General features: G+C 68.5%; 51 protein-coding genes (2 of these 51 cut by a window edge). 23 read left to right on the top strand and 28 right to left on the bottom strand.

Features of this window, described 5'->3' with window-relative positions:
- Nucleotides 1-848: the 5' portion of an ABC transporter substrate-binding protein gene (locus ABD705_RS02305; RefSeq protein WP_344780097.1), read on the bottom strand. Its footprint begins 289 nt before the window's first position; only the first 848 of its 1137 coding nucleotides appear in the window; its start codon is at nucleotides 846-848; its stop codon lies off the left edge, out of view.
- Nucleotides 849-1021: 173 nt separating this feature from the next.
- Between ABD705_RS02305 and ABD705_RS02300 the strand changes: the two genes are divergently transcribed.
- Nucleotides 1022-2872 (top strand): FAD/NAD(P)-binding protein, encoded by a 1851-nt coding sequence (locus ABD705_RS02300; protein ID WP_344780095.1) that lies wholly within the window; start codon nucleotides 1022-1024, stop codon nucleotides 2870-2872.
- Between the two features lie 15 nt (nucleotides 2873-2887).
- Here the strand turns inward: ABD705_RS02300 and ABD705_RS02295 are convergent, their stop codons facing one another.
- Nucleotides 2888-3415 (bottom strand): TetR/AcrR family transcriptional regulator, encoded by a 528-nt coding sequence (locus ABD705_RS02295; RefSeq protein ID WP_344780093.1) that lies wholly within the window; start codon nucleotides 3413-3415, stop codon nucleotides 2888-2890.
- Between the two features lie 133 nt (nucleotides 3416-3548).
- Here ABD705_RS02295 and ABD705_RS02290 point away from each other — a divergent pair, with 133 nt between their 5' ends.
- Complete coding sequence (locus ABD705_RS02290) at nucleotides 3549-4310, top strand: SDR family NAD(P)-dependent oxidoreductase (protein ID WP_344780091.1); 762 nt, start codon at nucleotides 3549-3551, stop codon at nucleotides 4308-4310.
- Between the two features lie 72 nt (nucleotides 4311-4382).
- Here ABD705_RS02290 and ABD705_RS02285 read toward each other — a convergent pair whose 3' ends face one another.
- The 7 genes from ABD705_RS02285 to ABD705_RS02255 all read right to left on the bottom strand — a co-directional run bounded on the left by ABD705_RS02285 (nucleotide 4383) and on the right by ABD705_RS02255 (nucleotide 13343).
- Nucleotides 4383-5333: a nucleoside hydrolase gene (locus ABD705_RS02285; RefSeq protein ID WP_344780089.1), complete on the bottom strand. Its 951-nt coding sequence runs from the start codon at nucleotides 5331-5333 to the stop codon at nucleotides 4383-4385.
- A gap of 72 nt (nucleotides 5334-5405) precedes the next feature.
- Nucleotides 5406-6458, bottom strand: a complete 1053-nt coding sequence (locus tag ABD705_RS02280) for an ABC transporter permease (protein ID WP_344780087.1) — start codon at nucleotides 6456-6458, stop codon at nucleotides 5406-5408.
- A gap of 7 nt (nucleotides 6459-6465) precedes the next feature.
- Nucleotides 6466-8175, bottom strand: a complete 1710-nt coding sequence (locus ABD705_RS02275) for a sugar ABC transporter ATP-binding protein (RefSeq protein WP_344780085.1) — start codon at nucleotides 8173-8175, stop codon at nucleotides 6466-6468.
- A gap of 22 nt (nucleotides 8176-8197) precedes the next feature.
- Entirely contained in the window at nucleotides 8198-9427 is a 1230-nt protein-coding gene (locus ABD705_RS02270; protein WP_344780083.1) for a sugar ABC transporter substrate-binding protein, read from the bottom strand.
- 500 nt (nucleotides 9428-9927) lie between these two features.
- Nucleotides 9928-11193, bottom strand: coding sequence for an ABC transporter substrate-binding protein (locus ABD705_RS02265; RefSeq protein WP_344780081.1), 1266 nt, complete (start codon nucleotides 11191-11193; stop codon nucleotides 9928-9930).
- Nucleotides 11190-12659 carry an amidase gene (locus ABD705_RS02260; protein ID WP_344780079.1) on the bottom strand — a complete coding sequence of 490 codons (1470 nt, stop codon included), beginning with the start codon at nucleotides 12657-12659 and terminating at the stop codon, nucleotides 11190-11192. Before ABD705_RS02260 ends, ABD705_RS02265 begins: the two co-directional genes overlap by 4 nt.
- 111 nt (nucleotides 12660-12770) lie before the next feature.
- Nucleotides 12771-13343, bottom strand: a complete 573-nt coding sequence (locus ABD705_RS02255) for a TetR/AcrR family transcriptional regulator (protein WP_344780077.1) — start codon at nucleotides 13341-13343, stop codon at nucleotides 12771-12773.
- Between the two features lie 190 nt (nucleotides 13344-13533).
- Between ABD705_RS02255 and ABD705_RS02250 the strand changes: the two genes are divergently transcribed.
- A complete protein-coding gene (locus ABD705_RS02250) occupies nucleotides 13534-13911 on the top strand; it encodes a VOC family protein (RefSeq protein ID WP_344780075.1) in 378 nt (125 codons plus the stop codon).
- Nucleotides 13912-13962: 51 nt separating this feature from the next.
- Here ABD705_RS02250 and ABD705_RS02245 read toward each other — a convergent pair whose 3' ends face one another.
- A complete protein-coding gene (locus tag ABD705_RS02245; protein ID WP_344780073.1) occupies nucleotides 13963-15408 on the bottom strand; it encodes a threonine/serine exporter family protein in 1446 nt (481 codons plus the stop codon).
- Nucleotides 15409-15563: 155 nt separating this feature from the next.
- Here ABD705_RS02245 and ABD705_RS02240 point away from each other — a divergent pair, with 155 nt between their 5' ends.
- The 6 genes from ABD705_RS02240 (at nucleotide 15564) to ABD705_RS02215 (ending at nucleotide 20325) form a co-directional block, all read left to right on the top strand.
- Nucleotides 15564-16514 (top strand): NAD(P)-dependent oxidoreductase, encoded by a 951-nt coding sequence (locus ABD705_RS02240; protein WP_344780071.1) that lies wholly within the window; start codon nucleotides 15564-15566, stop codon nucleotides 16512-16514.
- A gap of 82 nt (nucleotides 16515-16596) precedes the next feature.
- Nucleotides 16597-17442 (top strand): transporter substrate-binding domain-containing protein, encoded by an 846-nt coding sequence (locus ABD705_RS02235; RefSeq protein WP_344780069.1) that lies wholly within the window; start codon nucleotides 16597-16599, stop codon nucleotides 17440-17442.
- Between the two features lie 9 nt (nucleotides 17443-17451).
- Nucleotides 17452-18099 carry an amino acid ABC transporter permease gene (locus tag ABD705_RS02230; RefSeq protein ID WP_344780067.1) on the top strand — a complete coding sequence of 216 codons (648 nt, stop codon included), beginning with the start codon at nucleotides 17452-17454 and terminating at the stop codon, nucleotides 18097-18099.
- Between the two features lie 19 nt (nucleotides 18100-18118).
- On the top strand, nucleotides 18119-18760 hold the full coding sequence (locus tag ABD705_RS02225) for an amino acid ABC transporter permease (protein ID WP_344780065.1): 642 nt from the start codon (nucleotides 18119-18121) through the stop codon (nucleotides 18758-18760).
- Nucleotides 18757-19527, top strand: coding sequence for an amino acid ABC transporter ATP-binding protein (locus tag ABD705_RS02220; protein WP_344780063.1), 771 nt, complete (start codon nucleotides 18757-18759; stop codon nucleotides 19525-19527). The genes ABD705_RS02225 and ABD705_RS02220 overlap by 4 nt, the downstream gene beginning before the upstream one ends.
- A gap of 12 nt (nucleotides 19528-19539) precedes the next feature.
- Nucleotides 19540-20325 (top strand): IclR family transcriptional regulator, encoded by a 786-nt coding sequence (locus ABD705_RS02215; protein WP_344780061.1) that lies wholly within the window; start codon nucleotides 19540-19542, stop codon nucleotides 20323-20325.
- A 110-nt stretch (nucleotides 20326-20435) separates the two neighbouring features.
- Here the strand turns inward: ABD705_RS02215 and ABD705_RS02210 are convergent, their stop codons facing one another.
- From ABD705_RS02210 to ABD705_RS02185, 6 genes are all read right to left on the bottom strand, one after another.
- Nucleotides 20436-21761, bottom strand: a complete 1326-nt coding sequence (locus ABD705_RS02210; RefSeq protein ID WP_344780059.1) for an enolase C-terminal domain-like protein — start codon at nucleotides 21759-21761, stop codon at nucleotides 20436-20438.
- Nucleotides 21758-23344, bottom strand: coding sequence for an aldehyde dehydrogenase (NADP(+)) (locus ABD705_RS02205; protein ID WP_344780056.1), 1587 nt, complete (start codon nucleotides 23342-23344; stop codon nucleotides 21758-21760). The genes ABD705_RS02210 and ABD705_RS02205 overlap by 4 nt, the downstream gene beginning before the upstream one ends.
- Nucleotides 23341-24291 carry a 5-dehydro-4-deoxyglucarate dehydratase gene (locus ABD705_RS02200; protein WP_344780054.1) on the bottom strand — a complete coding sequence of 317 codons (951 nt, stop codon included), beginning with the start codon at nucleotides 24289-24291 and terminating at the stop codon, nucleotides 23341-23343. The genes ABD705_RS02205 and ABD705_RS02200 overlap by 4 nt, the downstream gene beginning before the upstream one ends.
- Before the next feature lie 161 nt (nucleotides 24292-24452).
- On the bottom strand, nucleotides 24453-25103 hold the full coding sequence (locus ABD705_RS02195; protein ID WP_344780052.1) for a FadR/GntR family transcriptional regulator: 651 nt from the start codon (nucleotides 25101-25103) through the stop codon (nucleotides 24453-24455).
- 34 nt (nucleotides 25104-25137) lie between these two features.
- The gene (locus ABD705_RS02190) at nucleotides 25138-26268 is read right to left on the bottom strand and encodes an L-talarate/galactarate dehydratase (protein WP_344780049.1); all 1131 of its coding nucleotides are present in this window, start codon (nucleotides 26266-26268) and stop codon (nucleotides 25138-25140) included.
- A 54-nt stretch (nucleotides 26269-26322) separates the two neighbouring features.
- Nucleotides 26323-27213: a LysR family transcriptional regulator gene (locus ABD705_RS02185; protein ID WP_344780047.1), complete on the bottom strand. Its 891-nt coding sequence runs from the start codon at nucleotides 27211-27213 to the stop codon at nucleotides 26323-26325.
- Nucleotides 27214-27356: 143 nt separating this feature from the next.
- Between ABD705_RS02185 and ABD705_RS02180 the strand changes: the two genes are divergently transcribed.
- From ABD705_RS02180 to ABD705_RS02170, 3 genes are all read left to right on the top strand, one after another.
- The gene (locus ABD705_RS02180) at nucleotides 27357-28355 is read left to right on the top strand and encodes a tripartite tricarboxylate transporter substrate binding protein (protein ID WP_344780045.1); all 999 of its coding nucleotides are present in this window, start codon (nucleotides 27357-27359) and stop codon (nucleotides 28353-28355) included.
- 64 nt (nucleotides 28356-28419) lie between these two features.
- Nucleotides 28420-28929 carry a tripartite tricarboxylate transporter TctB family protein gene (locus ABD705_RS02175; protein ID WP_344780043.1) on the top strand — a complete coding sequence of 170 codons (510 nt, stop codon included), beginning with the start codon at nucleotides 28420-28422 and terminating at the stop codon, nucleotides 28927-28929.
- Nucleotides 28930-28947: 18 nt separating this feature from the next.
- Entirely contained in the window at nucleotides 28948-30489 is a 1542-nt protein-coding gene (locus ABD705_RS02170) for a tripartite tricarboxylate transporter permease (RefSeq protein ID WP_344780041.1), read from the top strand.
- 155 nt (nucleotides 30490-30644) lie between these two features.
- Here the strand turns inward: ABD705_RS02170 and ABD705_RS02165 are convergent, their stop codons facing one another.
- The 3 genes from ABD705_RS02165 to ABD705_RS02155 form a co-directional block, all read right to left on the bottom strand.
- Complete coding sequence (locus ABD705_RS02165; RefSeq protein WP_344780039.1) at nucleotides 30645-32276, bottom strand: amidohydrolase; 1632 nt, start codon at nucleotides 32274-32276, stop codon at nucleotides 30645-30647.
- A gap of 134 nt (nucleotides 32277-32410) precedes the next feature.
- Nucleotides 32411-34021 (bottom strand): FAD-dependent monooxygenase, encoded by a 1611-nt coding sequence (locus ABD705_RS02160; RefSeq protein WP_344780037.1) that lies wholly within the window; start codon nucleotides 34019-34021, stop codon nucleotides 32411-32413.
- 60 nt (nucleotides 34022-34081) lie between these two features.
- On the bottom strand, nucleotides 34082-34681 hold the full coding sequence (locus ABD705_RS02155) for an isochorismatase family protein (protein WP_344780035.1): 600 nt from the start codon (nucleotides 34679-34681) through the stop codon (nucleotides 34082-34084).
- Between the two features lie 300 nt (nucleotides 34682-34981).
- Here ABD705_RS02155 and ABD705_RS02150 point away from each other — a divergent pair, with 300 nt between their 5' ends.
- Both ABD705_RS02150 and ABD705_RS02145 read left to right on the top strand, forming a co-directional pair.
- Nucleotides 34982-35914 carry an NAD(P)-dependent oxidoreductase gene (locus tag ABD705_RS02150; RefSeq protein ID WP_344780033.1) on the top strand — a complete coding sequence of 311 codons (933 nt, stop codon included), beginning with the start codon at nucleotides 34982-34984 and terminating at the stop codon, nucleotides 35912-35914.
- Nucleotides 35915-37153 (top strand): M24 family metallopeptidase, encoded by a 1239-nt coding sequence (locus ABD705_RS02145; protein WP_344780031.1) that lies wholly within the window; start codon nucleotides 35915-35917, stop codon nucleotides 37151-37153.
- Nucleotides 37154-37211: 58 nt separating this feature from the next.
- Here ABD705_RS02145 and ABD705_RS02140 read toward each other — a convergent pair whose 3' ends face one another.
- Genes ABD705_RS02140 through ABD705_RS02130 form a run of 3 tightly spaced genes read right to left on the bottom strand, consistent with a single transcriptional unit; the run spans nucleotide 37212 to nucleotide 39815 of the window.
- Nucleotides 37212-38585 (bottom strand): aldehyde dehydrogenase family protein, encoded by a 1374-nt coding sequence (locus ABD705_RS02140; RefSeq protein ID WP_344780029.1) that lies wholly within the window; start codon nucleotides 38583-38585, stop codon nucleotides 37212-37214.
- 43 nt (nucleotides 38586-38628) lie between these two features.
- Nucleotides 38629-39261 carry a GntR family transcriptional regulator gene (locus ABD705_RS02135; RefSeq protein WP_344780027.1) on the bottom strand — a complete coding sequence of 211 codons (633 nt, stop codon included), beginning with the start codon at nucleotides 39259-39261 and terminating at the stop codon, nucleotides 38629-38631.
- Between the two features lie 29 nt (nucleotides 39262-39290).
- Nucleotides 39291-39815, bottom strand: a complete 525-nt coding sequence (locus tag ABD705_RS02130; protein ID WP_344780025.1) for a VOC family protein — start codon at nucleotides 39813-39815, stop codon at nucleotides 39291-39293.
- A 123-nt stretch (nucleotides 39816-39938) separates the two neighbouring features.
- On the opposite strand from ABD705_RS02130, the gene ABD705_RS02125 reads away from it, so the two are divergent.
- Both ABD705_RS02125 and ABD705_RS02120 read left to right on the top strand, forming a co-directional pair.
- On the top strand, nucleotides 39939-42146 hold the full coding sequence (locus ABD705_RS02125) for an alpha-ketoacid dehydrogenase subunit alpha/beta (protein WP_344780023.1): 2208 nt from the start codon (nucleotides 39939-39941) through the stop codon (nucleotides 42144-42146).
- A 1-nt stretch (nucleotide 42147) separates the two neighbouring features.
- On the top strand, nucleotides 42148-43449 hold the full coding sequence (locus ABD705_RS02120) for a 2-oxo acid dehydrogenase subunit E2 (RefSeq protein WP_344780021.1): 1302 nt from the start codon (nucleotides 42148-42150) through the stop codon (nucleotides 43447-43449).
- A 9-nt stretch (nucleotides 43450-43458) separates the two neighbouring features.
- Here the strand turns inward: ABD705_RS02120 and ABD705_RS02115 are convergent, their stop codons facing one another.
- Nucleotides 43459-44490 (bottom strand): LacI family DNA-binding transcriptional regulator, encoded by a 1032-nt coding sequence (locus tag ABD705_RS02115; protein ID WP_344780019.1) that lies wholly within the window; start codon nucleotides 44488-44490, stop codon nucleotides 43459-43461.
- A 453-nt stretch (nucleotides 44491-44943) separates the two neighbouring features.
- Between ABD705_RS02115 and ABD705_RS02110 the strand changes: the two genes are divergently transcribed.
- Nucleotides 44944-45990 carry a DUF6880 family protein gene (locus ABD705_RS02110; RefSeq protein ID WP_344780017.1) on the top strand — a complete coding sequence of 349 codons (1047 nt, stop codon included), beginning with the start codon at nucleotides 44944-44946 and terminating at the stop codon, nucleotides 45988-45990.
- A complete protein-coding gene (locus tag ABD705_RS02105) occupies nucleotides 45972-46190 on the top strand; it encodes a hypothetical protein (RefSeq protein WP_344780015.1) in 219 nt (72 codons plus the stop codon). Before ABD705_RS02110 ends, ABD705_RS02105 begins: the two co-directional genes overlap by 19 nt.
- A gap of 307 nt (nucleotides 46191-46497) precedes the next feature.
- Here the strand turns inward: ABD705_RS02105 and ABD705_RS02100 are convergent, their stop codons facing one another.
- Together ABD705_RS02100 and ABD705_RS02095 are read right to left on the bottom strand one after the other, a co-directional pair.
- Nucleotides 46498-47403: an SIR2 family protein gene (locus tag ABD705_RS02100; protein WP_344780013.1), complete on the bottom strand. Its 906-nt coding sequence runs from the start codon at nucleotides 47401-47403 to the stop codon at nucleotides 46498-46500.
- A gap of 641 nt (nucleotides 47404-48044) precedes the next feature.
- Nucleotides 48045-48665, bottom strand: coding sequence for an NUDIX hydrolase (locus ABD705_RS02095; RefSeq protein ID WP_344780011.1), 621 nt, complete (start codon nucleotides 48663-48665; stop codon nucleotides 48045-48047).
- A gap of 91 nt (nucleotides 48666-48756) precedes the next feature.
- Between ABD705_RS02095 and ABD705_RS02090 the strand changes: the two genes are divergently transcribed.
- The 5 genes from ABD705_RS02090 (at nucleotide 48757) to ABD705_RS02070 (ending at nucleotide 52551) form a co-directional block, all read left to right on the top strand.
- Entirely contained in the window at nucleotides 48757-49080 is a 324-nt protein-coding gene (locus ABD705_RS02090; protein WP_344780009.1) for a hypothetical protein, read from the top strand.
- Complete coding sequence (locus ABD705_RS02085; RefSeq protein WP_344780007.1) at nucleotides 49077-49604, top strand: ADP-ribosylglycohydrolase family protein; 528 nt, start codon at nucleotides 49077-49079, stop codon at nucleotides 49602-49604. The genes ABD705_RS02090 and ABD705_RS02085 overlap by 4 nt, the downstream gene beginning before the upstream one ends.
- Before the next feature lie 296 nt (nucleotides 49605-49900).
- Complete coding sequence (locus ABD705_RS02080; RefSeq protein WP_344780005.1) at nucleotides 49901-50242, top strand: protein-tyrosine phosphatase family protein; 342 nt, start codon at nucleotides 49901-49903, stop codon at nucleotides 50240-50242.
- Nucleotides 50243-50281: 39 nt separating this feature from the next.
- Nucleotides 50282-51217 carry an FRG domain-containing protein gene (locus tag ABD705_RS02075; RefSeq protein ID WP_344780003.1) on the top strand — a complete coding sequence of 312 codons (936 nt, stop codon included), beginning with the start codon at nucleotides 50282-50284 and terminating at the stop codon, nucleotides 51215-51217.
- A 17-nt stretch (nucleotides 51218-51234) separates the two neighbouring features.
- On the top strand, nucleotides 51235-52551 hold the full coding sequence (locus tag ABD705_RS02070; protein ID WP_344780000.1) for a phospholipase D-like domain-containing protein: 1317 nt from the start codon (nucleotides 51235-51237) through the stop codon (nucleotides 52549-52551).
- 308 nt (nucleotides 52552-52859) lie between these two features.
- Here the strand turns inward: ABD705_RS02070 and ABD705_RS02065 are convergent, their stop codons facing one another.
- The 3 genes in view from ABD705_RS02065 to pglZ are tightly spaced (each overlapping or abutting the next) and all read right to left on the bottom strand, a layout consistent with a single transcriptional unit that may run on beyond the window.
- Nucleotides 52860-54944 (bottom strand): DEAD/DEAH box helicase, encoded by a 2085-nt coding sequence (locus ABD705_RS02065; protein WP_344779998.1) that lies wholly within the window; start codon nucleotides 54942-54944, stop codon nucleotides 52860-52862.
- Entirely contained in the window at nucleotides 54937-56250 is a 1314-nt protein-coding gene (gene brxD, locus ABD705_RS02060; protein ID WP_344779996.1) for a BREX system ATP-binding protein BrxD, read from the bottom strand. Before brxD ends, ABD705_RS02065 begins: the two co-directional genes overlap by 8 nt.
- On the bottom strand, nucleotides 56250-57374 hold the final stretch of the coding sequence (gene pglZ / locus ABD705_RS02055) for a BREX-2 system phosphatase PglZ (protein WP_344779994.1). It continues 1533 nt past the right edge of the window; 1125 of the gene's 2658 nt are visible here — the last part of the coding sequence; the start codon falls outside the window, past its right edge — the gene reads right to left on this strand; the stop codon is at nucleotides 56250-56252. The genes brxD and pglZ overlap by 1 nt, the downstream gene beginning before the upstream one ends.

Here is a 57374-nt window from a genome sequence, read left to right as displayed (position 1 = left end):
TCGGGCCACCACGCGTCGGTCGTATAGACGCCCTCCGAGGCGGCACCGGTCAGGCCGATCGCCGTCTTGGAGAACTGCGAGGCGAACACCGGCACGCTCCACCCGATCTGGCGGGCCTGCTTGATGATCGCCGACTCGTCGGGGTCGTACCCGATGATGTACAGCAGATCCGGGTCGGATGCCTTGACGTTCTGCAGCACCGACCGGAAGTCGGTGCTGGTGGGCAGGTATGACGAAGTGGCGGTGAGGGTCGCGCCGTTGGCGGTGGCTCGCTTCTTGAAGATGCCGAACGTCGTGGTGCCCCAGTCGGTGTTCTGGTAGAGCACGGCGATCTTCTTCGAGACCTTCACGGCGGCGTCGGCCTGAGCCGCCGCCGTGACGGCCTGGCTCAGCTCGGGGGCGAAGGCCACGGTGCCGCCCTTCGTGAAGTCGGGCGACGAGCTGGTCGCGGCATACTGCAGGAGCCCGTTCGCCTGGTAGATCGGGGTGGCCGCCATCGAGGCAGGCGATGAGAAGTCGCCGATCTCGGCGATCACGTGGGGATCTGCCACGATCTGCTGCGCGACGGTGACCGACTGCTTCGGATCGGACTGGGAGTCGTACCAGTCCAGCTTCACGTGACGGCCGTTCACGCCGCCGACGGCGTTGACCTCGTCGAGGGCCACGGCGAAGCCGCGTTTCCAGAACCCGCCGTATTCGGCGTTGATGCCGGTGGCCGGGCCCGACACGGCGAACGTGATGGGCCCGTCGCCGGGCGACGCGGCGGCCGTTCCCGCGCAGCCGGCCATCAGCATCGCGGCGGTGGCGAGGACGGCGACGGCGGCGTATCGGCGGGAGCGGGAGGACATGTGGGCACCTCAGAATCGGTCAGGGAGTGACGGATGAATGGATGCCGCTGACGCTAGTCACCGACCGGCCCGGCCCGCACGCGGCCTGAAACACGGCGTACGAATCCGACACAGAGCGTCACATTGCAGCCCTGCCGGGCATGCGCGGGACGCGAATCGGGTTGGCTGTGGATGTGGCTGCCCGGATCGCACTCGTCGGAGTCGGGCCTCGGGGTGTGGCCGTTGCGGCCCGCCTCGTGGCCGACCGTGATGCGCTCGCACCCGGGACGGCGCTGACCGTGCACCTCATCGACGGCGTCGCCGTCGGGTCCGGACGCACGTGGCGACCCGACCAGTCGCCGTATCTGCTGAACAACACGTACTGCGCCGAGACGACGGTGTTCGCCGACGAGACGGTGCCCACGACCGGCCCCACCGGCGGCGGTCCCAGCCTCGCCGCGTGGACGCAGCAGGTGGCCGCGCATCCGGATGCCTTCGCCGACGATCTCGTGCGCGAGGCGTCCGCCGCCCACCCGTGGTCGTTCCCGTCCCGTCGCCTGCAGGGCGCGTACTACCGGTGGGCACTGCACGAGGTGATCGCCCGCGCTCCCGGCGACGTGACGTTCCTCGAGCACGTGGGCACCGTGGTCGCACTGGATGACGCCGCCGACGGCGCCCAGCTGCTGACGCTGGCCGACGGCACCGCGATCACGGTCGACGTGGTCGTGCTCGCGCAAGGCCTGCTGACGTCGGATGCCAGCACCGAAGCGCTGTCGCTGGCCGCGCAGGCATCCGCCCACGACGTGACATATGTCGCTCCTGGCATGCCCGCCGAGCGGGACTGGGCGCGGCTGCCCGCGGGCGAACGCGTCATCATGCGCGGGCTCGGGGCGAACTTCTTCGACCTGATCGGCGTGCTGTTCGAAGGCCGCGGCGGACGGTTCGAGCGCGCCGCCGACGGGCGTCTGAGATACCTGCCGTCGGGGCGGGAGCCGGTCGTGTCGGCCGGGTCGAGGCGGGGACTCCCGTACCGCGGCAAGGCGTACTACCCGGACGGGCTGCCCGCCCCGATCGAGCTCGCGCGGTTCTCGGCCACGCGGGAGCGCGACCTGCTGCGCGCGCACGCCGGCCGGGCCGACGTCGACGCCGGCGTGGAGCTGCTGGCCGACATCCGCGCCGACTTCCGCGACCTGTTCGAGGCGGCGGCATCCGCCCGTGGCCTCGGCGAGCGCTTCGACTGGCCGGCGATCGTGTTCCCCGCCGCCGGGCGCACATTCGACGACGAGGCCGCGTGGGAGCACTTCCTCGACGACTACTTCACCGCCGAGCTCGACCGCATCCACCACCCCGACACGAACCCGCACAAGATCGTGCACCGCGCGATGGAGACCGCGCGGCGCCGGCTCGCCCGGCTCGTGCTGGCGCAGGTCATCGACCCGGCCTCGGTGGTGCGCGACCTTCAGCAGTCGCTGCTGCCGGACGGGCTCGTGCTGGCCAGCGGCCCGCCGCCCGAGCGCGTGGAGCGGCTGATCGCGCTGCGCGCAGCCGGCCTGATCGAGATCCTCGGCCCCGGCATCGCGGTCGAGATCGGCCCGGGCGCGGTGACGGCGACCACGGCGATCCCCGGCCAGCTGCGCCACGCGCGGGTGCTGGCGGAGGCCCGGATGACGCTGGGCAACCTGCGCACCTGCGACGACCCGCTGGTGCGGCACCTGGTCACGACCGGCCAGGCCCGGTTCCACCGGGTCGACGCCGCCGACGCCGCACTGGAGACCAACACGCTGGACGTGACCGGCGACGGGTTCCTGATGGTGGATGCCTCCGGCAGGCCGCACCCGCACCGCGTCGTGCTGGGGCCGCCCGCCGGTGACGTGCAGTTCTATTCGGCGATCGGCGCCGTGCCGCACACCGGCGACAAGATGCTGGCCGGTGCCGACATCGCCGCCAGCCACGCCCTGCGGGTGGTCGCCGGCCTCGCACCGCCGGTCTGCGACCGGAAGGGTCCGCTGCCGGCGGTGCCCGCCCCGAGTCCCGTGCCGGGATGATGCCGCGGTGCGGTGTCACCGAGCCCGCAGACCGTCCACCACGATGTCGAGCACGCGATCTCGTTGCGCCGTGCCCGTCCCGGCGGTGCCGACCACGACGCTGAGCAGGGCCGTCGTGACGTCGTCGGCATCCACATCCCCGCGCAGGGTGCCTGCGACGGCCCCGGCTGCGACGAAGCGCGCCACCGCCCCACGGATCGCCTCGCGGGTCTCGGTCGCGGCGATGACTCCGGATGCGACCGCTTCGCGGAAGGCCTGCGCCATGCCCTCCTTGGCGGCGACGAATACGGCGTATCGATCGATCCAGCGACGCAGCGCCACGTCTGCCGGGTGCGCGGCGAGCAGCGCATCGGCCTGTGCCACGACGTCGTCGAGCTCCGACCGATACACCGCCTCGACCAGTGCCTGTCGGTTCGGGAAGTTGCGGTACAGGGTGCCGACGCCGACACCGGCGCGGCGCGCGAGCGCGTCGAACGTCACGTCGCCTTCACCGGCGGCGAACGCATCCACGGCGACCGCCACGATCCTGGACCGATTGCGCACGGCATCGGCACGGGAGCGGCGGGGAGCTGCGGGAGGACCGGAAGACAAAGCGGAGGATCCTCCGTTTCGGTGTACACTCGTCGGCGACGGAGCATCCGCCGCCTCTCAAGTATCGCCCGAAGGGACTCCCGTCATGAATGCGGAGAGCACATCAACACTGCCGCAGCCCGGCGAGGTCACGCCCGGCACCGTCGCCCTGGTCACCGGGGGCAACGGCGGAATCGGCTACCAGATCGCGCGCGAACTGGCCGAGCGCGGCGTCACTGTCTGGCTCGGCGCACGAGACCTGAAGCGCGGCGAGGACGCGGCGGCGACCCTCGGTGAGGATGTCCGGGCGATCCGGCTGGACGTGACCGATCAGGACTCGATCGACGCTGCGGCACAGCAGATCGACGCCCTCGACATCCTCGTGAACAACGCCGGCATCAATCCGGGCGGCGAGGACCTGGAGCACACCGACCTGGACCAGTTCCGTCGCGCCTACGAGACCAACGTGTTCGGCCTGGTCGCCGTCACGCAGGCCTTCGCTCCCGCACTTGCCCGGTCCGGGCATCCGCGCATCGTCAACGTCTCCAGCGGCACCGGATCCCTGACCTGGAACAGCGGCCCGAACCCGCAGTTCGACTGGGAGCGGGTGCGCGGCGGCGGCATCGCCTACCGCTCCTCGAAGACGGCCGTCAACGCGGTGACACTGCTGGCCGCACAGTCGTTCGGCGACCGCTTCAAGGTCAACGCGCTCGCCCCCGGACTGCGCACGACGAACCTGCGTCCGGGCATCACCGGCGGCGGCGACCCTGCCGAAGCCGCCGCCGGGGCGATCCGGCTGGCCCTGCTGCCCGACGACGGGCCGACCGGGGCGCTCTGGTCGTGGGACGGCACCCGCGCACCCTGGTGACGAGCGCGGCCCGCGCGGGGCGCCCGGGACGCCGGTTGACACGGCCAACGCGGGTCATCCGGGGCGGTGCCGTCACTCCCCCAGCCGCGTGATCGCATCGACCACCAGGTCGGCGAACCGGCCCCAGTCCAGCTGCACCGCGACATCCGCCCGGTAATCGCGCCCGGTGCCGTGATGCATGCCGAGCACGTCGGCGAAGTCGACGACCGTCATGCCGCGGGTCCACTGCCCGCGCAGCTCGACGCGCACGTCGGCCCGGGCCGTCGTGAACACGGTCGGGTCGATGACGGCGGCGACGCAGCAGGCGTCGTGGATCGGTGGATGCTCGAACCCGTACACGCTGCGATAGGTCTGACCGAAGAACTCCCAGACGTCGAGCACGAACCGGCTCACCGGTCCGCCGATCGCGCGAACGCGCTCGTGCAGCTCGGTCGTGGCCAGCGCCTGATGGGTCAGATCGAGGCCGACCATCGTGACATCCCACGACCCGCGGAACACGGCCTCAGCGGCTTCGGGGTCGACGGCGATGTTGAACTCGGCCGCGGGCGTCGTGTTGCCGCGGGTGTAGGCGCCGCCCATCACGACCACCCGCTTCACGCGGTCGACGATCGCCGGCTCGGTGAGCATCGCGAGGGCGATGTTGGTGAGCGGCCCGGTCGCGACGAGGGTGATCTCGCCGGGTTCGTGCGCCATCACGGTGTCGACGAGGAGTGTGACCGCGTGCCGCTCGTCGAGCACGAACGCGGGCGCCGGCAGCACCGGCCCATCGAGCCCGGACGCGCCGTGGATATCGCCGGCCACCCGCTGCGGTTCCACCAGCGGGCGATCGGCGCCGCGGGCGACGGGCACTTCGATGCCGGCGATCGCGCAGACCGACAGCGCATTGCGGGTGACCTTCTCGATCGTCTGATTGCCGGCGACCGTCGTGATCGCGAGCAGGTCGATCATCGGGTTGCCCGCGGCGAGCAGGATCGCTATCGCGTCGTCGTGCCCCGGGTCGCAGTCGAGGATGATCTTGTGCATGGCGTGATTGTCTCGCGGATGGGGAGCCGGCGACACGGGCGAGCTGGATAATGCGCGTCGCCGGCCCGCTGGCTACTCGGTCTCGATGAAGCTCTCGTCGGTGCCACCGCCGTACCGGCGCTTGCTGAGAACCCGGGACAGCAGGATGGCCACGGCCAGGATCACGCCGTAGAAGATCTGCTGGATGTAGATCTGCGCACCGATCAACTGGAAGCCCGAGACGCCGAAGGCGAGGAAGTACACCGCGATGCCGGTGCCGATCGCGTTGAACCTGCCGGGCTGGATCGTGGTCAGGCCCAGGAACGCGGCGGCGTAGGCCGGCAGCAGCAGGATGTTGCCGTCGCCGGGGCTTGCCGAAGCCTGAGTGCCCACGAAGAGCAGCCCCGAGATCGCGGCCATGAGGCCGGCGCTGATGAACCCGTAGGCGCGGGCGCGGCTGACCGGGAAGCCGCTGAGCCGGGCCACCTGCCGGGACTGACCCACGAACAGTGCGCGCTGCCCGAACGGGGTGAAGGTCAGCACGTACCAGGTGATCAGCATGATGATCAGGGCGATGAAGAACTCCCACGGGATGCCGAGCAGCTCGTTGTAGAACACGACCTGCACCAGGTCGTTGGAGACCCCCGTGATGGTCTGCTCGCCCGAGATCCACTCGATGACGCCGGCGAACACGGTGCCGGTGGCCAGGGTCAGGATGAACGAGTTGGCGTTGAATCGGATCACGAGGAACGCGTTCAGCGCGCCGCCGACCAGGCCCACGGCCAGGCCGATCAGGCAGGCGAGCCAGATGTTCATCCCGGCCTGGGTGTTCAGCACCGCCACGACCATCGAGACCAGGCCGGACAGGCTGCCGACCGACAGGTCGATGTCGCCGTTGGTCAGCGGGATGAGCAGGCCCAGCGCCAGCACGAACAGCACGGCCTGCGAGCCGAGCACGCTGGAGAAGTTGGCGCCGGTCAGGAAGTTGGGGGTCGCGAAGCTGAACCCGATCACCAGCAGCACGAACGCGACCGGCAGCATCGCGCTCTCGAGGATGTTGCCCGTCCTGCCCGACAGTGGGCCACGGCGCGGCGACCGCGTGCGCTGCGTCTCGGTGGGCGTTGCGAGCCTCGGTTCGGTGTCCATAGCTGCCTCAGACTCCCTGTGTTCGTGATCGCGGTGTTCCTGATGCCGGCGCAGCGGTGCGCGCGCCGGCCGCGTAGACCTCCGCGGTGATCCGGTCGCGGGTGATGGGTCCGGAGTCGACCTGCGCCGCGATGACCCCGTCCGAGCAGATCAGCACGCGCTGGGCCACGTCGGCGAGTTCGTCGAAGTCGGTGCTGACCCAGATGATCGACACGCCGGTGGCGGCAAGATGCCGCAGCATCCCGTTGATCTCGGCGCGGGTGCCGACGTCGACGCCTTGGGTGGGCTCGTGCAGGATGAGCACCCGGGGCTGGTCCTCCAGCCAGCGCGCGAGCACGACGCGCTGCTGGTTGCCGCCGCTGAGCGATGAGATCAGGGCGTTCGGGTTCGGCGGGCGCACCCCGAACGCGCGCGCCCGTTGCCCTGCGGTGCGCCGCAGCCGGCTGCGGGCGAGCAGGCCCCGGCTGAAGTACTGGTCGATCACCAGCGACATCATGTTCTCGCCGACGGTCAGCGCCGGGGCGATGCCCTGCTGCGCGCGGTCGGCGGGCACCAGCGCGAGTCCGGCCGTCCGTGCGGCGCGCGGGCTGAAGTGCGCGAGGTCGTGGTCGACGTCGCCGATGCGCAGCTGTCCGGAGGCCCCGGGCAGGGCGCCGAACAGAGCGTAGGGCAGGTCTTCGACGCCCGAGCCGAGCAGGCCGGCCACGCCGACGATCTCGCCGGCCGCGACGCTGAAGGCGACATCCCGCAGCTGGCCGCCGGCCACACCGCTGGCGCTCACCCGCACGCCGGACGCGTCGGCGGCGCTCGCGCCAGCGGCGGGCTCGGCGTCGGTGACCGACTCGACCGCGCGCGTGGCGGCGCGCTCGACGGTGGCCGACATGTGGTGCCCCGAGATGAGTTCGACCAGCTGCTCGTCGGGGGTGTCGGCGATCGTGACGTCGGCGATGGCCGCACCGTCGCGCAGGATCACGGCGCGGTCGGCGAGCTCGCGGATGGCGGGCAGGTCGTGCGAGACGAACAGCACCGCCGTGCCGCGTTGACGGACCTGGTGCACCAGTTCGAACAGGAACACCTTCTCATCCTCGGGCAGGAAGACGGTGGGCTCGTCGAGCACGAGCACGCCGTGCGGGGTCTCAGACTCCTGGCCGGATGCCGCCGCCATGCGCTCGCGGAACAGCCGCAGGTCTTCGGCTGCCCGCACGATCGCCAGCAGCGCCTGCGCGGTGGGGCGCAGGCTGCCGACGGTCGCGTTCGGGTCGAGGTCGACGTGGTAGCGGTCGAACACGGCCTGCGCCGCGCGCCGTTCACGGCCCCAGCCGATCGGATGCAGGATGCGGGTCGTGCCGCGCACCCGCCGGCCGACGAAGAGGTTCTCGACCACCCGCAGGCCGAAGCCCAGCCCCAGGTCCTGGTAGACGAAGCTGAGCCCGAAGTCGCGGTAGTTCTCGTGCGGCACCGGCAGCGGCACGTCGCGGCCGGCGACCTGCAGGTGCCCGCCCGGCTCGGGGGCGTGGAATCCGGAGAGGATCTTGACGAGCGTCGACTTGCCGGAGCCGTTCTCGCCCAGCAGCGCGAGGACCTCGCCCTGCTCGATGTCCAGATCCACGCCGGACAGCGCCAGCTGCGCGCCGAAGCGCTTGGCCAGGCCCCGCGCCCGCAGGGCGGGCACGGGGCGATCGGCTTGCTCTGCGGGCGCGTTCACGATGCTCGTCATCCCTCGGTCGCTCGCTCAGCGCTCAGAGCTGGGGTGCGTTCCAGAGCGTGCGGTACGCGTTCTGGTAGGCGTTGCCGCCGTAACCCTGCTCGTTGTAGCCGCCGCTGGCGGTGAGGAACCCGGAGGCGTTCCCCGGCGCCCAGAAGCGGTTGGGCACGATCTCCTTCTCGGGAGTGGCCGCCGGCTGGCCGGCCAGCAGCCGGATCGTCTGGTCCATCTCGGCGTAGGCGTCCCACACGACGCTCGGTCCGACATCCGCCTGCAGGACGCCGTTCGGCTGCCCCACCATCGTCTTGACGGTGGTGGCGCTGGTGCCCCACGCGTAGACCTTCACGTCGGGGCGCTTGGCCTGCTGCACGCCGGTCACGGCGAACGTGGCCATGCCGTCGAAGGCGACGAACACGGCGTTGATGCTCGGGTCGGCCAGCAGCGCCGACGACACCTGACCGGTGGTCTGGCTCGTCCAGCTCTGCACCGGCACGTCGATGGTCTTTGCGACCGTGCAGACGCTGGCGCAATCGGCCTGCACCTCGCTCTTGACGGCGGCGGCGGCGGCCGGGCCCTGGATCACCGAGCTGCTGGTGACCATCAGCGCGTGCAGCGGCTTGCCGTTCAGGGCCACCACCGCGGCATCCACACTGGCCTTCATGCCCTCGGCGGTCTGCACGCCGGTGACGGCATCCAGCCCGGCGTAGTTGTCGGTCTCGTTGTAGTTGCCGTCGATGATCTTGATGCCGGCCTTGTGCGCGGCCTGCAGCTGCGGGCCGATGGCACCGGGGATGATGCCGCAGAACATGGCGAGCACGTCGGCGTGCGCCGCGATGGCGTTCTTCACGCCGGTGGCCCACTGGTCGGGCGAGCCGGAGTTGCTGAAGGTGATGACCTTCATGCCGAACTCCCCGCCGAGCTTCTTGTAGGTCGCGACCTGGTGGTTGCACGTGTCGATCTCGTTGTTGATCGCGAACGCGTAGACGGTCTTGCCCTTGACCGCCGAGACATCCACCGCCGGACCCGGTGCGGCGAAGACCGGAACCTTCTCGGCGTCGGTCACCGCGGTCTTCAGCTTCGTCAGGGTCGCCGCCGAAACGGCGGTGCCGGTGCCGGACGCGGCTGCGCTGTTCCCGGTGCCGGTCGTCGGGGCCCCGGAACTGCACCCGGCCAGGGCCAGGCCGCAGGCCAATGCCGTGGCGCCCACCACCATCACTCGTTTCAGCGCCCGTTCTCGTGCTGAGCGCCGCTTGACTGCATGCATCTGATCCTCCGATCAGTCGACGGATTGCTGACCACATCTCGGGCACTGTGGCGCGTAGGGCGCACGAAGCGGTCATCCGGGTGCGCCCGGGCCGGTTCGGGAAGCCGGCGGTGGCGCCCATCCAATCGTCGCGTCGACGTCAACGCGTGCATATGTCTTGCTTGGCATGCTATTGACGCGCGCTGAGGGTTTTGAACGAGGTGTCTATGAGCGTGATGGGAATGCGCGGTGCGCCGCGCGGTGCGCCGCGCGGTGCGCTTTTCGGGGGCGCCGCGACGCGTCCCCCTCCTCGCTCGCGCTATAGAAAGTCGCATCCGCGCACGAAAAAAACGAGCGCGGATGCCAGAAACGGGCGCGCGTCGCCGCGCCTTGGCCCACCCGACAGCCGCGACCGACGGATCGACCGCGCTGACGCAGGCGCGGGCAGGCAGCGCATCGGCAGCGCATTGGCAGGGCAGCGGCAGGGCCGCGGCGCCCACCGCCGCGGCCCGCCGCGCCGGTCAGCTCAGCGCGTCGATCGGGTCGTATCCGGTGCCGTCGAACCGCTCCAGGATGACCGACGAGATCGCCGGTTCGCCGTCGATGGTCGTGTCCACCTCGGCGCCGGGGAGCATCAGCGGTGTCTGATACCCCTTGATCGAGAGCAGCTGCGTCATGAACTCCGCCCGGGTGGGCTCGGTCATCTGCTGGAACGTGTGGCCCAAGACGTCGGCTGCCATGTATCCCCACATGCAGTGCGGGAACTCGGGGATCGCCGGCTGCTTCGTGTATTCGGCCAGCGCCGCGGTGAACGCTTTCACGTCGGGGTCGTTCGCGTACGCCGGGTCGTCGGGCGTCTTGTGGTACCCGATCGTGTACACGTTGGGGAAGACATCCGCCCCCGCCGGCTTCAGGATCGGCGCGACACCTGACGTGTTCGACGGCAGGAACCAGCTCGGCAGCCAGTTCAGCGCCTGCGCCTTCTGCATCGCCGAGACGGTCAGATGCGGCTGCGACACGGCGTTGAAGATCACGTCGGCGCCGGTGGCGGCGAGCGCCGTGATCTGCGCGTCCAGCGACACGTCGGGCACCTCGTAGGTCAGCTCCTTCGTGATCGTGATGCCCGGGGCATCCTGCACCGCGCTCTTGAACCCGGTCAGATAGTCCAGACCGTAGTCGTCGTTCTGCGACAGGATCGCGACCTTGTGCTCGCCCGAGGCGACGAGCATCTCGCCGAACGCGCGCCCTTCTTCGACATAGGTGGGGAACGCGTCCAGCTGCATCGGCGACTGCGCGCGGTCGCTGAACAGCGGATCACCGGTGCCGGTGAGCACCTGCGGCACGCCGTCGGCGATCGCCGCTTCGCGGAACGCACGGTTGGTGGGAGTGCCCAGTCCGATGGCGATCGCGAAGACGCTGCCCTTGAACTGGTCGTAGTTGGCCTTCGCCTTCTGCGGGTCGTACTGGTCGTCGAGCGCTGTCACCTTGACCGTGCGGGTCTTGCCTTCGCCGAAGGTGATTCCACCCTCGGCGTTGCGGGCCTCGAAATAGGCGATCGCGCCGTCGGCGGTGCAGGTGCCGGGCCCGGCGACCGGGCCGCTGAGCGGACTGCTGATGCCGATCGTGACGGTCGTGTCGGTGATGCCGGGGGCGGATGCCGCGCCCCCGCGGGCGCCGCCGTCGGAACGGGCGCAGCCCGAGACGGCGAGCGCGACTGCGGATGCCACGGCCAGCGCGCCGAGGACTCCTCGGGCGCGCGCGGTGCGACGAGGGTGATGCAGGTTCATGGGTCGTTCCTCTCGGGTGCGGCGGCGGGATCGGCGGCGGCGCCGTTCCAGACGAACTGCGGCGGGGGTGCGGATTCTTGCAGGGCGATGCCCACCGCGAGCAGGTGCGCGTCGGTGTCGGGCGCGCCGATCAGGCTGACGCCGACCGGCAGGCCGGAGCGCGTGCCGAGTCCGGCCGGCAGCGCGGCGACCGGGAAGCCGGTCACGTTCCAGGTGGCGGTGAAGACCGCGAGCGGGTCGGTGCCGCCGGCCCGCTCACCGGCGTCGTAGCCGTGCCCGCGCAGCGGCGCGGTGATGGCGCTGGTCGGTTCGAGCAGCGCATCGATGCGGTGTGCACGGAACCAGGCATCCCACGCCGCGGTCACCGCGCGCCGCCGGGCCTGGGCGCGCAGATAGGCGTCGACCGGCAGGGGCGCGGCGCCCGGCGCGATGAACGCGCGCACCGAGGGGCGGTACCGGTCGGCGCGGTCGCGGTAGCGGGCGTGGTGGCTGCGGGCTTCGGCAAGGAGGATCGTGTCGTAGTCGGCCGCGGGCAGGTCGTCGGGGGCGGGCAGCTCGACGATCTCGGCGCCGAGGGAGCGCAGCACCTCGCGCATGCGCAGGTATCCGTCGTGCACGTCGGCGTCGACCTCGGGGCGGTCGGCGCGGGCCGTCGTGGCGATGCGGAGGCCGGACAGAGCGAGACGCTCGGGCGCCGGGATGGCGGGCCGGCCGAACACGCCCCACGGGTCGCGGGCGGCGGGGGCGGCCGACAGCGCCTGAAGCACGACGGCGCAGTCGGCGAGGGTGCGGGCGATCGGGCCGGCGTGGTCGAGGGTCTGCGCCAGCGGGATGGTGCCGTCCATCGACACGCGTCCGAAGGTGGGCTTGAACGCCGAGACACCGCACAGCGCGGCGGGGATGCGCACCGATCCCGCCGTGTCGGTGCCGAGCGCGACGGGTGCCATGCCGGCGGCGACGGCGGCGGCCCACCCGCCGCTGGAGCCGCCGGCGCTGTGTGCGAGGTGCCACGGGTTGCCGACCTGGTCGGTGGTGCCGCCGGCGGCGAATTCGTGGGTGTGCGTGTGCCCGGCATAGACGGCGCCGGCACCCGAGAGCGCGGTCCAGACGGCGCTGTCGGCATCGGCGACGTTGCCTTCGAGCACCCGGCTCGACGCGGTCAGCGGCAGACCCGCGACCGCGAAGAGATCTTTCAGGGCGATCGGGATGCCGCACAGCGGCGACTCGGCGCCGGAGGCGAGGCGGCGGTCGGCGGCGGCGGCCTGGCGCCGCGTGGTGTCGGCGTCGAGGTGCGCCCAGGCGTTGATGGCGCCGGGGGCGCCGTCGAAGGTCGGCGCGCCGCTGCGCTCGGCGATGCGATCGAGCAGCGCCGTCGCGAGGCCGGTCGCGGTCAGCTCACGGCTGTGCAGCCGCCTGGCCAGGTCGTTCAACCCCGCGTCGAGCGGGGGCACGTCATTGTCCGCCATGCCCACACCCTACGAAAGGCGCGGTCGGCACGTCGGCGAAGTGAGAGCCGGACCGCCGGTTCCTCGCAGATCCGCGCCGGTTCCTCGCAGATCCGCGCCGACAGGGGCGGGTCAGCGGGTCAGCACGGCCCGCGCGACGTGCGGGATGTCGATGCGCGCGGCGCAGAAGCCGTTGATGAGCGTCGTGAGTTTGGGCACCCGGCGATGCGGGTCGCGGATGCCGCCCACGAGTTCGATCAGATCCATCGATTCGGCCCACGGCACGATCTGGCCGGCGTCGGCGGCGGTGGTCCACAGGTGGTCGAAGCGCCGCGCGAACTCCTGACGCACCGGCAGGATGGCGACCGGCGTCTGACCGACGTCGACACCGGCCGCGGCGATGAAGTCGGCATCCGCGGTCACCATGAGCGAGAACCGATCGAGCACCGTGATGATGTCGATCAGGGCGCGCTGCGGGTCGCCGGAACCGGCCGCCCAGCGCGACGCGCGCCGCCAGCGGTCGACCGAGACCTCGTCGATCAGCTTCTGCTTGCTGCCGAAGTGCCGGTACACGCTGGCGGGACTGACACCGGCACGGTCGGCGATGTCGTCCACGCTGACCTTCGTGGTGCCGGTGTTCGACATCAGCTCCCACACCGAGCGCAGCACCGTGGCACGAGTACGCCGCGCGTCGTCGCGAAGCATGTCCACCTCCTCGTCTCGGGGAGCCCAAGCCCAGCCGGACGCCGCATCAAACGAGCCCACTCAGGTGCGGCGCGCGGTACTCCAGTCTACCGAGGGCGCTCGCGCCGACGCCGGGCCGCGTCGAGGAGGCCGTGTCACGGCGCCCGCGCAGGGGCATACTTGAGCCAGCAGCCAGCGAAGGGTCATCGCCATGCACATCGTTCAGGTCGCACAGCACGCCGACGATCTCGACCGCGCCGCGGCGTTCTACACCCAGCTGCTCGATGAAGAGCCGGCCGCCCGGTTCACGTCACCGGACCTGCTCTTCTTCAACCTGGGCGCCACCCGGCTGCTGCTGCAGCCGGACGCGCCGTCGACCGTCGTGTACCTGCTGGTGGACGACGTCGCCCACGCCGTCGCGGCCGCACGGGATCGCGGGGTGGAGATCGTGGATGACCCGCACGTCATCTACACCCACGTCGACGACTCGCTCGGTCCGGTCGACACCGACGAGTGGCAGGCGTTCATCCGTGACAGCGAGGGCAACACCGTGGGCCTGGTCAGCCACGAGCCTCGCCACGACCCCTGAGCCGCCTCGCGCCGCCCGGCCGCCAAGCGAGCGCAGCGAGGCGAAACCGCGTCAGCGCCGCACGCGCGAGCGCCGCTGCGCGATGCGCGCGGAGCGGTCGAGGCCGAAGCTGAGGCGGGCGAGGTACCCGCCGATCGCGGTGCCGGCGGCAAGACCCAGGCCGGTAGCGGCGGCCGACAGCAGCGCGGGCGCCGCGGCGGAGGGGTCGAATTCGTCGCCGATCAGGCTGTACAGCCCGCGGTAGAAGGCCAGTCCCGGGATCAGTCCGATGATGCCGGCCATGGCCATCGCCGCCTCGGGCACCTTGAGCCACCGATAGGCGAGATACGCGATGACGCCCGCGGCGGCGCCGGCGACTCCGGCGGCCAGTCCCGGCTGCGGCACGAGGGGGCGCAGCAGGGCGTAGACGGCGAACACGAGCACGGCCGAGATCGCCATGAGCGGGGCGAGGGAGAAGCGCACGTAGGAGGTGAAGGCGAATCCGATCCCGACCAGGGCCACCCCCAGCATCCCGGCCCACAGCCCCCGTCCCGCGCCCAGCGAGGTGCCGACCGAGACCGCCGCACCCAGCCGGATCGCGACGCCCAGCGTCATCCAGATGCCGATCGCCAGGCCGAGCGTCAGCATGATGACTTCCATGACTCGCGCCGAGGCGGTGACGTAGTAGCCATCGACCGCGTCGCGGGCGGCCGTGGTCAGGCCCATCCCCGACAGCAGCATGATGATGCCCGAGATGACGATGATCGTGGGGTGGTCGGTGCCGGGCAGTTCGATGCCCATCGAGCGCAGCCAGTACATCACGACGGCGATCGTGGTGATGGCCGCGGCGGAGGCGATCTGCGAGAAGAAGGCCGCGATCCCCCATCTGCTCAGGCGCCGGCCGATCAGTTCGGCGATGACGGCGGACCCGGCGGCGACGAGAGCGAGCACGACGCTGGCGTTGAACATCACGACGACGCCGCCGGCCAGCACCGCCACGCCGAGGGTGACGACCCAGCGGCGGTAGGGATGCGGCTGGGCGAGGATCGCGCTGAGCCGTTCGCGCACGTCGTCGACGTCGAGGGCGCCGCCCGAGCCGATCACCTCGTTGATCAGGAGGTACACGTCCTGCAGACGGGTGTAGTCGGTGGTGCGCACCTTGACCACGCGCATGATCGAGATCGGGTCCTCGTCGATGCCGCGGTGCACCGAGACCGTGACGGCGGTGAAGGTGATGTCGACGTGCACGTTGCGCAGTCCGTACGTCTCGCTGATGCGCAGCACGGTGGCCACGACATCCGCCGTCGTCGCGCCGGTGGCCAGCATCGCCTCACCGCTGCGCAGGCACAGATCGATGACGGCGCGGGCGTGCCGCTGCGAGAGCGCGTCATCGCTCCACGGGATCGACACGCGCTGCGTGGGCGGGGCCGCCGCGCGCAGCATGTCGCCGGTGAGCGCGCCCAGGCGCGACGCCCACCACGTGCGCAGCCGGCGGGTGTGCTCCGTGTCGCCCGTCACGGGTTACAGACTACGGGGGCGGGATGCCGCGGCACGGCCGCGCGCCGACTGTCGAGGCCTGTCGGGGGTCAGCCGAGTCCGTCGGCGACCTCGCCGACGTTCGTTCGTTCCGAGCTGCGTCCCCACCGCGAGAGTAGCTCCCATATCATGAGACTATGAAGCTTCTGCTGCCCGACACGGTGTCCGCCCGTCTCCACCTGCCGGAAGGATGGGAGTCGGTCGTCGTCGACGGCGCCGCAGAGATCCCCCGAGAGCACTGGGATGCCGATGCCCTCGTCGCCTGGGGGCCCTCGCCGCGGCACCTGCAGTCAGCCGCTCAGAATCTGCGCCAGGTGCAGCTCGTGCAGTCCTTGTCGTCGGGCGTCGAGGCGATCGTCGCCGCGGGCTTCCGCCCGGAGGCCGTGATCGCAAGCGGCGCGGGCCTGCACAACCGCACCGTGACCGAGCACACTCTTGCCCTCCTGCTCGCGCTCGTGCGGCGACTGCCGGCTGCGCTCGAGCACCAGCGGCGCCACGACTGGTCGTCGGAACTGGGCGGCATCCACGAGCTGCATCCGGCCGATCGGGTCACCACGCTGCTGGATGCCCGCGTGCTGATCTGGGGGTTCGGCAGCATCGCCCAGACTCTCGCGCCGGTCCTGGCCGCGCTCGGCGCCACCGTGACGGGTGTGGCCACACATCCCGGTGAGCGCGCCGGGTTCCGTGTCATCGATGTCGGGCACCTGCACGACGAACTGCCGACCACCGACGTGCTGATCAGCATCCTTCCCGCCACGGCAGCCACCCGCGGCGTGGTCGGCTCGAACGTCTTCGACGCCCTTCCCGCACGGGGACTGTTCGTCAACGTCGGCCGCGGTGACGTCGTCGACCAGCCCGCCCTGATCACGGCACTGCGCACCGGCGCGATCAGCGGCGCGGCACTGGATGTCACGACGCCCGAGCCGTTGCCGGCGGCCGACCCGCTGTGGGAGGCCCCGCACCTGATCATCACGCCCCATGCCGCCGGCGGCCGACCGGTCGGTGCCGAACTCCTCATCGACCGAAACCTCCGTGCGCTGGGCGGCGACGGCACGATCGGGAACCGGATCGACCGAGCGGCATCCTGACCCATTGACATGCAGGGATGACGGGCGGAGACTGTTTCTTGTGACGTGACAGTCACTCTCTTATTGTGAGAAGGAGTCATCGATGAAGATCAGACGCAAGACCGGACTCTCACTGCTGGCCCTGACCCTCGCCGTCGTCCCGCTGACGCTCACCGCGTGCACGGCAGACGGCGGCGGCAGCAGCGCCGCAGCGGGGGCAAGCACCTCCAACACCCTCCAGCAGGTCATCAAACGCGGCACGTTGCGCGTGGCCGTGCTCCCCGACTTCCCGCCCAGCAGCGTGAAGCAGCCAGACGGCAAGATCGTCGGATACGAGCCGGACATCGCCGCAGCGCTGGCGAAATCCCTCGGCGTCACACTCGATCTGGTCTCGATCGACGGAACCGCCCGGCTGTCCGTCATGCAGTCCAAGCGGGCAGACGTCAACATCTCGTCGTACACCGCGACCAACCAGCGCGCCCAGCAGGTCGCGTTCACGATCCCCTACAAGGCGCAGGGCGCGGGCGTCCTGTTCCGCAAGAGCAACCCGATCACGAGCCTCAAGGATCTGGACGGCAAGACGGTCGCGGTGGCCCGGGGCAGCACAAACGACACGATCATCACGAACAACTTCCCCAAGGCCAAGCCGGTTCGGTTCGACAACATCGCCGATGCGCTCCAGGCCCTGAAGTCGGGCAAGACGGATGCCGCGATGGAGGAGTCGACGACCGTCAAGGACATCACCAAGAAGAATCCTGATCTGGCGACGCTGAACATCCCGCCGATCGATCCGGATCTCATCTCGATGGGCGTCCTGCCCGACCAGCAGATCTGGCTGAACTATCTGAACAACTTCATCCGCAACCTGATCGCCTCCGGTCAGGACGCGCAGCTGTATCAGAAGTGGTTCCACGAGGATCTGCCGGCGATCATCACCAACCAGCCCTGACCCGTCACGATGAACTTCGCGATCGCCGCCACCTATCTGCCGCAGATGCTGAGCGCGCTCGGCATGAGCGTGCTCATCGCGGTGGTCGGGTTCATCGCGGGGTCCCTCCTGGGCGTGCCGCTCGCGGTCGCGAAGTCGGGCCGGAACCCGGTTGCCAGCTGGGCCAGCAGGATCTACATCGAGATATTCCGCAACACCCCCCTACTGGTCCAGCTGTACCTGTTCTTCTTCGGGCTCGGACAGCTCGGCATCAACCTCGACCCGTTCACATCGGCGCTGCTCGGGCTGACGCTGAACAACGCCGCATACACTGCGGAGATCTTCCGCGCCGGGCTCGAATCGGTCCCGGTCGGCCTCCACGAAGCGGCGGCCGTGCTGGGCCTGTCGAAGTGGCAGACGCTTGTGCACGTGTCGCTCAAGCCGGCTCTGCGCAACGTCTTGCCGGCGCTGACCAACCAGTTCATCGTGCTGTTCCTGTTCTCCTCGGTCGCGTCGGTGATCTCGCTGAACGAGCTGACCAACGAGGTGAACCAGCTGGTGTCGCAGACGCAGTTGACGATCGAGCTGTTCGCCTTCGCCGCCGCCATGTACTACGTCGTCTCGGCGATCCTGGCGGGGGCATCGCGACTGGCCGAGCGAACGCTGTTCCGCTGGTGACCGGGAAGGGAGAGGACACATGTCAGACGTGCTGAGCTTCATGCCCGCTCTGCTCGCCGGGCTCGTGCTGACGGTGGTCCTCGTGGTCGCGTCGGCGATCATCGGCACGATCGTCGGGCTGGTGCTGGGTGTCGCCGCGACCTCACCGTTGCGCGTGGCGCGCTGGATCAGCAACATCTACACGAACGTCATCCGCGGCATTCCGCCGCTGATCATCTTGTTCTTCATGTACTTCGCCCTGCCCCTGGTGCTGCCGGCGCTGACCCTGTCGGCCATCACGACCGGGATCATCGGCCTGTCGATCTACGCGGCGGCATACATCGCCGAGATCTTCCGCGGCAGCATCCTCGCGATCCCACAGGGGCAGTCCGAGGCGGCGGACGTCCTGGCGATGGGCTACTTCACCAAGATGCGCCACGTGATCCTGCCGCAGGCGCTGAAGATAGCGATGCCGTCGGCGATCGGCTTCCTCATCTCGCTGGTGAAGGCATCATCGCTGGCGTCGGTGATCGGCGTGACCGAGCTCACGTCGGAGGGCCATATCGTGAGCACCATCAACAACGAACCGCTGACGGTGTTCCTCATCGTGGCGGCCCTCTACTTCGTGATCTCGTACCCGCTCGCGCTGCTCGGCCGCCACTTCGAAAGGAGGCTCGCATGAACAACGAGCCGATCGTGCCCGCACCGGCGGGCGAGCAGGGACTTGCGATATCGGTTCGCGCGCTGCACAAGTCGTTCAAATCGGTCGAGGTGCTGAAGGGGATCGACTTCGACGTCCGGCAGAACGAGGTCGTGTGCGTGATCGGCCCGTCCGGCTCGGGCAAGAGCACGCTGCTGCGCTGCCTGAACGGCCTCGAGACCTTCGATTCCGGATCCGTGACGGTGCTCGGCCATCACATCGGCGAATCGCGCACCGATCTGCGCGCGGCGCGCGAGCAGATGGGCATGGTGTTCCAGTCGTTCAACGTGTTCCCCCATCTGAAGGTGATCGACAACATCATGCTGGCGCCGCGCAAGGTCAAGAAGGTGGGCACCGCGCAGGCGAAGGCCGCGGCCGAGCGGCTGCTGGCGAAGGTCAAGCTCGAAGGGCGCGGCGACGCGTTCCCCCGGCAGCTGTCCGGAGGGCAGCAGCAGCGGGTGGCGATCGCTCGCGCGCTGGCGATGGACCCCGAGCTCATGCTCTTCGACGAGCCGACCTCCGCGCTCGACCCCGAGACCATCGGCGAAGTGCTCGCCGTGATGCGCGACCTGGCGCTGGCGGGCATGACGATGGTGATCGTCACGCACGAGATCGGGTTCGCGCGCGAAGTGTCGGACCGCGTCGTCTTCATGGATGACGGGGGGATCGTCGAGCAGGGCACTCCGACGCAGGTGCTGGAGCATCCCCAGCATGATCGCACCCGGGCGTTCTTGGATAAGGTTCTTTGAGGCTATGACGCGATGACTGAACTGACTGCGCTGCCGGTGAATGGCCGCCGCAACATGCTGGACAAGGCACTGGACCTGCTGCACGCCGTATCGGTGGATGCCGCGGGCCGGCAGGCGACCGAACTCGCCGACGAGTGCGGCGTGCCGTTGAGCACCGCCTACCGGCTGCTCACGTCGCTGACGCAGCGCGGCTACACCGTGCTGGACAAGCGCACGCGGCGCTACACGCTGGGCCTGGAGACGTTCGTGCTGGGCCAGACCGTGGCCCAGGCGCGGGGACTGACGGGCGTCGCGCGCCCGATTCTCGAAGACCTGGCGGCCGAGACCGGCGAGGCGACGCTGATGGCGGTGCTCAGCGGCACCCACCAGCTCTACGTGCACTATGTGCGCGGCCCGCATTCGGTCAGTGTCACCGGCAGCCCCGGCACACTCGGCCCGCTGCATTGCACGGCGCAGGGCAAGGTGCTCGTGGCGATGAGCTCTGAGAAGACGCAGCGCCACCTCGTCGACACGCTCGAGCTGACCGCGTTCACGGCCAAGAGCATCACCGACCGGGCGGAGTTCCGCCGCGAACTGACGAAGGTCGCGCAGCAGGGCTGGGCCGTCGCCGACGAAGAGCACGAAGTGGGCATCCGTGCCATCGCCGCGCCGGTGATGCGCGAACCCGTCCCACTCGCGCGTGCCGCGATCTCGATCGCGGCACCGGCGTTCCGGGCGACGGTCGACACGCTGCACCGGTGGCTGCCGGCGCTGCAGGATGCCGCGCAGCGGATCTCGCTCGTGATGCCCATGGAGTGAGGCGTTCCTCTTCGAGATCCTGCGTCGGTTCCGCGCCGACCCTGATGCGGAACCCGCCGTCGTCGGGTCGCACCGCAAGCCCGAGGCCGCGCTGGTGCCGGCACGTGCGATCAGCGCACCAGGCAGGGACGCTTCGGGTCGAACGTCCAGTTCTCCACGAGGTACTGCATGGCCGCCGCGTCGTCCCGCTGCCCGAGGCCATGCTCAAGGTACAGCTCGTGCGCCGCGGCGAGCCGCTCGCGGTTCAGTGTCACTCCGAGGCCGGGTGCGGTCGGCACTTGCACCGCACCGCCCGAGATCTGCGGCGCCTTCACCGTCAAGTCCTGGCCATCCTGCCAGATCCAGTGCGTATCCAGCGCGGTGATCTCGCCGGGCGCGGCCGCCCCGACGTGTGTGAACATCGCGAGTGAGATGTCGAAGTGGTTGTTCGAGTGCGAGCCCCAGGTCAGCCCGAAGTCGCGACACAGCTGAGCCACGCGCACGCTGCCGGCCATCGTCCAGAAGTGCGGGTCGGCCAACGGGATGTCGACTGCGTTGGTGCGCACGGCATGCGCCATCTCGCGCCAGTCGGTGGCGATCATGTTCGTGGCCGTCGGAAGGCCGGTGCGGCGGCGGAACTCGCTCATGATCTCGCGGGCCGAGAACTTGCCCTCCGCTCCGCACGGATCTTCCGCGTAGGCGAGCACACCGCGGAGGCGCTTGCCGACCCGTACAGCCTCTTCGAGCAGCCAGCCGCCGTTGGGGTCGAGCGTGATCCGCGCGTCGGGGAACCGCGCCGCCAGGGCCTCGATCGCGTCGGCCTCTTCGTCGCCCGCGAACACACCGCCCTTGAGCTTGAAGTCGGTGAAGCCGTAGCGCTCAGTGGCGGCCTCGGCCAGTCGCACGATGCCGGCCGGGTCCAGAGCCTTCTCGCGGCGCACGCGCTGCCACGCGTCGCCGCCGTGCGGCTCGCGCAGGTAGGGCAGGTCAGTGGCGTCGGGGTCGCCCACGTAGAAGAGGTAGCCGAGCATGGGCACGCTCTGACGCTGCTGGCCGTCGCCCAGCAGCTCGGCCACCGGTACGCCGAGGTACTGGCCGTGCAGGTCCAGAAGGGCGGCCTCCAGCCCGGTGACGGCGTGGATCGTCGTGCGCAGGTCGAAGGTCTGCTGGCCGCGGCCGCCGGCATCCCGATCGGCGAATCGGTCGGCGACCTGACGCAGCAGCGAGCGGTACCTGGCGACCGGCTCGCCCACCAGCATTCCGCCCGCCTCTTCGACCGTCGCGCGGATCGGCTCACCGCCCGGTACTTCGCCGATGCCCTCACGGCCCTCGGAATCGGTGACGATCACGACGTTGCGAGTGAAGAACGGACCGTGGGCGCCCGAAAGGTTCAACAGCATCGAGTCATGACCGGCGACCGGCACGACCTCGACGCGGGCGATCGTGGGCGAGGTCATCGGGCCCCTTCGATCTGTCCGTCGACCAGCCGCGGCACACCCCACGGGTTGGCCTGCTTGACGGGCTCGGGCAGCAGTGCCTCCGGCAGGTTCTGATAGGCGACCGGGCGCAGGAAGCGCTCGATCGACAGCGAGCCGACGCTCGTGGTGCGCGAGTCGCTCGTCGATGGGAATGGGCCGCCGTGCACCATCGCGTGTCCCACCTCGACGCCGGTCGGCCAACCGTTGGCCAGGATGCGCCCGACCTTGCGCTCGAGCACCGGGATGAGTGCCGCGGCCTGCGCGACATCGTCCTCGGTGAGATGCAGCGTCGCGGTCAACTGCCCCTCAAGGCGTTCGGCTGCGGCGGGCAGGTCGGCCACATCGTCATAGCGCACGATCAGCGAGGCGGCACCGAAGATCTCTGCGTGCAGCACGTCGTTCGAGACGAACGACTCAAGCCCGGTCGCGTGGATGACCGGCGCGGGAGCATTCGGACCCGGACCGGCCACACCGCGGGCCGCGACTTCGGCGTGCTCGTCGCGGGTGGCCACGCCGTCACGCCAGGCGCCGGCGATCGAGGGCGAGAGCATTGTCTGGCCGACGGCCGCGGTGATCGCCTCGCCGACGGCGGCGACGAACGCGTCGCCGCGTTCGCCGGCGGGCACGAAGACACTGCCGGGCTGTGTGCACAGCTGGCCGCTGGAACCCACGGCGCTGGCGACGTATCCGGCGGCGAGGTCGCTCACGTCACCTGCCAGGGCCCCGGGAAGGATGAATACGGGGTTGACGGAGCTCATCTCGGCGTAGACGGGGATCGGCACCGGGCGCGCGGCCGCGGCCGCGACGAGCGAGAGACCGCCGAGACGTGAGCCGGTGAAGCCGACCGCCTGGATGGCCGGGTCGGTCACCAGGGCCTGCCCCACCGTGCGACCGGGGCCGAAGATGGCCGAGAACACGCCGGGATGCAGGTCATGCGAGCGCACTGCCCGGGTGATCGCGGCGGCAACGATCTCACTGGTGCCGGGGTGCGAGCTGTGCGCCTTGAACACGACGGGGCAGCCGGCGGCCAGCGCCGAGGCGGTGTCGCCGCCGGCGGTCGAGAAGGCCAGCGGGAAGTTGGATGCCCCGAAGACAGCGACCGGCCCCAGGGCGACCTTGCGCTGGCGGATGTCCAGGCGCGGGGCGGGGGTGCGCTCGGGGCGGGCGGGGTCGAGGCGCACGCCGCGGAACAGACCGCTGCGCACGACGCCGGCGAACATGCGCAGCTGCCCGGTCGTGCGAGCAACCTCGCCCGTCAGGCGCACCGCGGTAAGCCCGGTCTCTTGCGCGGCGCGTTCGACCACCAGGTCGCGCACTCCGTCGATCTCATCGGCCACGCTTTCGAGGAACGCAGCGTGCCGCTCAGGCGGGAGCGACGAAAACGAGGTGAATGCGGCAGCGGCGGCAGCGGTCGCCTCACGCAACTGGTCGACGTCGATCTGCGAGTAGGCGGGCTCCAGCGGCTCGCCGGTGGCGGGAGCGATTGCACGGAACTCGGCGCCGGTGCCGGCGACGGGGCGACCGGCGATCAGGGAGTGGCCGGTCAGCTCGAAGGTGATCATGCCAGGACCTTCTCGTGATCTGCGGCCGGGGCGACGCCTGCCTCAGCGATCAGCGCCTTCAGGTCCTCCAGGTCCTGGGCTCCCAGGTCGTGAAGCGGCGGCCGCACCGGGCCGACCGGGCGCCCGATGGCCTGCAACCCGCCCTTGACGATCGAGACTCCGAAGCCCTTGCCGCGGTCACGGATCTCGAGGTACGGCAGCACGAATCGCTTGAGTTTTTCGACGACGGCCGTGCGGTCCTGCGCACGCACGTCGCGGTAGAACTCGAGCGCGAACTCAGGGACGAAGTTGAACATCGCCGACGAATACGTGCTCATTCCCATCTGCAGCAGCGGCAGGGCGTAGGTCTCCGCGGTGGGCAGACCACCCAGGTAGAACAGGCGGTCGCCGGCCTTGGCTGTCACCTTCGCGAGCTGCTCGATATTGCCCAAGGCATCCTTGAACCCGATGAAGTTCTCGTAGCGGTCGGCCAGCGTGACGACCGTGTCGGCCGAGTACACGGCGTTGGCGCGGTTGTAGACGATCAGAGGCAGGCGGGTCGCCTCGGCGACGGCGCCGACATGGGCGATCAGGCCTTGCTGAGAGCACTCGGTCAAGTACGGCGGCATCACCAGCACGCCCTCGGCGCCGGCTGCCTCGGCCGCCTGCGCGTTGGCGACGGCATTCTTGGTCCAGCCGCCCACCGATCCCAGCACCGGAACCTCGGGGCGCGACGCAGCGACGGCCGCGCGCACGACCCGCGCGTTCTCTTCCGGGGTCAGGCTGAAGCCTTCGCCGGTGCCGCCTGCGGCGAACAGCCCGGCCACGTCGTAGCGCGCCTGCCATGCGACATGGTCGCGGTAGGTGGGCTCGTCGAATTCGAAGTCGGGCGTGAAGGCTGTCGCGGGAAAGGACAGCAGCCCCCCCTTCAGGTGCTCAGCGAGTTCCGCGGGGGTGAAGTTGGTCACCGTGCACTCCTTCTTACTGTGTTCGTTCTACCGCTCACGCTACGGCGTCATCCATTCCCAAACAAACCGATTTTTATATAGTTCAATACCCTATGAGCATCACAGAACGCCCGCCCGCGCGCTCGTGATTCGGACCCGTCGTTCACGCATTGCACCCGTGGTCATGGCCGGCCGGTGCCCAGTCGCGTAACCGAGGCGAACAGGTGCGCGCGCATGGCGGCTGCCGCAGCCACCGGGTCTCGGCCTCGGATGGCATCGGCCACTGCGGCGTGTTCGGCCGCGACGATGGAAATGCCGTCACCGCGACGCTCGGCTGAGGCGATGCGCGACGCTGGAACCACGATTGCGCGTGCGCCGATGCGGTCCACCGCCTCGACGATGAACCGATTGCCGGATGCCGCCGCCACCGCCTGGTGGAACGCAAAGTCCGCCTCGACCGTATCGGCAGGCAGGACGGCAGGAAGAAACTGGTCGATGGCGTCGTCGATCTCGGCCAGCTGGGACTCGGTGCGTGTCCGGGCAGCCAGTGCCGCCGCCTCCTGCTCAATCGCGGTACGGAAAGTGTGCAGCTCTGCGCGCTCAGCAGGGCCGCGCGCCGACAGCCAGTCGTCGCCCTCGGACAGGGACGGAGGTGTGAGCGCATAACTGCCGGCTCCCGTGCGGGTGCGCACGTAGCCCAGCGTCTGCAAGCGCTGCAGCGCCTCTCGGATCACCGGGCGACTCGCACGGAATTCGATCGCGAGCTCAGCCTCACTGGGCAGGCGCTCTCCCGGGGCGATCTCACCACGGATGATGCGGTCGGACAGCAGCACTGCGATCGTCTCACCGCGTGACGGGCGCATCCGTTCACGCTCCGATCGTGACGCGTTCCGTGGTCCAGGCGCGAGCCTGCCCACTGAACGTGATACCCAGGCCGGGGCGATCCGGCACGAACATCCGGCCATCGCGCGTTTCGAGGCGCTCGTCGAACAGCGGATCCAGCCAGTCGAAGTGCTCCACCCAAGGCTCACGCGGGTAGCACGCGGCGAGGTGGAGGTGGATCTGCATGGCGAAGTGCGGAGCCAGACCCAACCCCGCCCGGTCGGCGAGCATCATCAGGCGCAGAAACTGCGTGATGCCGCCGATGCGGGGGGCATCGGGCTGGATGATGTCGCACGAATGGGCCGCGATGAGGCGCTCGTGTTCGGCTACTGAGGTGAGCATCTCGCCCGTGGCGATCGGGGTGTCGAGAGCGCGCGCCAGTTCGGCATGGCCATGCGCGTCATAGGCGTCGAGCGGCTCCTCGATCCAGACCAGATCGAACTCTTCGAGCCGACGCCCCATTCTCAGCGCCGTCGGGCGATCCCATTGCTGATTCGCATCAACCATCAGCGGCACCTCGGTGCCGATGTGATCGCGCACGGCACGCACGCGTCGGAGATCCTCGGCACCGTCCGGCAGCCCGACTTTGATCTTGATGCCGCCGATGCCTTCGCGAAGCGACTGCGTCGCCCGATCCAGCACCTCGTCGATAGACGCGTTGAGGAAGCCTCCGGAGGTGTTGTAGGTGCGCACCGAGTCTCGGTGTGCACCGAGCAGTTTCGACAGCGGCAGGCCGGCACGCTTTGCCTTCAGGTCGTACAGCGCGACATCGATCGCGGCCAGTGCCTGCGTCGCCACGCCGGAGCGGCCGACGGATGCGCCGGCCCACAGCAGCTTCGTGTAGAGCTTGTCGATGTCGTTCGGGTCTTCCCCGATCACGACACCCGCGACCTCCTTCGCGTGCGCATATTGGGCGGGGCCTCCCCCGCGCTTGGAGTAGCTGAACCCATGACCTGTGAATCCCTGCGCCGTGGCGATCTCGGCGATCAGGAACACCACTTCGGTCATCGGCTTCTGTCTGCCGGTGAACACCTTGGCATCTGAGATGGGCACGGGCAGCGGTAACCGCAAGGTAGACAGTTCGATCGATCTGATCGTGTCTGGTGTGTAGTCCATCGGTCTCCTTCGTGAGTGCTCCCGAGAACATATCAGACATGTGACAAATCTGTCTTACAGCACCTCGGATGCCGCGTGAATGACACTCAGGGCCCGGTGCAGAGCCGGGTTGGTACTGGCACGGTTCCAGATCGCGTCCAGCTCGACGATGCCTTCGGCGGCCGGGCCCAGCGGAATGTACGTCACGCCCTTGATGCCCAGCACCCGAGCCGAGGCCGGCACGAATGAGATGCCGCGTCGGGCGGCGACCAGGGTCACGATCGTGGCGATCTGGCTGACGGTGTGCACCACGCGGGCGTGGTCGATGGGCAGCACGCGGACGGCGAGATCGTAGAAATACCAGGCCTTGCCCGAGTCCGGCAGAATCAGCGCCTGGGCGCCCAGCTGCGCCGCCGTCGGCGGTTCCCCGGCGTCGGCGAGGGGATGCCCCGTGGGCACGACCAGCATGAGGTCTTCGGTGAACAGGCGCCGGACGCCGAACACGGCCGGGTCGAACGGCGGCCGGGCGATGCCCAGATCGAGCGTGCCCGAGATCACGCCGTCACGCTGGTTCTGGGTGACCAGCTCTTCGAGCTCGACCTGCACCCCCGGCAACTGCTCGTCGATTCGGGTCAGCAGCGTGCCCAGCACGCTGTAGGTCGATGCGGCGGTGAAGCCGATGCGCAGCACGCCGCTGCTGCCCGCGGCGATCTCACGGGCGGTCTCGGGGGCGCGCTCGGCACTGGCCAGGATGCTGCGCGCCTCACGCAGAAAGGCGCGTCCGGCTTCGGTGAGGGCGACGCGGCGGTTGTCCCGCTCGAGCAGCACGACGCCGACGTGTTCTTCCAGTCGCTGGATCTGCCGGCTCAGGGGAGGCTGCGTCATCCGCAGCACCTCGGCAGCGCGACCGAAGTGCAGTTCTTCGGCGACGGCGGTGAAGCAGCGCAGCTGGTCAAGTGTGAACATGATGCCGTGAAGGTATCACACGATATGCTTTATGGCTTGGACGTGCATGCATGGCCGTCTTTATCGTGGACGACAGCACTACGAAGCTGTGGCTGCTGCGGCGCGACCAACGGCAGCGGAGCCCCCGTCCGAAAGGGAATGACATGACCGTGAAGAGATTTGCCGCCCTCGGCATACTGTTGGCCGCCGGAGCGCTGGCCCTGTCCGCGTGCGGCGGAAACGTCGGCGGGGGCGGTGGTGACGCAGCGCAAGGTGACGCCTTCCCGTCCGGCGACATCACGTTCACCGTCGGCCAGTCCGCCGGCGGTTCGACCGACTTGATCGCCCGCTCCGTGGCATCGGGTCTCTCGGACCAGCTGAAGGTGGCCGTGCCCGTCGTCAACAAGCCGGGTGCGAACGGCGCAGTGGCCACCGCCGAGGTGGCGGGCATGAAGCCCGACGGCTACAACCTCGTGCTGTTGAACGCTTCGCTGATCACCATCACCAACCTCACCCTCCCCGAGAAGGAACAGGTCAAGCTCGAAGACCTCACCGTGCTCAAGGGACTCTCGCAGGACGACTACGTGCTGGTGGCCAGCAAGGACTCGGGGATCAAGAGCTTCGATGGCCTGAAGGGCATCGACAAGCTTTCCTACGGCACGACGGGGGTGGGCACCGGCTCGCAGCTGGCGCAGGCGATCCTGTTCTCCGAGGCGGGCATCAACGGCCAGGACGTGCCCTTCGACTCGGGCTCGCCCGCACTGACTGCCGTGATGGGCGATCAGGTGCAGGTCGCGACGATCCAGTTGGGTGAGGCGAAGCCCCAGATCGATGCCGGCACGGTGACACCGCTGGTCGTCTTCTCGGCCGAGCGCAACCCGTTCTTGAAGGACGTGCCCACGGCCGTCGAGCTGGGCTTCGACGTGCCGGTCTCGCAGTTCCGTGCCGTGGCAGCGCCCAAGGGCCTGCCGCAGAATGTGAAGGATGCTCTGGTCAAGGCCATCGACACGGCGCTGGCTTCCGACACCTACAAGAAGTTCAACGAGGGCAACCTGCTCACGCCGCACGAGATCTCGGGCGATGAGGTCGTCACCGAGTGGAACGCACTCGCCCAGAAGTACGCGGGGCTCGTGCAGAAGTACGACATCAAGCTCAGCAAGTGACCCGCGGGGGCGCGTGGCCGGCCACGGCTGCGCGCCCCGCATCCCCCCGGTGAAGGAGTCGGTCATGACCGAACAGACACCGTCAGCGCCTCCCGCCGAGGACACGACGCCGATTCCGATCGATGACACCGCGCCCCCGTCCGGACCGATCGCGAATCTGGTCGCGTCGTTGGCGGCGGCCACCGTGGGAACCGTCGGTGTCGTGTTCGCGATCGGGTTCGGCGTAGGCTCTCCCAGCCAGCCCGGCCCCGGCCTGTGGCCGCTGATCGTCTCGATCACCATCGTCGTGCTGTCGCTCGTGCAGATCGTCGTCGGACGCCGTGCCGGTGACGGCGAGGTCTTCGTCCGCGCATCGTGGATGGCGCTGGCGGGCCTGGTCACCCTCATTCTGTACGTGGCGGCCATGCCGCACGTGGGCTTCGAGATCCCCACCGCCGTGATGACGTTCATCTGGCTTCGGCTGTTGGGCAAGGAATCGTGGCTGTCGACTGTCATCGGCACCGTCGCGATCGTCGTCGCCTTCTACCTGATCTTCGTCGTCGCGTTGCAGACGTCGATTCCCCACTTATTCTGACGAGGCGAAGAGACACCCATGGATTTTCAACCGGTCATCGAAGGCTTCGCCACCGTTTTCGAGCCCACCAACCTGCTGTACTGCCTGATCGGCGTGGTCGTCGGCATGCTCGTCGGCGTGCTGCCAGGCCTGGGCCCTGCGGCCACCATCGCCATCCTCCTGCCGGTGACGTTCGGCATTGAGCCGGTCACCGCCATCATCATGCTCGCCGGCATCTTCTACGGCGCCCAGTACGGCGGAACCATCACCTCGGTGCTGTTGAGATTGCCCGGAGAGGCCAGTTCGGTGGTCACCGTCTTCGACGGGTACGCCTTGGCCAAACGCGGCAAGGCGGGAACGGCGCTGGGCATCGCGGCCATCGGCTCGTTCATCGGCGGCACCGTCTCGATCTTCGGCCTGACCCTGTTCGCGCCGCTGGTGGCCGGATGGGCCCTCAAGTTCGGTCCCGCAGAATATGCGGCGCTGGCCCTTCTGGGCATTCTGCTCGTCGCCACCATCTCCAGCGGTTCGAAGCTGAAGGCGGTGATCGCCGCGGCGGTCGGACTGCTGCTGGCCACCGTCGGCCGCGATCTGTTCACGGGCACGGCGCGCTTCACCTTCGACAATCTGCAGCTGATCGACGGGCTGGGCTTCGTGCCGATCGCGATGGGCCTGTTCGGCCTGGGTGAGATTCTGTACGGGCTCGAGGAGCGCCATCGGGCCGAGACGCTGACCCCCGCCGTGGTGGGCAGGAAGTGGCCCAGCCGTGCGGACCTCAAACAGTCGTCCGGGGCTTTCGGGCGCGGCTCGGTCATCGGGTTCCTGCTGGGCATCCTGCCCGGCGGCGGCGCAACGATCGCGTCGATGGCGGGCTACGCCGTCGAGAAGAAGGTCTCGAAGACGCCCGAGAAGTTCGGCCACGGCGCCGTACAGGGCGTCGCCGGCCCCGAGACCGCCAACAACGCGGCCGCGACCAGCTCGTTCATTCCGCTCCTGACTCTGGGCATCCCCGCCAACGCGACGATGGCCGTCATGTTCGGGGCGCTGCTCATCCAGGGCATCACCCCCGGCCCCCAGCTGGTCGACGAGCATCCCGACCTGTTCTGGGGCGTGGTGAACTCGATGTACGTCGGCAACATCCTGCTGCTGCTGATGGCGCTGCCCCTGGTCGGGGTGTTCGTGAAGGTGCTACAGGTGCGCGCGGCGATTCTGGCGCCGATCACGGCGCTGATCACACTGGTCGGTGCATACACGCTGAACAACTCGATCTTCGACGTCGGGGTGGTGGTGCTGTTCGGCGCCATCGGCTATGTGATGAAGAAGACCGGCTTCGACCCCGGCCCGCTCGTGCTCGCGTTCGTGCTGGGCTCGCTGCTCGAGTCGAACGTGCGACGCGCGCTGCTGCTGTTCGACGGCAACCCGGGCGGATTCTTCACCCGGCCCATCTCGGCCGTGCTGATCATCTTCATCATCGTCGCCATCACCGTGCCGATCATCCAGGCCGCGCACAAGAGGGCGCACGCGGCCAAGCGGTTCCACACGACGCCGGCGTCGCAGCACGACGAGCTCACGCGGCGCTGAGCGCGAGCCTCCCCGCGCCGCACAGGCTTCGGAGGATCGCATCGAGTTCGGATCGATCACGGCATATGCACCCAGACTCCGCGCTTTCCTCCGAAGCCTGGGCGGCGTGTCGGGCATGCGGTGCCGCGAGGGGCCGGGCACCTGACTGCGCCCGCTCAGGCCGGGTCGGTCACTTCCCCTGACGAGAAGGCGATCCGGTCGCCGACCAGGGTCAGCTCGGAGTGCAGGCCGCGGATCTCGTCCTCGGGCATCGTGAAGTAGTCATCGCTGAGCACGGCGAGGTCCGACCACCACCCCGGCCGCAGCGCGCCGCGGCGGTCCTCCTCGAACGAGAACCACGCGTTGCCGGCGGTCTGGGCGATCAGAGTGCGCTCGCGGTCGAGCAGGTGGATGCCGTCGCGCTGCGACGTCCCGTCCAGCGACCGCCCCGCGATGAACCACCAGGACGAGAGCCACGGGTTGTGTGACGAGGCGCGGGTCGCATCCGACCCGACCCCCAGGGGCAGCCCGGCCGACACGATGTCGTGCAGCGGCGGCGCGGTGTGCAGCGGCTCCGCGCCCCACACGGCCTGCGACGCCGCGGAGCGGAAGGCCAGGCGCGCGTCGACGACGACGCCGACGCCGAGCGCCTTCGCGCGGGCGATGTTGCGCGGGCTGATCCGGTCGACGTGGGCGAACGAGAAGCGCAGGCCGCCGATCGGAGTGACGCGGTCCACCGCCTCCCAGCAGTCCAGGATGATGCCGATGCTGTCGTCCATGACGGCATGGATGTGCATGGGCACCCCGTGTGCGGCGACGGTGCCGCTGATCTGCTGCAGGGTGTCGCGGGACGCATCCGTGATCTCGAAATCGTCGAGACCCTCGAAGTCGTGGCAGCCGAAATGCACGACCTCGCCGATGCCGAGCATGCGCAGCCAGTCGTCGTCGACCTCGTCGTGCAGCCCGGTCAGCCAGTCGTCCACCTGGCGCACTTCGTCGCCGGGCGTTGTCGCCGAGGCGAACAGCCGCATGCGCATGTTCAGGCCGCCGCTGCGCTGCAGCTGCCGCACCGCCGCGTAGCGGTCCTGGCTCATGCCGAAGCCGCCCGGGTCGCACACGCCGGCGAGGCCCAGTGCGGCGTAGTCGCGCACCATGGCCCGGGTTCCGGCGACCTCCTCGTCGAGCGTCGGGGTTCCCACCGCCGCCAGGAACAGGGTGAAGGCCGGCAGCCCCTGCACCACCCCGGTCGGGGCGCCATTCGCGTCCCGCTCCACCGCGTTCGCCGACAGCCCCTCGGCCGCCGCACGCAGTCCGACCGCCTCGATGGCCGCGGTGTTGGCGATGCCGACCTCGTACAGCGACTGCACGTACACCGGGTTGTCGGGCGCGGCCTGGTCGAGTTCGGCACGCGTGGGCAGCCAGGTTCCGGTGAACTGGGTCTGGTGCCAGCCGCCGATCGCGGTGACCCATCGGCCCGGGCCGACGCGGGCGGCTGCCTGCCGGATGCTGTCCAGGGCCGCATCCTTCGAGGCAAGTCCCGCCCAGTGCAGCTCCCAAGCCCAGGTCGCGCCGCCGCGGGTCGCGTGGTTGTGGCCGTCGATCAGGCCCGGCACGACGGTGCGCCCGGCCAGATCGATCTCGGTGGCGCCGGCGAACCGGTCGCGCAGCTCGCGCGTGGTGCCCAGCGCCTGCACCTTTCCGCCCGAGACGGCGATCGCCTCTTCCCGCCGGCCGGGCGGGGTGCCCGCCCCGGCCCAGATCCGCCCGTTCGTCAGCAGCGTCGTCGCGCTCTCGTCGCTGGTCATCATCGTTCGCCGCCTTCATCGCTCCTCGGCGGCGCGCACCGCGCGCCGCCGTGTGTCACCGAGAGACGACAGCGGCCGGCCTCCGCATCCGCGAATTCTAGACCGACCGTTGCCATCTCTCGTCTGCCCGTCACCGATCAGGCGGCCACCGCATCCGACACCGGCAGGCCCAGCACGGCGCGCATCGTCTGCGCCACGGTGTCGGGGTGGGCGTCGACATCCGTCACCGCACGCCACACCACGAAGCCGTCGGGTCGCACCAGCACCGCCCCGGTGGAGGTGATGCCGTATTCGTTGCAGAAGGTGTGAGTCGGGTCGGTCGACTCATCGATCGTGTAGGTCGTCAGGCCCATCGCCACCTGTTCGGCGGCCCGCGCCCCGGACTCCCGCCAGGCGGCGGCATCCGAACCGGTCAGCAGCACGAAGCCGTGTCCGAACAGGTCGATCGTCGACTTCTTCTCGCCGTCGATCACGAGGTCGTAGCTCGGCGCGCGGGTGCCGGGCTCGGCCCGCCACGAGCGCGGGCTGCCCTGCACGGCGTCGTCCTCCCCCGTCGACGCGATCGCCGACGAGTGGTACCGGTAGCCGAGATCGATGTTGTCGTCGGGCACGACCGGTTCGATGCCGTCCTTGAGCCGGGATGTCACGGCCCGCACCACGAAGCGCGAATACCCCTGCTCCACCGTGAACGCACCGACCGGGCGCCGCTCCGTCTCGTACGACGACAGCAGGTCGTCGCCGGCCGCCCCGGACAGCACCGCCGCGATCTTCCACGCCAGGTTGTGCGCGTCGTGGATGCCGGTGTTCCCGCCGTATCCGCCGTACGGGGGCATCTCATGGGCGGCGTCGCCGGCCAGGAAGATCCGGCCGTTGCGGTACTCGTCGGCGGTGATCGCGGTCGCCTCCCACTTCATGACGTTGTAGATCTCGACGGGGATGTCGGGCACGCCCAGGGCCGCCCGCACCCACTCGACGCACTTCTCGTCGGTGAGCCCGTCCCACAGGTCGGTGCGCGGGTTCTGCGGATCGCCGACCCCGTGCACGACCAGGAAGCCCGACTCGTACGGCTTCTCGATGCGGAAGAAGCCCTGCACCTCGGGGTTCACGACCATGATCACACTCAGGTTGCGCCCGCGCATCAGGTTTCCGACGTCGGCGCGGAAGTAGATCGTGATGCTCTTGGACAGCGAGCCGTGGCCGCTGCGGGTGATGCCCAGCTTCTCGCGGGTCATGCTGTGCGGACCCTCGGCGGCGATCAGGTACTTCGCCCGCACCGTCGCCTCGTCGCCGGAAGCGCGATTGCGGATCGTCGCGGTCACCCCGTCGGCATCCTGCTCGAAGTCGACCATCTCGGTGCCGTAGAGCACTTCGGAGCCGAGCTCTTCGGCACGCGCCCGCAGCACGGGTTCGACCGCGATCTGCGTCACGAAGATCCGCTCGGACGGACTCAGGTCGCGCACGCCGTCGTTGACGCGCGTCATGTACCAGGCCAGGTCCTTGCCCGCCACGGTCTCGACGGCCATGATCGCGCCGTCGGGGTCGAACTGCTGGAACGAACGCTCGCGCATGGTGTCTTCCACCCCCATGCCGCGATAGATCTCCATCGACCGCTGCAGCATCAGGGCCGCGCGGGGATGGATCGCCTCACCGGGATGCCGCTCGACGACCAGGCTCGTGACGCCTTGATCGCCGAGCAGGGCCGACGTGGTCAGGCCGACCAGGCTGCCGCCGGCAATCAGAACCGGCACGTCGTAGTTCTCTTTCATGTCTTCTACCCACTTCGTTGTGTGCCCAGCCGCAGCTGCGCTCTAGATGGAGAGCATCTTGTCGTACCGGCCGAACACTTCCGCCTTCAGCTGACCGGCCTTCGGGTTGTTCCAGTCGTGCATCCAGTGCGAGACCAGCGGCATCCAGGTCAGCGGGATGACGCCCGCCTGGTACATGCGCGCCTGACCGTAGTTGTGTGCGTCGGGCGTGGAGTCGCCGGCCGCGTCGATCAGGCCGTACACCTCGTAGCCCTCTTCGATGCCATGCAGGGCCGTGTAGGCGAAGCACATGCTCGTCCACAGCCCCGACACGATGAGCTTCTTGCGCCCGGTCGCCCGCACCGCGGCCGCGACTCCCTCGTCCTCGAAGGCGTCGAAGCTCTGGCCGGCGCGCTCGAAGACCTTCTGGCCGGGGAACTGCTCCGTCACCTCTTCGATGACGGGGCCATTGCCGCCCTCCCAGATCGAGCTCAGCACGACCGGAACGTCGAGGATGTGCGCAGCCTTGGCCGTCGCGACCAGGCTGTTGTGGATCGCGTCGCGATCGCCGGAGCCGACGCCGCCGAACAGCGAGCCCTGAAAGTCGACGAGCAGCACCACACTGTTGTCCGCGGTGATGGCGTCGAGTATCGCCTTGCTCATGTGAACTCCTTCGTCCAAATCCTGTCGCCGCAATCCCCATGGACCGCGATCGATTGCAATTATGCTCCCCCGAATGACTGCGGTCAAGCATCGATGGTGAATCTTGTCTAAAGAATCGGATGACCTCGTTGAACAGGGCTACGACCTGGTTATTCTTTGAATTGATGAGTCTGCTGGGGAATCTCCGACGTGTCGCCAGCCGTGTTCACCGCGGCACTTGACCAATCCGGCGAGGCGGAGGATGATTGCAACCGGTTGCGATTTTGTCGCAGCGAATCGGGCACGCCGAAGGAGGAGCTCATGGCTGGCACATCGACGACGATCGGATGGCTGGGCACCGGACGTATGGGTTTTCAGCTCGCACGCCGGCTGCTCGAGAAGGGGTACGACGTCACGGTGTACAACCGCACCCGGTCCAAGGCCGAGCCGCTGCAGGAATTCGGCGCGCACGTCGTGGACACCCCGGTGGAGCTGGCCGACCGCGACGTGGTCTTCTCGATGGTCTCGGCATCCAAGGATCTGCACACCGTGATGCTCGGCGAGAACGGTCTGCTCACCGGCAAAGCCGCCCCCAAGATCGTCTGCGATTCCTCGACCGTGTCGGTCGAGGCCAGCCAGGAGCTGCGCGAGGCCGCCGCGAAGGTCGGCACCGCGGTGCTGGCGACGCCGGTCAGCGGCAACCCGAAGGTCGTGGCGGCCGGCATGCTGACCGTTGCCGCCTCGGGGCCGCGCGACGCGTTCGACGAGGCCGAGCCGCTGCTGCTGGCGCTGGGCCGCGGTGCGACCTACGTCGGCGAGGGCGAGGTCGCCCGGCTCGTGAAGATCGCCCACAACGTGTTCCTCGGCGTCGTCACGCAGTCACTGGCCGAGATCACGGTGCTGGCCGAGAAGGGCGGCGTCTCACGGGCGGCGTTCCTCGACTTCTTGAACGACTCCGTGATGGGGTCGGTCTTCAGCCGCTACAAGACGCCGGCGCTCGTGAACCTCGACTTCAGACCGACGTTCACGATGCCGCTGCTGCAGAAGGACTTCGATCTCGGATTGCACGCCGGTGATGAGCTCGGCGTGCCGATGCCGATCGCCTCGGCGACCCGCCAGATCGTGGCGGCCGAGTCGGGCGCCGGCAATCGCGATACGGATTTCGCCACGCTTCTGCTGCGCGTGGCGAAGGGTGCGGGGCTCGACCTCGTGTCGGAAGACGTGGCGGTCAGCGATGGACTCGAGGTGAGGTAAATGACGACGATTCTTCAGGCACCCGGGCAGATGGGGGTCGACTACGAAGAGCGGGTCGACTTCGCACGGCTGCGCAAGTACCGGCTCGGACGGGCCCAGGCGGCGTTGGCGGCCAGCGACTGCGGCGCGTTCCTGCTGTTCGACTTCTACAACATCCGCTACACGACGCAGACCTGGATCGGCGGCGCGCTCGGTGACAAGATGATCCGCTACGCGCTGATCACCCGCGACCACGAGCCGATGCTGTGGGACTTCGGCTCGGCCGTGCGCCACCACAAGCTGTATTCACCGTGGCTGCCGACCGAGAACAACCGGCCCGGCTTCCTCGGCTTCCGCGGTGCGGTCGCGCCGGATGCCGGACTCATGCGCGACGCCGTCACCGAGATCAAGGCGATCCTGACCGAGTTCGGCGTCGCCGACGCGCCGGTGGGCCTGGACATCGTCGAGCCGCCGTTCCTGTTCGAGATGCAGCGGCAGGGCCTGAAGGTCGCCGACGCGCAGCAGCACATGCTCGACGCCCGCGTGATCAAGTCGGCCGACGAGATCATGCTCCTGAACCAGGCCGCCGCCATGGTCGACGGCGTCTACCAGGACATCGTGGAGGCGCTCAAGCCCGGCGTGCGCGAGAACGAGATCGTCGCGCTGACCAACAAGCGCCTCTACGAGCTCGGCTCCGACCAGGTCGAGGCGGTCAACGCCATCTCGGGCGAACGGTGCAACCCGCATCCGCACAACTTCACCGACCGCATCATCCGCCCCGGCGACCAGGCGTTCTTCGACATCATCCACTCGTTCAACGGCTACCGCACCTGCTATTACCGCACCTTCGGGGTCGGCAGCGCGACCCAGGTGCAGCGCGACGCCTACACGCAGGCGCGCGAGTGGATGGACGGCGCCATCGGCGGCGTGAAGGCGGGTGTCGGGTCCGACCAGATCGCCCGGCTGCTGCCCAAGGCCGAGGACTTCGGGTTCGAGAGCGAGATGGCCGCGTTCGGCCTGCAGTTCGCGCACGGGCTGGGCCTGGGCCTGCACGAGCGGCCCATCATCTCGCGCCTGAACTCGCTGGAGCATCCGGTCGAGATCCAGGTCGGCATGGTCTTCGCGATGGAGACGTACTGCCCGGCCAGCGACGGCATCTCGGCGGCACGGATCGAGGAGGAGGTCGTCGTCACGGAGGACGGCCCGCAGATCATCACGAAGTTCCCCGCGCAGGAGCTGTTCGTCGCGCACCAGTACTGACCGGCGCTGATTCCCGGGGAACGGCCCGCGACCGACGTGTCGCGGGCCGTTTCCCGTCTCAGCGCTGCCAGACCGTCTTCAGGCTGCAGAACTCGCGGATGCCGCTGGCCGACAGTTCGCGGCCGAAGCCGGAGTGCTTCACGCCGCCGAACGGCAGCTCGGGGTACGAGGCGCTCATGCCGTTGACGAAGACCGCCCCCGCCTGCAGTTCCGTCGCGAACCGCTCCTGCTCGGCCGGGTCTTCGGTCCACACCGCCGAGCTCAGGCCGAACTCGGTGCCGTTGGCGATGCGCAGCGCGTCGTCGTTGTCGACGGCACGGTACAGCGTCGCGACCGGCCCGAACGCCTCCTCGCCGTACACCCGCATCTCGGGGGTGATCCCGGCCAGCACCGTGCCCGGGTAGTACCAGCCGGGCCGGTCGATGCGCTCGGCGCCGGTGAGCACCTGGGCGCCCTTCTGCACGGCGTCGTCGACGAGTTCGGCCAGTTCGTCGCGGCCGCGCTCGGTCGACAGCGGGCCCAGCTCGGTGCTCTCCTCGAGCGGGTCGCCGATCTTCAGCGCGGCGATCGCGCGGGTGAACTTGTCGGCGAACTCGTCATAGACGGCGTCGTGGACGATGAACCGCTTGCCGGCGATGCAGGACTGCCCGTTGTTGAGGGTGCGGGCCAGCACCGCGGTGGGCACCGCCTTGTCGATGTCGGCGCTGGCGAGCACGACGAACGGGTCGGAGCCACCGAGCTCGAGCACCGACTTCTTCACGTGCGCCGCCGCGATCGAGGCGACCGAGCGGCCGGCCGGCTCCGACCCGGTGAGGGTGACCGCCGCGATGCGGGGGTCTTCGATGACGGCGGCGACGTCGGCGGAGCCGATCAGCAGCGTGCTGAACGCGCCCTTGCGGAACCCGCCGCGCTCGAACAGCGTGTCGAGGTAGAGGGCCGAACGCGGCACGTTCGAGGCGTGCTTGAGCACGCCGGCGTTGCCCGCCATCAGCGCGGGGGCGGCGAAGCGGATGACCTGCCAGAGCGGATAGTTCCACGGCATCACGGCCAGCACGACCCCCAGCGGCTGCCAGCGGGTCGCCGCGTGCGTCGCGCCGACGGTCGCGGGGTCGTCCACCGGCGAGTCGGCGAGGAAGCGCTCGGCGTGGGCGGCATAGAACCGCATCGTCTTGACGCATTTGTCGACCTCGGCGCGGGCGGCGGTGATGGGTTTGCCCATCTCGGTCGTCATCATCCGCGCCGCGTCCTCGCGATCGGATGCCAGCACGTCGGCGCTGGTGTTCATCAGGCGCGCCCGCTCGGCGAACGTGAGCGTGCGCAGCCATGCGGCGGCCTCGCTCGCGCGCTGCAGCCGCTCCTCCACCTCGGCCGGGGTGTGCGCGGCAATCTCGAAATCCACCTGCCCGGTGGTCGGGTTGATCGATCTGATCATGATGTTGCCTCCGAATGACGAGTCGTGGGTGATGCGGGCGGGGTCATGCGAAGATCTCCGGATGCCTCTCGAGCTCCTTGCGGGTGCGGCGTATGTGCATGACGAGGATGCGCTCGGCGTCGGCGGGGTCGCGACGGCGGATGCCGTCCAGGAGCAGCCGGTGCTCGTCGCGGGTCGCCGGCAGGGTGGGCGCGGCGGTCAGCTGCGAGAACGCGCGCCGATAGTGGTGCGTCGTGTTCCACAGCCGCAGCACGACCTCGCCCAGATAGGACGGCGGCGCGGCGGCGTAGCCGTCCAGGTGGAACTGCCGGTCGAGCCGCATGAACTCGTCCACCGAGTCGGTCTGTTCGATCGTCGCCGCGATCTCCCCCAGCCGGTCGATGTCGTCGTCGGTGAGCCGTTCCAGGCTCGCCCGCAGCAGCAGGGGTTCGAGCCGCTCCCGCATCCGGTACGCCTCGGAGCACTCCCGCTGGTCCAGGCGCGACACCCACGCCCCCGAATTCGACACGATCCGCACCAGGCCTTCGGCATCCAGCATCCGCAGCGCTTCGCGCACCGGGATGCGGCTGACCCCGAGCCGGGTCGCGATCTCCTCCTGCCGGATGCGGGTGCCGGGCGTCAGCTCGTCTTCGAGGATCGCGGTGCGCAGCCACGTCGCGATGCGACCGCTCTCCACCGTCGGTCCGCCTGCGTTCGCCGACACCATCAGGCGGCCGGATTCCCGGGGTGCCAGAGCAGCACCGGCGCGCCCTTCTCGTAGGCCTTGCCGTTCGGAAAGCTGACCAGCTCGAACTGCATGCCCCACGGACTGAGGAAGTACACCCAGCGCTGGCCGGCCGAGGCGTTCTGACTGACGGTCGGCTCGCCGAGCACGCGGATGCCGTTGTCGCGCAGGTAGCGCACCGCCGCGTCGATGTCGTCGACGTAGAACGCGAGGTGGTGGCCGCCGACGTCGCTGTTCGCGGGCATCGCCTGCCGCTGATCGGGCGAGCGGTATTCGAAGACCTCGAAGTTCGCCCCGTGGCCGAGTCGGTAGAACCGGATCGCCGTGGCCGCCGTGCCGGGTGCCACGTTGAGGTGTTCGCGCATCCAGTCGTCGTCGCGGGTGATGCCGGGCAGCGAGTAGACGTAGTCGCAGCCGAGGATTTCGGTGAAGAACCGATGAGCCTGTTCGAGATCGGGCACGGTGAAGCCGACATGGTCGGTTCCGCGCAGGCCGGGCAGCGCCATAACGCACCTCCAATGGATACGAATAGCCACATATTAGCGCGTATTGATGTGATATGCCATTGTATTGGATACATTTCGGGTCTACACTCGGGCGGTAGAGACGCCGATGAGGGAGGATCTCGCATGCCTCACACAACCACGCTGCGCCAGGTCGCGCAGTGGGAGGAGCTGGCCAGCACACCCGCCGACTGGAAGAACGCCGACACGGCGCTGCTGGCGACGATGCTGGGCCAGCTGCAGCTGATCCGGGCGTTCGAAGAAGGTGTGCTGGAGCTGGCCGGCGAGAACCTCGTGCACGGGCCGGCCCACTCGAGCATCGGGCAGGAGGGCGGCGCGGTCGGATCCATCGTCGGCCTGCGCGACGGCGACGCCGTCAGCGGATCCCACCGCGGCCACCACCAGTTCCTCGCGAAGGCGCTGCAGCACGTCGCCCCCGGCGGCCTGGATCTGCAGGCACTGGTCACCCCCGAGATCTCGACCCTGCTGCACCGCACGCTCGCCGAGATCCTGGGCCTGAAGCGCGGCTTCTCCAGCGGCCGCGGCGGCTCGATGCACCTGAAATGGCGCGAGGCCGGGGCGCTCGGCACGAACGCGATCGTCGGCGGCGGCGTGCCGTTCGCGGCGGGCAACGCATGGAGCCAGCTGCACTCCGCGGATGCGGGGTCGAGCGACGTCACGGTCACCTACTTCGGCGACGGCGCCGCGAACATCGGCTCGGTGCTCGAGACGATGAACCTCGCCGCCGCGTGGAAGCTGCCGCTGTGCTTCTTCGTCGAGAACAACCTCTACGCCGTCTCGACTCACGTCACCGAGGTCACCGCCGAATCGCGGCTCTCGGCACGGGCACCGGGGTTCGGCATCCGCGCCTGGCGGGTGGACGGGATGGATCCCCTGGCCGTGCATCTGGTGATGCAGAAGGCGCTGCAGCGGATGCGGGCGGGCGAGGGCCCGGCACTGATCGAGGCGCAGGTGTACCGCTATTTCCACCAGAACGGGCCCTACCCGGGCAGCGCGTTCGGCTACCGCACGAAGGACGAAGAGGCGCAGTGGCGCGAGCGCGACCCGATCGCGCGCGTCGACGCGGAGCTGCAGCGCCGCGGGGTGCTGGATGCCGACGGCTCGGCCGCCGTGCGCGCGCAGGCGCAGGACGCGGTGGCGCGGGCGATCGCCGCACTGACCGAACCCGACGCGGGGGCGGCGAAGAGCGGCGTGCGCCGCATCCGCCCCGAACTGTGGCCGGACCCCGCCTTCGTCGACGTCGGCGTGCGCGGAGACCTCTCCGAACTGAAGGGCGCGCGCATCAGTGAGCCCCTCGATGGCGACGCGGCGGTGGCGACGCACCCGGGCAAGTTCATCGACGCCGTCGCGGCGGTGATGGATCGCCGGATGGCGCAGGACCCGCGCATCATCGTGCTCGGCGAGGACGTGCACCACCTGGCCGGCGGCACGAACGGGGCGACCAAGGGGCTGCCGGCGAAGTATCCCGGCCGCGTGCTGGGCACGCCGATCAGCGAGAACGCGTTCGTGGGCCTGGGCGGCGGGGTCGCGCTCGACGGCCGCTTCCGGCCCGTCGTCGAGTTCATGTATCCCGACTTTCTGTGGGTCGCCGCGGACCAGGTGTTCAACCAGATCGGCAAGGTGCGGCACATGTACGGCGGCGCCGACACCGTGCCGCTCGTGCTGCGCACGAAGGTCGCGATGGGCACCGGGTACGGCTCGCAGCATTCGATGGACCCGGCCGGTGTCTTCGCCACCAGCCCGGGCTGGCGGATCATGACCGCCTCGACGCCGGCGGACTACGTCGGCCTGATGAACATCGCGCTGACCCTGGACGATCCCGTGCTGATGATCGAGCACGTCGATCTGTACGGCCAGAAGGGCGGCATCCCCGACGACCTCGACTACCAGCTGCCGTTCGGTACGGCGGCGATCCGCCGGTCGGGTGAGGATGTCACGGTGCTGAGCTACCTCTCGATGGTGGCGCACTGCGCCGAGGCCATCGAGCAGACCGGGGTCGACGGCGAGCTCATCGACCTGCGCTTCCTCGATCAGGCCAGCCTCGACTGGGAGACGGTGGGGGCGAGCATCCGCAAGACCAACTGCGTGCTCATCGTCGAGCAGGGCGCCCGCGGCACCTCGTACGGCGCCTGGCTCGCCGACGAGCTGCAGCGGCGCTTCTTCGACTGGCTCGACCAGCCGGTGCAGCGCGTGACGGGTTCGGGCACGTCGCCGAGCATCTCGCAGGTGCTGGAGCGGGCGGCGATCGCGCGCACCGAAGAGGTCGCGGCGGCCCTGTTGCGGGTGCGTGACGGCTTCGGACGGGGCAACTGACATGGCCACCGTCATCCGGATGCCGAGTGTGCTCGCCGGTGCCGACGAGGGGGCGATCGCCGCGTGGCTGGTCGCCGAAGGCGATGAGATCGCGGTCGGCGACGCGATCGTCGAGATCGAGACCGACAAGGCGACGGTCGAATACCAGGCCGAAGCGGCCGGCACCCTGGGGCGCATCGTCGTGCCCGCCGGCGTCGCCGCCCCAGTCGGCGCCCCGATCGCGGTGCTGGTCGAAGCCGGTGAGGACGTCGCGCAGGCCGTGCAGGAGCTCGGCCTGGTGTCCGGCGCCGGGGCCGCGGGCGAGCCGGATGCTGTGCCCGCCGCGGTGTCGGACGAGTCGCCGTCGGCGCCCGTGCCCGCGGCCGACGAGTCCGCGGCGCAAGAGCCGGCGGCGCGCGACGCCGGTGCGCGCCTGTTCGCGAGCCCGATCGCGCGCAAGACCGCCCACGAGAACGGCATCGATCTGGCGGGCCTGACCGGAACCGGTCCCGAGGCGCGGATCACCCGTCGTGACGTCGACGCGGCGGTGCGCCGTGCACAGGCTGCGCAGCCCGTGGCTGAATTACGGGCCCCGGCATCCATTCCCCCGGCCGCCCCGACAGCGAGCGCGACCGGTGACGGCGAGGCGACCCTGGTGCCGCATTCATCCATGCGGCGGGCGATCGCGCGACGCCTCACCGAGAGTCAGGCCACGGTCCCGCAGTTCCAGATCGTCGCCGAATGCGTCGTCGACAAGCTGCTCGCGCTGCGGGCGCAGGTCAACGCGACGCTGGCCGCGCAGAAGCTCTCGGTCAACGACTTCGTCGTGAAGGCCGTGGCCGGCGCCCTCGCCGACGTGCCCGAGGCGAACGTGACCTGGACCGACGCGGGCATGCTGCACCACACGCGGGCCGACGTCGCAGTCGCCGTGTCGACCGACGGCGGCCTGATCACCCCTGTCGTGCGCGATGTCGGGTCGCGCAGCGTCTCGGCCGTCGGCGCGGCCGTGGCCGGGCTGGCCGAACGAGCCCGCGCCAAGCGGCTGACCCAGGCCGAGATCGAGGGCGGCACGTTCACGGTCTCGAACCTGGGCATGTTCGGCACGGTCGGGTTCTCAGCGATCGTCAATCCGCCGCATTGGGGCATCCTCGCCGTCGGCGCGGCCACGCAGCAGCCGGTCGTGGTGGACGGCGCGCTCACCGCGGCCACCGTGATGCGGTGCACCCTGTCGGTCGACCATCGCGCGGTCGACGGCGCGTTGGCCGCCCGGTGGCTCGCGGCGTTCCAGCGACGTGTCGAAGAGCCGCTGCTGATCCTCGTCTGAGCCGGCGCGTCAGGCCACGAGTGCGGCACGGCGTGGCGCGGCCGTGGATTCCCGGATGATGAGGGTCGCCGGCAGGCTCACCGTCACGCTGCGCTGCTCGTCGCTGGCGATGTCATCCAGCAGCAGCCGGGCGGCCTCGGTGCCCATCTCGAAGTGCGGCACCTGCACCGTCGTCAGCGGCGGGTTGAGGTCTTCGGTGGAGTCCATGCCGTTGAACCCGACGACCGAGACGTCGTCGGGGCAGCGCAACCCGTGCTGGCGCAGCGCGCGCAGCACGCCGACGGCGAGCATGTCGTTGCCGGCCACCACCGCCGTGGGCGCGTCGCCGTGCCGCAGCAGTTCGTCCATGCACGCCAGCCCCGCATCGATGGTCAGCGCCGGGGTGGGCACGAGCCGCCCGGTGACCCCGGCGTGCCGGCCGACGGCGGCGAGGAACGCACCCGAGCGCACCGTGCTGGTGGTGAAGTCCTTGGGCCCCGCCAGGTGCACCAGGTCGCGATGCCCGAGCCCGACCAGGTGGTCGACGGCGGCGGTGACACCCGCGGCGTCGCTTCCGGTGACGAGGGAGTAGGGCACGTCGGTGGTGCCGCGGTTGAGCATGACCACGTGCACGCCGCGGCGGTACGCGTCGGCGATCAGCTCGTGATGCATCCGGCCGGTCGCGATGATGAACCCGTCGACGCGGCGGCCCGACAGCGAGTCGAACGCGGCACGTTCCAGATCGTCGTCGCCGTCGGTGTTCGCAATGAGGGCCGTGTAGCCGTGCGGCGCGAGGTAGTGCTCGATGCCGCGCACCATCGGGGGAAAGAGCGGGTTGGTGAGGTCGGGGATGATCACGCCGATCGTCATCGACGAGTTGGTGCGCAGCCCTCGGGCGACGGCGTTGGCGACATAGCCGAGCTCTTGGGCCGCCTTGCGCACCCGCCGGGCGGTGGCCTGGTTGACTTGATGCTCGGTCATCTTGTTCAGGGCGCGCGACACCGTCGCCTTGTGCACGCCGGCCCGCGCTGCCACGTCTGCGATCGTCACCCGTTTAGCCACGTCTCCAGAGTAGCGAACAGTTGCAGTGAAGTTGCATAAGTTGCGTTGAATGTCGTCAGATTCCCTGCGCGACATTGCGAGATTCACAGCGAACAACGCTCCGCTAACGATTGCACTGAATGTGCTCGAAATCCTGGCTTTCGCGCGCTCTGCCACCGTATACTGGCCGTGCGCGGGCGGGATGCCCCTCTGTCGTGAGGATGCTCCACAGCGGCGTGGGCGCTCGGTGTCGAGTCGCCCGGACCCGAAGGCGAGGTTGCACGATGAGCGGTTGGGGTGCGGGATATCCCGGAGTGCCGGCAGACGTGGCGAAGGCGCGGCAGCAGGCCGAGGCCGCGCAGGCGGCGGAACACGAACCCCCCGCCGCCGATGCGGCAGAGAGCGGCGAGCCCGGGAAAGACTGAGCTTCGCAGGGGGCATCACACCGCCCCGGCGCCCTGTCATGCTGGAACGATGACGCTTGCCCACGACATCCCGAATGTCCTCGCCTCGTTCCGCACGAACCGCCGCGATATGTGGACCCGCGAAGCCGACGAGTTCGCCTTCGAAGCCGAGCAGACAGTGCCCCTGCTGGCTGACATGGCCGACGATTACGGCGCCGCGGGTGTGATTCCCGTCGTGCGCAACGCGATCGCGAGCACGTTCCGGGTGCTCATGCGCGCGGATGATTCGAACGGCAGCATCCAGCTCGTCATCCACGACCTGCTGAATCTGCATGCCGAACTCTGCGCGCAAGAGCCGCCGACGCCGGCGAGCCTGTCGTCGTGGATCCAGAAGCAGCAGTTCGGCGAGATCGGCGGGTACTTCTCGATCGATGTGGCCGACTATGAAGAGGCGCTCGGCGAGCGCGGTCTCGCCCGCTTCGAGGCGCAGCTCGACATGCGCCGTGCCGATCTGTCGTCCTTCACCGAAAGTCCTGAGCTTGCTTTCACCCACGATGACGAGTGGCATGCACGGCACGCGTTGCGGTACAACCTGCAGCGGCTCGCCGTGCTGCGCGAAGACGAAGAGGCGATCGTGCGCACGCATGGCGGCGACCTGCCGCGGGCGCCCCTGCGCGCCGCCGCCGCGAAGGCGTTGACCGACGCGGGCTTCATCGATCGCGCAATCGATGTCGCGCACGAGGGCATGCGCCTGGACGGCGGCGACTTCCAACAACAGGAATGCGGCGAGCTCTGGGTCGAGCTGGTCATGCAGGCAGGAACAGAGGATGCCGCAGCCGCCGCGTTCGAGGTGTTCGAGCGCTGGCCGACTGCCGCGAACGCCCGTGCCTGGCAGGTCGCGGCCAGCGACGCGTGGCGCCTCAATCGCGAGGCGGCGATCGCACGGCTGCGCGAGCGGGCGTGGGAGTTGACCACGTACCTGCTCGACGACGGCGACGTCGAGCGTTCGTGGCATGAGGCCCTGCACGCAGCGGAGGGCGGTCGCTGCTCGCCGGCCAATGGGACGAACTGGTCACCCGCTACGCGAAGATCGACCCGGTGGCGGTGCTTCCGGTGATGGCGCAGCTCATCGACGACCGGCTCGTCGAAGCGAACACGCGGGTGTACCCCGACGCGGTGAGGCGCATGAAGGCGCTGAAGAAGGCGGCCCTCGATGCCGGACGCCCCGAGTTCGCCACCGAGTACCTCGCCGAGCTGCGTGACCGGTACAAGCGCCGCCCGGCTTTGATTCAACGGATGGATGCCGCGCGCCTGTGATGCGGCGCCGGCAATCGTCGGCCGACGACATCCTCGCCTTCCTCCGGGACCACGTGCCTCGACTTGTGGACGCCGGGGGTCACACCCCAAGTGATAAGGGTGCGCCCGCCCCTCAGGAGTTCTTCTTGGTCGTCGACGAGCCGCGGACTTCAATGCGGCCGCTGACTCTGGACTCCGATACGAACTTGCCTGTGCTGGCACTCTTCGGAACCCGCACGGTGTAAGAGCCAGTCCTCGCGTTGCGTGTCGCTCCGGCTTCCTTAGCTGCCATGGATGCCTCCTACTTCTCTTCCTTAGGCTAGTTGTCTCATGTTGAGAACGCGACCTCACTGATACGTGTTCCCCAAGCCGCGCTCAATGCCGAGGCGGCCTGGTGCCACTCGTCTTGACGAGCCAAGAGGGTAGATGAGGTTTTGGAGAGTCCAAAGGTGAGCACTCCCGCCGCGAAGTCGGGATGACTTCCATCGCCAGCGAAAATGGGAATCGCGAGAACGGATCTCCAAGTGGGGTGGACGCCTGGCGTGCGCTTCACATCTTTGATCTTGACTTCCTCGGACCCGATCGCCTCGCCCGCGATCCAAGGGCTGTCGTGCCCGGTAGGCACCAGCTTCAGCTGCCGCGCACCAGCGTAGAGCGCACCTTCCGATGCCCACCGCGCAAGCTTGCCTCGCGCATTCGCCAACCAAAGGGTGGCTCGATGAACGGTGCTCCCGAGGTCTCTGGCGAGAACATCTACATCTGCTTGGAGCTGCGCGACATAGCGGCGCTGAAGCGTTCGAAAATGCTTCGTGTGCGCATCCCAGACACGACGAACCCGCTCCGACGGAGAAAGGTAGGTGCCATTTCCTGCATACCTCAACTCACGGATGACGAGTGCAACATCAGCGAGGTCGTGCAACTTCAGCGCCCGCATCCCGATCGATTCCCACTCCGAGGCAAGCGCGTCGTCGATCGCCTTGAAGGTGTCGCGATCGAGACCGAGGCCCTCGCGAACGATCGTGACAAGCGCAGGAAATCGCGGCTTGTCATCGCGCATGATCAGATGCAGCCAATGACGTATATCTGGATCACGATATGACGTACCCGCAAGGAGTAGCGGGCCACGCGCGAGTGCCTGCGACAAGAAATTTCGCTGCCACGCATGAGGGTCGGCGACGAGTTCCGCGAAGTCGTTGTAACCGACGACAGCGGAATATTCGTTGCCGTCGTACACCGCTCCATGAAGGTGATGAACAGTGGGCACGCTGGACCCTCAGTGTCCATCACGACCAGCGGCGCGCCATTGCTCAGCGCCGCCGTCTCGAGCAGGTCATCAAAATTCAGGGTGGCCAGCGTCGTCGAATTGGGCATAGCGCTGTAATGGCCCGCCGCCGCAAGGTGAAGCGGCGAGGGCTCTGCATCACGAGGTGGCAAACCGTAAAGAGCCTCATTCAGAAAGGCAGCCCAGCTCGCACCGGACCTCGCATGAGCCGCTTCCAAGACGATCGTCGGGTCCTGCTTCTCGAGCAACATACGTGCAGCATCGCCGCTGGCGACGAGTCCGCTGCGAACCGCGAGCCTTATGGCAAACTCGTCCCACGTAGGTAGGCCGGACGGCGCAGACGCGCCGGCGCCCAACACGACCGTTAGGTGCGTGTCACCGGTGAGCGCCTCGAAGCTCCTCATGACGTTCCGGTCAAGGTCAGGTGCGCTCATGGCCTCACGCTAGCTGCGACCCCGGACATCGGGTGCAGTGCGCCGTGGTCTCGTTCGTGTTGGTGTCGTTCGTCAAGGCCCAATACAACACCGAACTCGACGCGTAATCACGGCCGACGAGCGTGAGACCTCGCTGCACGATGTAAGTGAGCTGCGCCCTCACGCCCGCCGGTACAACTCCGCCGGCCGGCCGCGCCCCTCGGCGAACAGCTCGCCCGTGGCGGCCAGACCGGACAGCATCGCCCGACGGAAGGTGTCGGGCAGCAGCCGACGCCCGAGCACTGCCTCGTGCAGGCGACGCAGCCCGCGCATCGTGAACGGCTCCTCGAGCAGATGCGACGGGTCCGGCGAACCGCGGTAAGCCCCGCGAACGGCATCCACCGCGAAGGCGACGATCTCGGCATGGTCGTAGACCAGCGGCGGCAGCTCGGCGACCGGCACCAGGCGCACCCGGTCCGACGCGAGGCTCGCGGCCGGCAGCACGTCGTAGTGCGCGACGCTCATCACCCAGCCGCGGTCGTCGCGATCGGGCGCGTCGAACACGTGCAGTTGGCGAGGGTGGATGCTGCTCACGCCGGCCTTCTCGCGCAGCGCGCGGGTCGCGGCATCCACCAATCGTTCACCGGGATGCACGAACGTGCCCGGCAACCGCCACGGATCCTTGCCGGTCTCGCGCAGCAGCATCACGCACAGCGCGCCCTCGGCCACGGTCAGCACGGCGGTGTCGACCGCGACGGAGGGACGCGGGTAATCCTCGAGACCGTGGACGTGCTGAGCCATGGCCACTATTTTACGGACACTTGCGCAATGTCGGAACCCCGGTGCATACTGGCGTCATAAATCACATATGCGCAAATTTGGGGAGGATGCGATGAGCACACACATCATGGGGACGCTCGCCTGCGAACTGACCGACGGACCACTCGACGGCACGCGGTACGGCGATCTGCCCGACAACGGCGAGCCATTCACGAGCGCAACGCTGAGCGTTCCGCTCAGCCAGCCCGCGCATCGCGCCGCGCACGCGGTGTACACCTGCGACGGGTCGTGCACCGACGCCGGGCTGCTGCAGTTCCACTTCGTGCGCGTCGACCCGCCGGCCGCGGTGCCTGCCCCGGCCGGCACGCACCTCTCGCTCGCGCCGGCGGCGACCTGGAACAGCGGCAGCGCGCCGCGACGGGAGGAGCACGCATGAACGCCGTGCAGCTTGATCGGGCCGTCGGCGTCGTGCTCGCCTCGGCGGCCGGGGACGCGCTCGGCTCGCAGTATGAGTTCGGCCCCGCGCTGGCCGAGGACGTCACGCCGCAGTTCGGGCGCGGCGTGTTCGGCCACGAGATCGGCGAGTGGACCGACGACACCAGCATGGCGATGCCGATCCTGCGGGTTCTGGCCGATGGCCGCGCGCTCGAAGACAGCGACGCGCTCGATGAGATCGTGGCCCGCTGGTGCGAGTGGTCGGCGACGGCGAAGGATGTCGGCGTGCAGACCCGCGGCATCCTGTCGTCTCTGGCGAGCACGACGGCGGCCGAGACGACCTCCCGCACCGAGCAGCAGCACCGGGCGACCGGCCGGTCTGCCGGCAACGGATCGCTGATGCGCACCGGCCCGGTGGCACTGGGCTATCTCGACCGCGACCCCGCCGAGCTGATCGCCGCGGCCGGGCGCGTGGCGCAGCTGACGCACTGGGAGCAGGACAACGTCGATGCGTGCGCACTGTGATGCCTGGCGATCCGGCACGCGATCCTCGCCGGCGAGCTCGACATGCACGCCGCCCTCGATACGTACGCCCGGTCGTTGAGCGAGCCCGCGCGAAGCGCGAGCGAGACGAAGCGACAATCTGTACCCAACGCGGCCGACACGAAAGGCCCCTGGCTCCCCCTCATCGACCAGGCGCTTGCCCCCACCGCGCACCCGCGCGATTTCCGTGCGCACAACGGGTGGGTCGTCCGCGCGTTCCAGGGCGCACTGTCGGCCGTCGCCGGCGCCGCGTCGCCGCCCGATGCCTGTCCGACGAGGTGGATGCCGTGGTGTCGCTGTGCCGCGTGGGCACGGCGCAGGTGCCCGCCCGGTGCGAGAGCGTGCAGGTCTGGCTCGTCGACCGGCCGAATCGCAACGCCCGACCCGATATTGTCCTGCGCGAGGCGGCGGATGCCTTGGCCGCCCTCCGTGCAGAAGACAAGATCGCGTTCATCCACTGCTTCGAGGCCCGCAGCCGCACGGCTGCCGTGGCCGCGCTCTACAGCGCGCGGCACCGTGGCGTGCCGCTACCGCAAGCGTGGGAGGACGTGCGCGCGACGCTGCCGGGGTGTGCGCCGCAGCCGTTCCTGCGCGACGCGGTGGAACGCATCACGGGGTGAGGATCGACCTTGACAGCGGCAGCATGCCAGGATGTGGCTATGACGACGTCTGGGGTCGACGCGAACGAGCTGTTCGAGCCGTGGCAAGAGACCATCCACGGATGGGAGTCTTTTCAATACGAGGTGAACCGGGTCACCTCACTTCATCCCGATCAGCGGCTAATCTGGCGAGGCCAAGTCGATGCGAGTTGGGGGTTGCACAGTTCCCTGTACCGCAGACTGGCGGACGCGACCGGCGCGTTACCGACTGAGGACCAACTGATCGCGGCCGAGGCGCGCTTGCTGCGCTTGGCCCGTCTGGAGTGGCGGCTGGACGGAGTTCCGGCGCTGCAGCTGTTCGCACAGATGCAGCACGTCGGCGTGCCGACCCGTCTGCTCGACGTCACCTTCAACCCGCTGATCGCGGCGTGGTTCGCCGTCGCACACGACGACAACGCCGACCGCCGGCCGGGGCGCCTGCTGGCATTTACGATGAAGGAACCGCTGCAGCTGAACTCGAGCTGGAACACCAATACACCCCGCTGGCACCGCCTGCATGAGGACCGCGCCCGACGCGAGGTAAACTGGGGCACCGGGTTCGGGCGCAAGATCTGGCGTCCGCCGGCGTTGCATGGCCGCATCCCCGCTCAGAACGCGGCATTCATCCTCGACGGCGTGCCGATCGACGCGATTGATGCCGGGCGCGGCTCGGAGCGGTCGATGTGGGCTGCGACCGAACTGCGTGAGTTTCTCATCGGTCCCGATGCGACTCACGCACGTGGGCGAGGATCGCCTGCCCCGCAAAGCGCCGGTGTTCACGTACGTGATCACTCCCGAGGCGAAGGCCGAGATCCGCGACCAACTCGAGAACCGCTTCGGCTATCACTTCGCGACGATCTACGCCGACATCGAGGGGCTCGCCGCGTACGTGGGGAAACGGCCAGAGGTGCTGGTCGACAGCTAATCTCCTGCCGGAGCGTTCACCCTGCACGTTAAAGATCGGAGGCCATCACGTGACGACACGTGATGACGAGTCTAAGTTCCTCGCGAAAGACGCATACCCAACGTGGCAGGGGTTAGTGAAGGCCGCGCAGCTGACCGTTCGAGTATATTCGCCGTATCTTGACCGCTTGGCTGTCGACCTGTTCCGGAACACGAACCTACCCTCCTCGGCCCAGTCCGTCGTTACCGACATATCGCCCGCAAGTGGCACTCGGACGTACCGAGCACAGCTCTTGGCAATCAAACGACTGATCAAAAGGGGCGTCGAGGTGCGGTCGCTGCCACGGTTACATGCGAAGGTTCTCCTGGTTGACGAGGCGACAGTGACCGTCGGCTCGCAGAACTTCACGTCTTATGCGCGACACAGCCACGAGACGAGCATCGCTCCGCCCAGGCCCCTCATCTCGGCAACCTTCCTGGAGACGCTGCGGCGATGGTACGCCAACGCGGAAAAAGTCGACCTCGAACTCGTAGAGCTGCTCCTGGACCAGCTCGAGGACACAGTTGACCAAGCAAAGGTTGCCGCCGATGCTCTCATCGCCGCGTACGATTCCATTCACAAGAGATATCGTGGCAAACAGACCTTGCTCATGTCCCATCAGCGATTTGAACGCGACTTGGCGAGCGCCACGAAATCATCCCTACCCGCCGAGATACGTCGGACTGCAGATACGTCTCTATACACCACGGGCCAGTACCCGACGCTCGCAAACTTGAAGTGGCAATATGGCGGATATTGGAGCCTCCAACGCGAGGACAGCGATGTTGATCTGACGCACTGGTCCAATGAGTTCGATTCTGACGTAGTTTCGCTTTCACATCTCGCCTTCTACCCGGCTCTTCTCGCCCCAGAAGGGAAGATGGCATTCGTACGAGTTGGGAGATCGGTTGTCACCTATGTTTGGCGAGGAATTCGATGGGGTGACCCGCGAAATATCGGAGGCTACCTCGTAAACCTGCAAGCATCGTTCCTCGATAACCAAGATGACGACGCCAACCTCCTACTGACAATGAGCTGGAACAAAGATCGTCCAGCAGGGTATCAATTTCGACTTCGCTTTGATGGCCAACGAGCGCTTCCCGTGGCGCGTGGGACGTTGACGGATACCAGCCTGTGGGGCGCCCAACTGGAGGACCTTGCAATAAGCACGTACGGTGACGAAGAACACTGGAATAAGCTGCTCCATGACGTATTCTCTCCAGCATATAATCCTCGCGGATTCATACACGACAAGAATGCGGAGTCCTTCTTCCCGCATGAGCCGGTTCGAATCGATCACGCCAAGTTCCTTGGTGAGTCAGTGCTTCTGATCCAGCCGTGGCACTGACTCCCGAATAGCGACTCTCTGGTCACTTCTCGCGCCCGTTCCGGCCCCAGAAAAGCGGCTCGGGCCAACACCTCCTGGACGAGTCCCCACTGCGGCTTCTCATTAAACAGAGCGGCTCAACGAGAGTCATGTCGAGCCCAAGTTGCCGCCGAAGCGGAGTTCCCGCCGCGGGGTGAGGTGACTCTCGGCGGACCATGACCTTCACCTCTCCGCGCTACCGGCCGTAGGGCACCGGACACTGGCAGACCACACCGGAGGGTTCGGAGTTCTTGCGCCAGGCACCCACCCCATTCCAATCGCGAGCTTAGTCACCCCCCCTCGAATCGAACGACCAATTGCGAATCACGGACCGCGACAGCGCCGTTTTCGTCAACGAGTCGCTCTGCGAGTGTTGCGATCGCCAGCGCCTCCGGCAACGCCGCCGAGAACTTCAGCCCATCCACCGCCTGCGGTGCGACTGTGGGCAGGATGCCCTCGACCTCCACGCCGTCGAACACGCTGTCGCTCACCTCGAGCGCGAATCGGATGGTCTCGTTGTCCGCAGAGGCATTCTCAGAGATCTCGGATGGTAGGGCCGCCAGCAACGTTTCATGGGCCTTCAGACCTCCGAATGCCCACAAGACCGACGACCGTTCACCACGATCGAGTATGAGGGCCTCACGAGCGACCTGATGGCGGCGCACGGCGCGCACCTCGGCAAGTCGAGTGACCGCACGCTGCGACATGGTCACCGGCGGATCCACCCCCAGGAGCACATCCCGACGCGCTCGCACCATCGCGAACGGTTCAGGCATAGCGCGCGACGACCACCGCACACGCCCCTTAGTCAGGTCCTCATATGCGGTCACCGTATGCCGCTGCCAGTCCACGGCTTCGACGGTCCATGCACGCCCCGCGAGCAGCAGCGGCTTTCGCCCGTCGAGCACCGGCGTAGTCAACGAAAGCGGCGAGACCGACCCAATCTCGCGACGTCCCTCGAGTACACGTATCTCAAGGTCAGCGATGAACGTCGACAGCAGTTCAATGAAGTGACGCCGCCCGAACTCACGCTCGGCGCGGGGTCCGACAAAGAGCCACGGGCCGTCCGCCGCAAGAAATTCAGCCGCAACGAGGTAGTCCAGCACCTCAGGCGCACTGTCCATCACCGGTGAGCCTGCCCACCACTCCTGCCACGCTTCTCGTCCGAATTGCCCCTCCTGCAACGCGAGCGCGAGCAACTGCTGGGCGGCGATGTGCCGCGGCGACGGGGGCGGCATGACCGGTTCGACGAACCCTGTCCCCCACAGTTGCAGCAGTCCCGCAGCTCGCAGCAAGCTGTCGTTGTCCGTAGTCAAGAACAGCGCATTGCGCACGGTGCCCACGCGCCGACCGGTGCGCCCCAACCGTTGCAGAAATGACGACACTGATCGCGGCGCATCGAGCTGGATCATCCGGTCCAGGTCTCCGATGTCAATTCCGAGTTCGAGGGTGGACGTCGCCACGATCACACAGTCGCGGCCATCGGCGAACGCCCGCTCACTGCGGCGCCGCTCGTCGACTGAGAGCGACGAGTGAGACACGAACGTCTCAACTCCCTCGCCGCGCAGGCCGTAGGCTAGCTCCTCCGCCTGCGCGCGCGACTCGGTAAAGACGAGACGCTTCTCTCCCCGAAACAGCTGCGACAGGAGGATGGCGGCGTTGTCGATCGACCCCACGTAGTCGAGAGACACGTCTGGTTCGGTGGCATCACGGCCGTCCCCAACGACGACGCGAGCGGATGCCCCCGCCTGGGCATTCGATCCTTGTAGCCAGCGCAGCACCTGCTCGGGGTTGCCCAAGGTTGCGGACAGACCGATCCTCTGAACTCGCTGTCCGCTCAACCGTTGCAGACGTTCGAGCACCGCGACGAGATGCCAGCCACGATCGGACGCGGCGAAGGCGTGCACTTCGTCGGCGATAAGTGCCCGCACCGAGCGGAAGAACAGATGATGTTCGACGCGGCGCGAGACGAGCATCGCCTCGAGGGACTCGGGAGTAGTGAGCAGAATGTCGGGAGGGTCGCTCAGGATGTGTCGGCGCGCCGGATTACCGACATCCCCATGCCAGAGCGCAACGCGACGTCCCAGCCACGCCGTGTACATCTCCAGCCTTGGAAGCAGGTTGTTTAGGAGTGCCCTCAGTGGGGCAACATACAGCACGCTCATTCCGTACCAGCGCTCGTCAACCATGCGCGAGAGCAGAGGAAACACCGCGGCCTCGGTTTTTCCGCCGGCGGTCGGCGCGATCAGCAGGCAGTCCGCTCCGGAGCGCACGGGCTCGATCGCAGCGTGTTGCAGGGGTCGCAGATCCCACCAGCCGAGGGTGTTCGCGATGTGGTGTTCGAGAGCAGGGGTGAACTCGCCGTTGCTAGACATCGAGGTGGATCGCATCCATATCGTGGCCAGCGGCCGCGCGTTCGTCCGCCGTCAGCTCGCCGTCAGCAATCGTCACACCCGCTGCATCCGCTGGTACGTAGTCTGCGAACTGCTCGATCTTGTCGAGGATGTCGACCAGCTTGCGAAGGTAGACCCGTGGGGCGATGCCGACCCGCCCACCGAGTCGGCCTGCGACGCTGTACGCGAGTGTCGCCAGGTAGTTGTCTCCTGCGAGCGCACCGATACGATCTCCCGCAGGGCTGCCGGTGGCATAGATGTCGCGCACGCGCTGCCCGAGCTGGATTAGGCCAGCTCTATCGAACCCAAGAAGCCTGATCTGAGGCGCCCGCGGGTTGTCCCACCGCGGATCTTCACTGAAGTCGACGCTCAGTCGAGCCGCCAGCGGCGCGAGACGCTGCACGCCTTGTGTACCGTCGAAGAACGCCGGGGTGCCAGTGATGAGCACATACAGCCCGGGGAATCGGCCGGCGTCGACCTCATCCAGCAATTGCCGGAGCGCGTTCAGCGATTTCTCGCGCACGTCGCTGCGCACGCGCTGCAGCGTCTCGACTTCATCGAGCACGAGAACGAGACCGCGGTAGTCGGTGTCGCGCAACACCGCGAGCAGCCCCTGCATGAACCCAAACGCACCGAAGTGATCGAGATCGCCACGAATGCCAGCAGCACGGCGCACTCCGGCGGCAACATGTGGCTGGCCGCCCAACCACGCGATCAGGCCGTCAGCCGTCTCGACATCTCCCCGGATGGTAGCCGCGTGGTACGCCCGAAGCGCCGCGGCAAACGCGGGGGCGGTACGAGACACGGCAGAGAGTCGCTGTTCGAGAAGCGCCTGCGTGCGCTCTGCAAGCACTGCGGAGTCGAGGTCACTGGCCCCGGCCGCGACAGCATCCTCTTCCAGTACCCGGAGCCATTCATCGATCACCTCACGAAAGGCGCTGGGTGGTGTGGCCTCAGTCGCGAGGTTCTCAGTCACGCGGCGGTAAATGGTTTCCAGTTTGTGCAGCGGCGTCTCGGTCTCGGAGATCTGCACCTCCGCCGTGGCGAATCCATTCTGTTTGGCGGTCTCCGTCAGCCAGCGCGCGAAGAAGGTCTTGCCCGCGCCATACTCGCCGCGCACGGCCTTGAAGACGGCCCCACCGTCGCCCACCGCAGACAGTTCGTCGCCCAGCGTCGCCCGAAACCGGTCCAGGCCGACCGCCATTACGTCGAGCCCTCGTTGCGGCACTGTACCTCGCCGCAACGCGTCAATGATTTCGCGGCGACGACGAGGGCTGACGGTGGGCATTACTGACTCCTGATTCCAAACTGTTCACGCAGAAGCTTCTCGTTCAGTGTGACAGTCACGTGGTCAGGATCGACCTCGATGATCGCGTACCCCTCAACGTTCAGCAGCCGTCGCAATGACGCAAGCACTCCGCTGAGCGAGCTGGAAGCAACACCCGCAGCCGCAGCAATGGTGTCTCGGTGAGCGCGACCACCCCCATCGACGAGAGCCCTGATCACCGCACGCAGCACTGCATCGCTGAGCGCATGACGACCACCCGCGCTGCGGCGGTCGCGGTACACATCGCTCGCGAGGAGAAGATCAGCAACCGACACAGCTGTGGCCGGCTCGTCCTCCGGCACATGCTCGAACAGCGCCGCTTCCGCTGCCGACTGCGTCGGTCGCTTACGGGTCCGCGTCTTGCGCAACTGCGGCACCGAGTCCTGGATGGCGACCTCGCGCGTCGGTTCGTTCCACCAGACCGGTTCTTGCGGCGGTGCTTCAGCCCAGCCACTTGGGTCCGACGCGCCGCTCGGCTTGGCGACGATGATCGGCACGGTGAGTTCGGCGAGCGCCCCGCCGCCGTGATACCCGGCCTTCTTACCGGCAAATCGCAGACGATCAGATACCGCCAGCACAGCGCTACCTGACGGAGTAAGCACACGCGGCCCACTGACCAAGACTTCGTCATCCTTCGCTGGTCCTGTGGATGGGTCGCGGAACCTTGCGGCCGCGCCGGCGGCCGCGCGCAGTTCGCTGCCGCGCTCGACGATGTGACCGTGGTCGGAGGTCAGAATCACGAGACGTCCAGCATCCTGCGCCGCGTCCAGCAGTCCGGCAAGGTGAGCGATGGTGTCCATCTTCCAGCGAAGGGCGTCGACCTCGGCGGTGGCCAGCGCGTCGTCGATCGTATTCAGCACGACGCCAACGATCTTGCGATCGACCGAGGCGATAGCATGCCGAACCGTCGAAGGCAGCGCATGCCCAGCATCCGCACGAAGGTCGTCTTTGTGAAAGACCACTCCGCCGACGGATGCCGAGAAACGCGACTTCTCGGTCTGCTGGTTGCCGGCAAGCAGGCGACCGGCAAACAGCGACGTCCGCGAATACTCCGTGATAGTCGGAAGCGTTGCGACCGCCGCGAT

The organism is Microbacterium kribbense (assembly GCF_039537285.1).
Lineage (GTDB): Bacteria > Actinomycetota > Actinomycetes > Actinomycetales > Microbacteriaceae > Microbacterium > Microbacterium kribbense.
The sequence above is the reverse complement of the archived record's forward strand: the minus strand, read 5'-3'. Positions and strand labels throughout refer to the sequence as shown.

Coding starts and splice junctions, on each gene's coding strand:
- ABD705_RS02290 (WP_344780091.1), top strand. CDS start 3,549: ATGAATGCGGAGAGCACATCAACACTGCCGCAGCCCGGCGAGGTCACG.
- ABD705_RS02285 (WP_344780089.1), bottom strand. CDS start 5,333: ATGCACAAGATCATCCTCGACTGCGACCCGGGGCACGACGACGCGATA.
- ABD705_RS02280 (WP_344780087.1), bottom strand. CDS start 6,458: ATGGACACCGAACCGAGGCTCGCAACGCCCACCGAGACGCAGCGCACG.
- ABD705_RS02275 (WP_344780085.1), bottom strand. CDS start 8,175: ATGACGAGCATCGTGAACGCGCCCGCAGAGCAAGCCGATCGCCCCGTG.
- ABD705_RS02270 (WP_344780083.1), bottom strand. CDS start 9,427: ATGCATGCAGTCAAGCGGCGCTCAGCACGAGAACGGGCGCTGAAACGA.
- ABD705_RS02265 (WP_344780081.1), bottom strand. CDS start 11,193: ATGAACCTGCATCACCCTCGTCGCACCGCGCGCGCCCGAGGAGTCCTC.
- ABD705_RS02260 (WP_344780079.1), bottom strand. CDS start 12,659: ATGGCGGACAATGACGTGCCCCCGCTCGACGCGGGGTTGAACGACCTG.
- ABD705_RS02255 (WP_344780077.1), bottom strand. CDS start 13,343: ATGCTTCGCGACGACGCGCGGCGTACTCGTGCCACGGTGCTGCGCTCG.
- ABD705_RS02250 (WP_344780075.1), top strand. CDS start 13,534: ATGCACATCGTTCAGGTCGCACAGCACGCCGACGATCTCGACCGCGCC.
- ABD705_RS02240 (WP_344780071.1), top strand. CDS start 15,564: ATGAAGCTTCTGCTGCCCGACACGGTGTCCGCCCGTCTCCACCTGCCG.
- ABD705_RS02235 (WP_344780069.1), top strand. CDS start 16,597: ATGAAGATCAGACGCAAGACCGGACTCTCACTGCTGGCCCTGACCCTC.
- ABD705_RS02230 (WP_344780067.1), top strand. CDS start 17,452: ATGAACTTCGCGATCGCCGCCACCTATCTGCCGCAGATGCTGAGCGCG.
- ABD705_RS02225 (WP_344780065.1), top strand. CDS start 18,119: ATGTCAGACGTGCTGAGCTTCATGCCCGCTCTGCTCGCCGGGCTCGTG.
- ABD705_RS02220 (WP_344780063.1), top strand. CDS start 18,757: ATGAACAACGAGCCGATCGTGCCCGCACCGGCGGGCGAGCAGGGACTT.
- ABD705_RS02215 (WP_344780061.1), top strand. CDS start 19,540: ATGACTGAACTGACTGCGCTGCCGGTGAATGGCCGCCGCAACATGCTG.
- ABD705_RS02210 (WP_344780059.1), bottom strand. CDS start 21,761: ATGACCTCGCCCACGATCGCCCGCGTCGAGGTCGTGCCGGTCGCCGGT.
- ABD705_RS02205 (WP_344780056.1), bottom strand. CDS start 23,344: ATGATCACCTTCGAGCTGACCGGCCACTCCCTGATCGCCGGTCGCCCC.
- ABD705_RS02190 (WP_344780049.1), bottom strand. CDS start 26,268: ATGGACTACACACCAGACACGATCAGATCGATCGAACTGTCTACCTTG.
- ABD705_RS02185 (WP_344780047.1), bottom strand. CDS start 27,213: ATGTTCACACTTGACCAGCTGCGCTGCTTCACCGCCGTCGCCGAAGAA.
- ABD705_RS02180 (WP_344780045.1), top strand. CDS start 27,357: ATGACCGTGAAGAGATTTGCCGCCCTCGGCATACTGTTGGCCGCCGGA.
- ABD705_RS02175 (WP_344780043.1), top strand. CDS start 28,420: ATGACCGAACAGACACCGTCAGCGCCTCCCGCCGAGGACACGACGCCG.
- ABD705_RS02170 (WP_344780041.1), top strand. CDS start 28,948: ATGGATTTTCAACCGGTCATCGAAGGCTTCGCCACCGTTTTCGAGCCC.
- ABD705_RS02165 (WP_344780039.1), bottom strand. CDS start 32,276: ATGATGACCAGCGACGAGAGCGCGACGACGCTGCTGACGAACGGGCGG.
- ABD705_RS02155 (WP_344780035.1), bottom strand. CDS start 34,681: ATGAGCAAGGCGATACTCGACGCCATCACCGCGGACAACAGTGTGGTG.
- ABD705_RS02150 (WP_344780033.1), top strand. CDS start 34,982: ATGGCTGGCACATCGACGACGATCGGATGGCTGGGCACCGGACGTATG.
- ABD705_RS02145 (WP_344780031.1), top strand. CDS start 35,915: ATGACGACGATTCTTCAGGCACCCGGGCAGATGGGGGTCGACTACGAA.
- ABD705_RS02140 (WP_344780029.1), bottom strand. CDS start 38,585: ATGATCAGATCGATCAACCCGACCACCGGGCAGGTGGATTTCGAGATT.
- ABD705_RS02130 (WP_344780025.1), bottom strand. CDS start 39,815: ATGGCGCTGCCCGGCCTGCGCGGAACCGACCATGTCGGCTTCACCGTG.
- ABD705_RS02125 (WP_344780023.1), top strand. CDS start 39,939: ATGCCTCACACAACCACGCTGCGCCAGGTCGCGCAGTGGGAGGAGCTG.
- ABD705_RS02120 (WP_344780021.1), top strand. CDS start 42,148: ATGGCCACCGTCATCCGGATGCCGAGTGTGCTCGCCGGTGCCGACGAG.
- ABD705_RS02110 (WP_344780017.1), top strand. CDS start 44,944: ATGACGCTTGCCCACGACATCCCGAATGTCCTCGCCTCGTTCCGCACG.
- ABD705_RS02095 (WP_344780011.1), bottom strand. CDS start 48,665: ATGGCTCAGCACGTCCACGGTCTCGAGGATTACCCGCGTCCCTCCGTC.
- ABD705_RS02090 (WP_344780009.1), top strand. CDS start 48,757: ATGAGCACACACATCATGGGGACGCTCGCCTGCGAACTGACCGACGGA.
- ABD705_RS02085 (WP_344780007.1), top strand. CDS start 49,077: ATGAACGCCGTGCAGCTTGATCGGGCCGTCGGCGTCGTGCTCGCCTCG.
- ABD705_RS02075 (WP_344780003.1), top strand. CDS start 50,282: ATGACGACGTCTGGGGTCGACGCGAACGAGCTGTTCGAGCCGTGGCAA.
- ABD705_RS02065 (WP_344779998.1), bottom strand. CDS start 54,944: ATGTCTAGCAACGGCGAGTTCACCCCTGCTCTCGAACACCACATCGCG.
- brxD (WP_344779996.1), bottom strand. CDS start 56,250: ATGCCCACCGTCAGCCCTCGTCGTCGCCGCGAAATCATTGACGCGTTG.